This window comes from Isoptericola sp. S6320L, from assembly GCF_023015685.1.
Taxonomy (GTDB): domain Bacteria; phylum Actinomycetota; class Actinomycetes; order Actinomycetales; family Cellulomonadaceae; genus Isoptericola; species Isoptericola halotolerans_A.
In genome coordinates, this window is record NZ_JALKAT010000009.1 from 57672 (window position 1) to 114524 (window position 56853).

The 56853-nt window shown below is 73.0% G+C and carries 54 protein-coding genes (2 of these 54 running past the window's edge); 44 read left to right on the top strand and 10 right to left on the bottom strand.

The window, feature by feature from the left end; all coding sequences use genetic code 11:
- From MWU57_RS07415 to MWU57_RS07480, 14 genes are all read left to right on the top strand, one after another.
- Positions 1-785, top strand: the 3' portion of a protein-coding gene (locus MWU57_RS07415) for an ABC transporter ATP-binding protein (RefSeq protein WP_246908436.1). 94 nt of this gene lie to the left of the window's left edge; the window shows 785 of its 879 coding nt (coding positions 95-879); its start codon lies beyond the left edge, outside the window; it ends in the stop codon at positions 783-785.
- A complete protein-coding gene (locus MWU57_RS07420) occupies positions 782-1471 on the top strand; it encodes an ABC transporter ATP-binding protein (protein WP_246908438.1) in 690 nt (229 codons plus the stop codon). The genes MWU57_RS07415 and MWU57_RS07420 overlap by 4 nt, the downstream gene beginning before the upstream one ends.
- Before the next feature lie 250 nt (positions 1472-1721).
- Positions 1722-3341: an ABC transporter substrate-binding protein gene (locus tag MWU57_RS07425; protein WP_246908440.1), complete on the top strand. Its 1620-nt coding sequence runs from the start codon at positions 1722-1724 to the stop codon at positions 3339-3341.
- A gap of 231 nt (positions 3342-3572) precedes the next feature.
- Positions 3573-4499 carry an ABC transporter permease gene (locus tag MWU57_RS07430; protein WP_246908441.1) on the top strand — a complete coding sequence of 309 codons (927 nt, stop codon included), beginning with the start codon at positions 3573-3575 and terminating at the stop codon, positions 4497-4499.
- A complete protein-coding gene (locus MWU57_RS07435; protein WP_106266819.1) occupies positions 4492-5472 on the top strand; it encodes an ABC transporter permease in 981 nt (326 codons plus the stop codon). The genes MWU57_RS07430 and MWU57_RS07435 overlap by 8 nt, the downstream gene beginning before the upstream one ends.
- Positions 5469-7226 carry an ABC transporter ATP-binding protein gene (locus tag MWU57_RS07440; protein WP_106286518.1) on the top strand — a complete coding sequence of 586 codons (1758 nt, stop codon included), beginning with the start codon at positions 5469-5471 and terminating at the stop codon, positions 7224-7226. The genes MWU57_RS07435 and MWU57_RS07440 overlap by 4 nt, the downstream gene beginning before the upstream one ends.
- A gap of 89 nt (positions 7227-7315) precedes the next feature.
- Positions 7316-9001, top strand: a complete 1686-nt coding sequence (locus MWU57_RS07445) for a BCCT family transporter (protein ID WP_246908444.1) — start codon at positions 7316-7318, stop codon at positions 8999-9001.
- 54 nt (positions 9002-9055) lie between these two features.
- The gene (gene typA / locus MWU57_RS07450; RefSeq protein ID WP_106266815.1) at positions 9056-10966 is read left to right on the top strand and encodes a translational GTPase TypA; all 1911 of its coding nucleotides are present in this window, start codon (positions 9056-9058) and stop codon (positions 10964-10966) included.
- Positions 10967-10969: 3 nt separating this feature from the next.
- On the top strand, positions 10970-11953 hold the full coding sequence (locus MWU57_RS07455; RefSeq protein WP_246908446.1) for a PIG-L family deacetylase: 984 nt from the start codon (positions 10970-10972) through the stop codon (positions 11951-11953).
- Positions 11950-12366 carry a DUF6113 family protein gene (locus tag MWU57_RS07460; protein WP_246908449.1) on the top strand — a complete coding sequence of 139 codons (417 nt, stop codon included), beginning with the start codon at positions 11950-11952 and terminating at the stop codon, positions 12364-12366. The genes MWU57_RS07455 and MWU57_RS07460 overlap by 4 nt, the downstream gene beginning before the upstream one ends.
- A gap of 105 nt (positions 12367-12471) precedes the next feature.
- On the top strand, positions 12472-14856 hold the full coding sequence (locus MWU57_RS07465) for a VanW family protein (protein ID WP_246908452.1): 2385 nt from the start codon (positions 12472-12474) through the stop codon (positions 14854-14856).
- Positions 14856-15746 carry a hypothetical protein gene (locus MWU57_RS07470; protein ID WP_246908455.1) on the top strand — a complete coding sequence of 297 codons (891 nt, stop codon included), beginning with the start codon at positions 14856-14858 and terminating at the stop codon, positions 15744-15746. Before MWU57_RS07465 ends, MWU57_RS07470 begins: the two co-directional genes overlap by 1 nt.
- Positions 15743-16693 (top strand): prephenate dehydratase domain-containing protein, encoded by a 951-nt coding sequence (locus MWU57_RS07475; RefSeq protein WP_246908457.1) that lies wholly within the window; start codon positions 15743-15745, stop codon positions 16691-16693. Before MWU57_RS07470 ends, MWU57_RS07475 begins: the two co-directional genes overlap by 4 nt.
- On the top strand, positions 16690-17703 hold the full coding sequence (locus tag MWU57_RS07480; protein WP_246908460.1) for a prephenate dehydrogenase: 1014 nt from the start codon (positions 16690-16692) through the stop codon (positions 17701-17703). The genes MWU57_RS07475 and MWU57_RS07480 overlap by 4 nt, the downstream gene beginning before the upstream one ends.
- A 25-nt stretch (positions 17704-17728) precedes the next feature.
- On the opposite strand, the gene MWU57_RS07485 is transcribed toward MWU57_RS07480, so the two are convergent.
- Complete coding sequence (locus MWU57_RS07485) at positions 17729-18028, bottom strand: hypothetical protein (protein WP_246908462.1); 300 nt, start codon at positions 18026-18028, stop codon at positions 17729-17731.
- Positions 18029-18099: 71 nt separating this feature from the next.
- On the opposite strand from MWU57_RS07485, the gene fdxA reads away from it, so the two are divergent.
- The 3 genes from fdxA (at position 18100) to MWU57_RS07500 (ending at position 21059) form a co-directional block, all read left to right on the top strand.
- Entirely contained in the window at positions 18100-18417 is a 318-nt protein-coding gene (fdxA, locus tag MWU57_RS07490) for a ferredoxin (RefSeq protein WP_106266803.1), read from the top strand.
- 21 nt (positions 18418-18438) lie between these two features.
- Positions 18439-19587 carry a succinyldiaminopimelate transaminase gene (gene dapC / locus MWU57_RS07495; protein WP_246908464.1) on the top strand — a complete coding sequence of 383 codons (1149 nt, stop codon included), beginning with the start codon at positions 18439-18441 and terminating at the stop codon, positions 19585-19587.
- Positions 19588-19757: 170 nt separating this feature from the next.
- Complete coding sequence (locus MWU57_RS07500) at positions 19758-21059, top strand: citrate synthase (protein ID WP_106266800.1); 1302 nt, start codon at positions 19758-19760, stop codon at positions 21057-21059.
- A gap of 331 nt (positions 21060-21390) precedes the next feature.
- Here MWU57_RS07500 and MWU57_RS07505 read toward each other — a convergent pair whose 3' ends face one another.
- Positions 21391-22290, bottom strand: a complete 900-nt coding sequence (locus MWU57_RS07505) for a hypothetical protein (RefSeq protein WP_246908465.1) — start codon at positions 22288-22290, stop codon at positions 21391-21393.
- Entirely contained in the window at positions 22290-23255 is a 966-nt protein-coding gene (dapD, locus tag MWU57_RS07510) for a 2,3,4,5-tetrahydropyridine-2,6-dicarboxylate N-succinyltransferase (RefSeq protein WP_106266797.1), read from the bottom strand. The genes MWU57_RS07505 and dapD overlap by 1 nt, the downstream gene beginning before the upstream one ends.
- Positions 23256-23326: 71 nt before the next feature.
- Between dapD and dapE the strand changes: the two genes are divergently transcribed.
- The 4 genes from dapE to MWU57_RS07530 all read left to right on the top strand — a co-directional run bounded on the left by dapE (position 23327) and on the right by MWU57_RS07530 (position 26488).
- On the top strand, positions 23327-24439 hold the full coding sequence (dapE, locus tag MWU57_RS07515) for a succinyl-diaminopimelate desuccinylase (protein WP_246908544.1): 1113 nt from the start codon (positions 23327-23329) through the stop codon (positions 24437-24439).
- A gap of 10 nt (positions 24440-24449) precedes the next feature.
- The gene (locus MWU57_RS07520; RefSeq protein WP_246908468.1) at positions 24450-25229 is read left to right on the top strand and encodes a TIGR00730 family Rossman fold protein; all 780 of its coding nucleotides are present in this window, start codon (positions 24450-24452) and stop codon (positions 25227-25229) included.
- Positions 25226-26179 carry a dihydropteroate synthase gene (gene folP, locus MWU57_RS07525; RefSeq protein WP_246908470.1) on the top strand — a complete coding sequence of 318 codons (954 nt, stop codon included), beginning with the start codon at positions 25226-25228 and terminating at the stop codon, positions 26177-26179. The genes MWU57_RS07520 and folP overlap by 4 nt, the downstream gene beginning before the upstream one ends.
- Before the next feature lie 141 nt (positions 26180-26320).
- A complete protein-coding gene (locus tag MWU57_RS07530; RefSeq protein WP_106266794.1) occupies positions 26321-26488 on the top strand; it encodes a DUF3117 domain-containing protein in 168 nt (55 codons plus the stop codon).
- Positions 26489-26572: 84 nt separating this feature from the next.
- Here MWU57_RS07530 and MWU57_RS07535 read toward each other — a convergent pair whose 3' ends face one another.
- The gene (locus tag MWU57_RS07535) at positions 26573-27292 is read right to left on the bottom strand and encodes an O-methyltransferase (RefSeq protein WP_246908472.1); all 720 of its coding nucleotides are present in this window, start codon (positions 27290-27292) and stop codon (positions 26573-26575) included.
- A gap of 15 nt (positions 27293-27307) precedes the next feature.
- On the opposite strand from MWU57_RS07535, the gene sigE reads away from it, so the two are divergent.
- From sigE to MWU57_RS07570, 7 genes are all read left to right on the top strand, one after another.
- Entirely contained in the window at positions 27308-27883 is a 576-nt protein-coding gene (gene sigE, locus MWU57_RS07540; protein ID WP_207767687.1) for an RNA polymerase sigma factor SigE, read from the top strand.
- Positions 27880-28770 carry a zf-HC2 domain-containing protein gene (locus MWU57_RS07545; RefSeq protein WP_246908474.1) on the top strand — a complete coding sequence of 297 codons (891 nt, stop codon included), beginning with the start codon at positions 27880-27882 and terminating at the stop codon, positions 28768-28770. The genes sigE and MWU57_RS07545 overlap by 4 nt, the downstream gene beginning before the upstream one ends.
- The gene (locus MWU57_RS07550; RefSeq protein ID WP_246908477.1) at positions 28767-30149 is read left to right on the top strand and encodes a S1C family serine protease; all 1383 of its coding nucleotides are present in this window, start codon (positions 28767-28769) and stop codon (positions 30147-30149) included. The genes MWU57_RS07545 and MWU57_RS07550 overlap by 4 nt, the downstream gene beginning before the upstream one ends.
- A 42-nt stretch (positions 30150-30191) precedes the next feature.
- A complete protein-coding gene (locus MWU57_RS07555; RefSeq protein ID WP_106266784.1) occupies positions 30192-30590 on the top strand; it encodes a twin-arginine translocase TatA/TatE family subunit in 399 nt (132 codons plus the stop codon).
- A gap of 73 nt (positions 30591-30663) precedes the next feature.
- A complete protein-coding gene (trpS, locus tag MWU57_RS07560) occupies positions 30664-31716 on the top strand; it encodes a tryptophan--tRNA ligase (RefSeq protein ID WP_246908479.1) in 1053 nt (350 codons plus the stop codon).
- Positions 31713-32273 carry a 2'-5' RNA ligase family protein gene (locus MWU57_RS07565; RefSeq protein WP_246908482.1) on the top strand — a complete coding sequence of 187 codons (561 nt, stop codon included), beginning with the start codon at positions 31713-31715 and terminating at the stop codon, positions 32271-32273. The genes trpS and MWU57_RS07565 overlap by 4 nt, the downstream gene beginning before the upstream one ends.
- Positions 32274-32326: 53 nt before the next feature.
- Positions 32327-33367 carry a YihY/virulence factor BrkB family protein gene (locus MWU57_RS07570; RefSeq protein ID WP_246908485.1) on the top strand — a complete coding sequence of 347 codons (1041 nt, stop codon included), beginning with the start codon at positions 32327-32329 and terminating at the stop codon, positions 33365-33367.
- A gap of 165 nt (positions 33368-33532) precedes the next feature.
- Here MWU57_RS07570 and MWU57_RS07575 read toward each other — a convergent pair whose 3' ends face one another.
- The 4 genes from MWU57_RS07575 to sdhC are packed head-to-tail and all read right to left on the bottom strand — an operon-like array spanning position 33533 to position 37029.
- Positions 33533-34303, bottom strand: a complete 771-nt coding sequence (locus MWU57_RS07575) for a succinate dehydrogenase iron-sulfur subunit (RefSeq protein WP_246908488.1) — start codon at positions 34301-34303, stop codon at positions 33533-33535.
- On the bottom strand, positions 34303-36138 hold the full coding sequence (gene sdhA / locus MWU57_RS07580) for a succinate dehydrogenase flavoprotein subunit (RefSeq protein ID WP_106266774.1): 1836 nt from the start codon (positions 36136-36138) through the stop codon (positions 34303-34305). The genes MWU57_RS07575 and sdhA overlap by 1 nt, the downstream gene beginning before the upstream one ends.
- Before the next feature lie 58 nt (positions 36139-36196).
- The gene (locus MWU57_RS07585) at positions 36197-36649 is read right to left on the bottom strand and encodes a succinate dehydrogenase hydrophobic membrane anchor subunit (protein ID WP_106266772.1); all 453 of its coding nucleotides are present in this window, start codon (positions 36647-36649) and stop codon (positions 36197-36199) included.
- Entirely contained in the window at positions 36649-37029 is a 381-nt protein-coding gene (gene sdhC / locus MWU57_RS07590; RefSeq protein ID WP_106266770.1) for a succinate dehydrogenase, cytochrome b556 subunit, read from the bottom strand. The genes MWU57_RS07585 and sdhC overlap by 1 nt, the downstream gene beginning before the upstream one ends.
- Positions 37030-37198: 169 nt before the next feature.
- On the opposite strand from sdhC, the gene MWU57_RS07595 reads away from it, so the two are divergent.
- The 15 genes from MWU57_RS07595 (at position 37199) to MWU57_RS07665 (ending at position 52955) form a co-directional block, all read left to right on the top strand.
- Positions 37199-38317: a mannose-1-phosphate guanylyltransferase gene (locus MWU57_RS07595; protein ID WP_106266769.1), complete on the top strand. Its 1119-nt coding sequence runs from the start codon at positions 37199-37201 to the stop codon at positions 38315-38317.
- Entirely contained in the window at positions 38314-39531 is a 1218-nt protein-coding gene (locus tag MWU57_RS07600) for an amidohydrolase (protein ID WP_106266767.1), read from the top strand. The genes MWU57_RS07595 and MWU57_RS07600 overlap by 4 nt, the downstream gene beginning before the upstream one ends.
- Positions 39532-39653: 122 nt before the next feature.
- A complete protein-coding gene (locus tag MWU57_RS07605) occupies positions 39654-40748 on the top strand; it encodes a BMP family protein (protein WP_246908490.1) in 1095 nt (364 codons plus the stop codon).
- 114 nt (positions 40749-40862) lie between these two features.
- The gene (locus MWU57_RS07610; RefSeq protein ID WP_246908492.1) at positions 40863-42386 is read left to right on the top strand and encodes an ABC transporter ATP-binding protein; all 1524 of its coding nucleotides are present in this window, start codon (positions 40863-40865) and stop codon (positions 42384-42386) included.
- Entirely contained in the window at positions 42383-43744 is a 1362-nt protein-coding gene (locus MWU57_RS07615; RefSeq protein ID WP_374108534.1) for an ABC transporter permease, read from the top strand. Before MWU57_RS07610 ends, MWU57_RS07615 begins: the two co-directional genes overlap by 4 nt.
- Positions 43741-45036 (top strand): ABC transporter permease, encoded by a 1296-nt coding sequence (locus tag MWU57_RS07620; protein WP_106266760.1) that lies wholly within the window; start codon positions 43741-43743, stop codon positions 45034-45036. The genes MWU57_RS07615 and MWU57_RS07620 overlap by 4 nt, the downstream gene beginning before the upstream one ends.
- A 3-nt stretch (positions 45037-45039) precedes the next feature.
- Positions 45040-45444: a cytidine deaminase gene (locus tag MWU57_RS07625; RefSeq protein ID WP_106266759.1), complete on the top strand. Its 405-nt coding sequence runs from the start codon at positions 45040-45042 to the stop codon at positions 45442-45444.
- On the top strand, positions 45441-46736 hold the full coding sequence (locus MWU57_RS07630; protein WP_246908494.1) for a thymidine phosphorylase: 1296 nt from the start codon (positions 45441-45443) through the stop codon (positions 46734-46736). Before MWU57_RS07625 ends, MWU57_RS07630 begins: the two co-directional genes overlap by 4 nt.
- 19 nt (positions 46737-46755) lie before the next feature.
- The gene (locus tag MWU57_RS07635) at positions 46756-47646 is read left to right on the top strand and encodes a hypothetical protein (RefSeq protein ID WP_246908496.1); all 891 of its coding nucleotides are present in this window, start codon (positions 46756-46758) and stop codon (positions 47644-47646) included.
- A complete protein-coding gene (locus MWU57_RS07640; protein ID WP_246908498.1) occupies positions 47643-47879 on the top strand; it encodes a hypothetical protein in 237 nt (78 codons plus the stop codon). Before MWU57_RS07635 ends, MWU57_RS07640 begins: the two co-directional genes overlap by 4 nt.
- A gap of 17 nt (positions 47880-47896) precedes the next feature.
- Positions 47897-48991 (top strand): adenosine deaminase, encoded by a 1095-nt coding sequence (locus MWU57_RS07645; protein WP_106266754.1) that lies wholly within the window; start codon positions 47897-47899, stop codon positions 48989-48991.
- Positions 48988-49707 (top strand): deoxyribose-phosphate aldolase, encoded by a 720-nt coding sequence (deoC, locus tag MWU57_RS07650; protein ID WP_246908500.1) that lies wholly within the window; start codon positions 48988-48990, stop codon positions 49705-49707. The genes MWU57_RS07645 and deoC overlap by 4 nt, the downstream gene beginning before the upstream one ends.
- A 59-nt stretch (positions 49708-49766) precedes the next feature.
- Entirely contained in the window at positions 49767-50429 is a 663-nt protein-coding gene (locus tag MWU57_RS07655; protein WP_246908502.1) for an ATP-binding cassette domain-containing protein, read from the top strand.
- Positions 50426-52147 carry a hypothetical protein gene (locus MWU57_RS07660; RefSeq protein WP_246908506.1) on the top strand — a complete coding sequence of 574 codons (1722 nt, stop codon included), beginning with the start codon at positions 50426-50428 and terminating at the stop codon, positions 52145-52147. Before MWU57_RS07655 ends, MWU57_RS07660 begins: the two co-directional genes overlap by 4 nt.
- Before the next feature lie 25 nt (positions 52148-52172).
- Positions 52173-52955 (top strand): siderophore-interacting protein, encoded by a 783-nt coding sequence (locus tag MWU57_RS07665; RefSeq protein WP_246908508.1) that lies wholly within the window; start codon positions 52173-52175, stop codon positions 52953-52955.
- A gap of 52 nt (positions 52956-53007) precedes the next feature.
- Here MWU57_RS07665 and MWU57_RS07670 read toward each other — a convergent pair whose 3' ends face one another.
- Both MWU57_RS07670 and MWU57_RS07675 read right to left on the bottom strand, forming a co-directional pair.
- Positions 53008-54774, bottom strand: a complete 1767-nt coding sequence (locus MWU57_RS07670) for a phospho-sugar mutase (RefSeq protein ID WP_246908510.1) — start codon at positions 54772-54774, stop codon at positions 53008-53010.
- Between the two features lie 13 nt (positions 54775-54787).
- Positions 54788-55639, bottom strand: coding sequence for a purine-nucleoside phosphorylase (locus MWU57_RS07675; RefSeq protein WP_106266743.1), 852 nt, complete (start codon positions 55637-55639; stop codon positions 54788-54790).
- Between MWU57_RS07675 and MWU57_RS07680 the strand changes: the two genes are divergently transcribed.
- Positions 55638-56853, top strand: partial view of an NAD(P)H-quinone dehydrogenase gene (locus tag MWU57_RS07680; protein WP_106266741.1) — the 5' portion only. Its footprint extends 293 nt past the window's final position; 1216 of the gene's 1509 nt are visible here — the first part of the coding sequence; it begins with the start codon at positions 55638-55640; its stop codon lies beyond the right edge, outside the window. The genes MWU57_RS07675 and MWU57_RS07680 overlap by 2 nt on opposite strands.

Here is a 56853-nt window from a genome sequence, read left to right on the forward strand (position 1 = left end):
CGGGCGAGCTGGTCGCCGTGGTGGGGGCCTCGGGCTCGGGGAAGTCCACGCTGCTGGGCATCCTGTCCGGGCACGACACGCCGACCGGGGGATCGGCGGTGGTGGCGGGCACGGACCTGCTGGCCATGTCCCGGCGCGAGCGGGTGCGGTACCAGCGTCACGCCGTCGGGTTCGTGTGGCAGCAGACGTCGCGCAACCTGCTGCCCTACCTCACGGCCGCGCAGAACGTCCGGCTCGTGCTGGAGCTGGCCCGGTCGCCCCGCGGCGGGCGGGAGGCCCGCGTGACCGAGCTGCTCGACCTGCTGGGCGTGGCAGACCTCGCGGACCGGCTCCCGGCGGCGATGTCCGGCGGGCAGCAGCAGCGGGTCGCGATCGCCGTGGCGGTCGCCAACCGGCCCCGCGTGCTGCTCGCCGACGAGCCGACCGGCGAGCTCGACGAGGCCACGAGCGCAGAGGTGCTGGAGGCCTTGCGCTCGGTCAACGCGGCCACCGGGGTGACCACCCTGATCGTCACCCACGACCCGACGGTCTCGGAGCACGTGGCCCGCACCGTGCAGATCCGCGACGGCCGCACCGCGACCGAGGTGCTGCGTCGCACCGAGACCGACGCCGCGGGCGTGGAGCGGCACGTCGCGGAGGAGTTCGCGGTGCTCGACCGGGTGGGTCGCCTCCAGCTGCCGACGGACTTCGTCGCGGCGCTGGACCTGCGCGACCGGGTGCGGCTCGCCCTCGAGCCCGACCACGTCCAGGTCCGCCCGGACACGACCGAGGAGGGGGACCGATGACGGCAGCACCGAGCACGACGGCGGCGCTCGCGGCCCAGGAGGTGACCCGAACCTTCGGCACCGGGCCGGGTGCGGTGCACGCGCTGCGCGGAGTGAGCCTCACGGTGGACCCGGGGGAGCTGCTGGTCGTCCGGGGACCGTCCGGGTCGGGCAAGACGACCCTGCTGAACGTCCTCGGCGGGCTGGACGCGCCGTCGTCGGGCCGGGTGTGGCTGGGGACGCGGGAGCTGACAACGATGCGCCCGGACGAGGTGATCGCGGTGCGGCGCGAGGAGGTCGGCTACGTCTTCCAGGCGTTCGGCCTGCTCCCGGTGCTGTCCGCGGCGGAGAACGTGGAGGTGCCGCTGCGGCTGCGGCGCACCGCGCCGCGCGAGCGGGCGCGCCGGGTGGCCGAGGCGCTGGACCGGGTCGGGCTGGCGGACCACGCCGCCCAACGGCCGTACGAGCTCTCGGGCGGGCAGCAGCAGCGGGTCGGGATCGCGCGGGCGCTGGTGGCCGCGCCGCGCGTGCTGCTCGCCGACGAGCCCACCGGGCAGCTCGACTCCGCCACGGCGCGGCGGGTGATGGACCTGTTGCGCGAGCTCGTGCACACCGAGCGCGTGGCGGCGGTGGTGACGACCCACGACCCGGAGCTCGTGGCGCGCGCGGACCGCGTCGTCGACCTCCACGACGGCGAGCTGGTGTGACGTGCGCCGCACCCGGAGACCGGACAAATGCCGCGCGCGGGACGAAGGAACGCGCTCGCGCAGGTCCTCGGGTTTCGTCCGCGTTCCAATCGGGTCACGATCGAGGCAAACTGTCGTCGATGAGTGATCCGGGACACGGTCCAGGGGTTAGGCTCCTTTGCGCATCGTGCCGTGTGCGCCCATCCGCGCCAGGGCACCACCGCCCCCGGACATCCACGCCGGGAGCGTGCACACCTACTCAGGAGGACACGTGACACCTCGACGTCTAGCAGGCATCGGCGCCTTCACCCTGGCTTCGGCACTGCTGCTCTCTGCGTGCGGAGACTCGGGCTCCGACGAAGGCGACTCGACCGCTGAGGGTGACGGCGCCAGCACCGGCGTCGTCTCCGTCAACAGCGGTGAGCCCCAGAACCCGCTGACCCCCGGCATGACCAACGAGGTCTACGGCGGTCTCGTGGTGAAGAACATCTACTCCGGTCTCGTCTACTACGACGCCGACGGCGCCGCTCAGAACGAGATGGCCGAGTCGATCGAGTCCGAGGACAACATCACCTGGACGATCACGATCCAGGACGGCTGGACCTTCTCCGACGGCACGCCGGTCACCGCCGACAGCTTCGTCGACGCGTGGAAGTACGTCGCGAACCTGGACAACGCCCAGAACCAGCAGTACTTCTTCAACGGCTTCGCCGGCTTCTCCGCCGACGAGGCGTCCGACATCATGGTCGAGGCGGTCGACGAGACCACGTTCACCGCGGAGCTCAGCGAGCCGTCGGCGGACTTCCCGCTCTGGCTCGGCTACACGGCGTTCTTCCCGATGCCCGAGGCGTTCTTCGAGAACCCGGACGGCTTCGGCGAGGAGCCGATCGGTGCCGGCCCGTACGAGCTGGAGAGCTGGGAGCACGACAGCCTCATCACGCTCATCCCGCGCGAGGGCTACGAGGGCCCGCGCGAGCCCGCCAACGGCGGCGTCGAGATGGTCGCGTACACCGAGGAGGACACGGCGTACAACGACATGCTCGACGGCAACCTCGACGTGCTGCCGAACGTGCCGTCGTCGGCCTTCGCCACCTTCGAGGACCAGCTCGGCGAGCGCGCGGTCAACCAGCCCGCCGCCCTCACCCAGGTCGTCAACGTGCCCGAGTGGCTCCCGGAGTTCCAGGGTGAGGCGGGCGTCATGCGTCGCGCGGCCATCTCCATGGCGATCGACCGCGAGACCATCACCGAGACCCTCTACAACGGGTCCCGCACCCCGGCGCACGACTTCACCTCGCCGGTCATCGACGGCTACTCGGAGGACATCCCCGGCTCGGAGGTGCTCGAGTACGACCCCGAGGGCGCCAAGGAGATGTGGGACGAGGCCGAGTCCATGGAGCCGGTCGGTGACGACTACACGCTGAGGATCGCCTCCAACGCCGACTCCGACCACCAGGACTGGGTCGACGCGGTGTGCAACACCATCCGCCAGGACCTGGGGATCGGCTGCGAGTTCGCGCCGTACACCACCTTCGACGAGTTCCTCAACGCCCGCGACTCGGGCGAGGTCGAGGGCCTGTTCCGCGGTGGCTGGCAGGCCGACTGGCCGTCGATGAGCAACTTCCTCGGGCCGATCTACGGCACGGGTGCCGGCTCGAACGACGCCCAGTACTCCAGCGAGGAGTTCGACGCCAAGCTGGCCGAGGCCGGCTCGGCCCCGGACACGGAGACGGCGACGGAGCTCTACAAGGAGGCGCAGGAGATCCTGTTCCAGGACCTCCCGGGCATCCCGCTGTGGTACCAGAACGCGACCGGTGGCTACGCCGACACGGTCGAGAACGTGCAGTTCGGCTGGGACAGCGACCCGATCCTGTACCAGATCACCAAGGAGTGATACCCCGCTGACCGGACGCCGTCCCCGCTCCGCGGGGGCGGCGTCCTGTCGCGACAGTTCCGCGTGGTCGACGTCGTCCGGTACGGTCTGACGTCGACCACTCGATGCGAGAGGCCGCGGAGCGTCCACCGACGCTCCGCGTCCCCGCCGCCGCTCGCGGCTCCGACGCCGCGACGAGACAGAACCCGTAGCCTGGGGTGAACCGCCAGGTACACGAGGAGAGAACTTTCCATGCTCTGGTATCTCGGACGCAGGCTCCTGCAGGTGATCCCTGTGTTCCTGGGGGCCACCCTCCTGCTCTACGCCATGGTCTTCCTGCGACCTGGTGACCCGGTGGCCGCGCTCGGTGGTGAGCGTGGTCTGCCCGAGGCGGTGCAGGAGCAGATCCGCGCCGAGTACAACCTCGACAAGCCCTTCATCGTCCAGTACCTGCTGTTCCTGCGGGGCGTGGTGACGCTGGACTTCGGCGTCGACTTCCGTGGCCGCGAGATCACCGAGGTGATCGCCAACGCGTTCCCGGTGACCATCCAGCTCGCGCTCATGGCACTGGCGATCGAGGCGATCTTCGGCGTCGGCTTCGGGCTCTTCGCCGGCATGCGCAAGGGCGGGATCTTCGACGGCAGCGCGCTGGTCGTCAGCCTGTTCTTCATCGCCGTGCCGACGTTCGTGGTCGGCTTCGTCATGCAGATCGTCGTGGGCGTCCGCCTCGGCTGGCTGCCCGTCAGCGCCGGACGAGATCCCGACTTCATCAGTCTGCTGATGCCGGCGATGGTGCTCGCCGCCGTCTCCTTCGCCTACGTGCTGCGGCTCACGCGCACGTCCGTGGCGGAGAACCTGTCGGCCGACTACGTGCGCACCGCTCGCGCGCGCGGGCTGCGGCGGTCCCAGGTGACCGGCCGCCACGTGCTGCGCAACTCGCTCATCCCCGTGGTGACGTTCCTCGGTGCCGACATCGGCGCCCTGATGTCCGGCGCGATCATCACCGAGGGCATCTTCAACATCAACGGCGTGGGCGGCACGCTCTACGACGCGATCATCCGTGGCGAGAGCGTGACCGTCGTGTCGCTGACCACCGTGCTGGTGCTGGTCTACATCGGGGCGAACCTCCTCGTGGACCTGCTGTACGCAGCCCTCGACCCGAGGATCCGTTATGCCTGAGAACCGCTACGAGAACCCGGGCGGTCCGGTGACGCCGAGCCCGCGCCCCGGGCAGGAACGCTACGTCGCACCCGTCGACGAGGGCGGGCTCGGCGCCGTCGACGCGGTCAAGGCCGACGACGCCCCGACCAGCCTCTGGCGGGACGCCTGGCTCCAGATGCGCAGCCGCTGGCTGTTCTGGGTCTCGGCCGTGATCATCGTGCTGGTGGTCCTCGTCGCCGCCTTCCCCGGCCTGTTCACCTCGCTGGACCCGCGGGTCTGCAACCTGGCCCAGGCGCTCGAGCCGCCGCAGGCCGGCCACCCGTTCGGGTTCGACCGCCAGGGGTGCGACATCTACACGCGCACCATCTACGGCGCACGGGCCTCCGTCGTCGTCGGCGTGCTCGCCACCACGATGGTCGTCGTCCTCGGCACCGCGATCGGCGCGATCGCCGGTTACTACGGCAAGTGGTTCGACACGATCCTGAGCCGCATCACCGACATCTTCTTCGCCATCCCGCTGGTGCTCGCGGCCATCGTCATTATGTCGGTGACGACCAACCGCACGTCCTTCACCGTGGCGTTCGTGCTCGCGCTGTTCGGGTGGACGCAGATCGCCCGCATCACCCGCGGCACCGTGCTGTCCGTGAAGAACAACGAGTTCGTCACCGCGGCCCGGTCGCTCGGCATGGGGCGCGGACAGATCCTGTGGCGGCACGTGCTGCCGAACTCTGCGGCGCCGATCATCGTCTACGCGACGGTCGCGCTCGGTCAGTTCATCGTCGCCGAGGCGACGCTGAGCTTCCTCGGTATCGGTCTGCCGCCGTCCACGGTCTCCTGGGGAGGTGACATCTCCGCCGCGCAGGGTGCCATCCGTACCGCGCCGGAGATCCTCCTCTACCCGGCCGGCGGCCTGGCCCTGACGGTGCTCGGCTTCATGATGATGGGCGACGTCGTGCGCGACGCCCTCGACCCGAAGGCTCGCAAGCGATGACCACCCAGTTCCCCGTGACGAACGAGGGCGCCGACGGCACCGCCGGTCCCGCGCCCTTCGACCCCAGCAAGCCGCTGCTCGAGATCCGCGACCTGGAGATCTCCTTCACCACCGGCGTCGGCGAGGTGCAGGCCGTCCGTGGGGCGGACCTGACCGTCTACCCCGGCCAGAGCGTGGCGATCGTCGGCGAGTCCGGCTCCGGCAAGTCGACGACGGCCGCGGCCATCATCGACCTGCTCCCGGGGACCGGCAAGGTCACCGGCGGCTCCATCCGGTTCGAGGGGCGTGACCTGGTCACCGCCTCGCGGGCCGAGAAGGAGGCGCTGCGCGGGCGGGCGATCGGCCTCGTCCCGCAGGACCCGATGTCCAACCTCAACCCGGTTTGGCGCATCGGCACCCAGGTCGAGGAGGCCCTCAAGGCGAACGGCTTCAAGGGGTCGAAGGCGGCGCTGCGCGAGCGCGTCGCCGAGGTCCTCGCGGAGGCCGGCCTGCCCGACGCCACGCGCCGGGCCCGCCAGTACCCGCACGAGTTCTCCGGCGGCATGCGCCAGCGCGCGCTGATCGGTATCGGGCTCGCCTCGCGGCCGCAGCTGCTCATCGCCGACGAGCCGACGTCGGCCCTGGACGTGACGGTCCAGCGGCAGATCCTCGACCACCTCGAGGACATGACCCGCGACCTCGGGACGGCGTTGCTGTTCATCACCCACGACCTGGGGCTGGCCGCCGAGCGCGCCGAGCACCTGCTGGTGATGTTCAAGGGCAAGGTGGTCGAGTCCGGCCCCGCCCGGGAGATCCTCGCCGACCCGCAGCACCCCTACACGCAACGGCTCGTCGCCTCTGCGCCGTCGCTCGCCTCGCGCCGCATCCAGACGGCGCACGTGCACGGCGAGGCGTCGGCGGAGCTGCACGCCCACCACGTGGGCGAGGCTCCCGTCGCGGCGGGACCTGCCACCGTGGTCGAGGCCAAGAACCTCACGAAGGTCTTCCAGATCCGGGGGCCGCGCCCGGGCTCGTCGGCCGACTTCACGGCCGTCGACGACGTCTCCTTCACCCTGGGGCGCGGACGGACGCTCGCGATCGTGGGCGAGTCCGGCTCCGGCAAGTCCACGGCGGCCAACATGGTCCTCGGCCTGCTCGACCCGACCTCCGGGAGCGTCGAGTTCGACGGCGTGGACGTGGCCGCGCTGAACCCGAAGGAGGCGTTCGCCTTCCGTCGCCGGGTGCAGCCGGTGTTCCAGAACCCGTACGGCTCGCTCGACCCGATGTTCTCGATCTTCCGGTCCATCGAGGAGCCGCTCAAGCTGCACGGCGTCGGCTCGCCGAAGGAGCGCGAGGCACGGGTGCGCGAGCTGCTCGACATGGTGTCGTTGCCGCAGTCCGCCATGCGGCGGTTCCCGAACGAGCTCTCGGGCGGTCAGCGCCAGCGGATCGCCATCGCCCGGGCGCTGGCACTCAAGCCGGAGGTGGTCGTGCTCGACGAGGCCGTGTCGGCGCTCGACGTGCTCGTCCAGGCCCAGATCCTCGAGCTGCTCGACGACCTGCAGACCGAGCTGGGCCTGAGCTACCTGTTCATCACCCACGACCTCGCGGTGGTGCGCCAGATCGCGGACGACGTGGTCGTCATGCAGTCCGGCAAGGTCGTCGAGCAGGCCTCGACGGACGAGGTCTTCGACACGCCGCGCGAGCAGTACACGCGCGACCTGCTCGCGGCCATCCCGGGTGCGCGCCTCGAGGGCGACGCCCTCGCGGGCTGACTGCCCGGTCCACGGACGCCGGCGGGTCCCTCGGGACCCGCCGGCGTCTGCATTTGCCGTGCTGGGACAAGGGCGTCAAGGTGATCACCATGACGCGCCGACGATCCACGATCGCCCCCGCCGTGTTCTACCCGGCGGGGGGACTGATCCTCCTGTTCGTGCTGCTCGCCTTCTTCGCGACGGACACGGTCAAGGAGGTCATGAACACCCTCCAGGCCAAGACGATCAACGGGTTCGGCTGGTACTACGTCGTCATCGTGGCCGCCTTCATGATCTTCGCGATCTGGATGGGCGTGAGCCGGTTCGGCGAGATCACGCTCGGCCCGGACGACGAGCCGGCGGACTTCCGGCTGCCCGTGTGGTTCGCGATGCTCTTCGCCACGGGGATGGGTATCGGGCTCGTCTACTACGGCGTGGCGGAGCCGCTGTCGCACTTCGAGTCGCCCAAGCCGGGGGTCACGGGAGACGCCCCCGCGCTGGCACAGGCGGCGATGGGCCAGACCTACGTGCACTGGGGGTTCCACGCCTGGGGCATCTACGTGGTCATCGGCCTCGCCCTCGCCTACGCGATCCACCGCAAGGGCCGGCCCGCCTCGATCCGGTGGGCGCTCGAGCCGCTCCTCGGGCAGGAGCGGGTGAAGGGCCGGCTCGGGGACGTCATCGACGTCCTGGCCATCTTCGGCACGGTGTTCGGCGTGGCGACCTCCCTCGGGCTCGGGGTGCAGCAGGTCGCGGCCGGTCTCGACTACCTGGAGGTGGCGGACGCGACGCTCGCGCTCCAGATGGGGCTCATCGCCGCGATCACGGCCGTGGCGGCGATCTCGGTCGCGTCGGGGCTGGAGCGCGGCATCAAGTGGCTCTCCAACGGCAACATGGTGCTGGCGGGGTTGCTCGTCCTCGCGGTGCTGATCATGGGCTCCACCCTCTTCGTCGCCCGGGAGTGGGTGCAGTCGATCGGCTACTACCTCCAGAACGTCATGTTCATGACGTTCGACACCCTGGCGTTCCAGGGCGACGACGGCCTCGCCTGGGAGTCCGGCTGGACCATCTTCTACTGGGGCTGGTGGATGTCCTGGGCCCCGTTCGTCGGCCTGTTCATCGCGCGCATCTCCCGTGGCCGGACGGTGCGTGAGTTCGTCCTCGGCACGCTGCTCGTGCCGATGCTGGTCACGACGGTCTGGTTCAGCGTGTTCGGCGGATCCGCGATCCACCAGGAGCGCAACGACCCGGGGTCGATGCTGGCGCCCGACCCCGAGACCGGGGAGATGGTGGTCAACACCGACACGGCGATGTTCCAGCTCTTCGAGAGCCTGCCGGGCGGCGGGGCCTGGATGGCCGTCGTCGCGATCGTCCTGGTCGTGGTGTTCTTCGTGACGTCCTCGGACTCCGGCTCCTTCGTCGTGGACATGCTCGCCAACGGCGGGGACCCGAACCCGCCGCTGTGGTCCCGTCTGTTCTGGGCGATCCTCGAAGGCGGTGTCGCCGCGGCGCTGCTCTATGCGGGCGGGCTGAGCGCGCTGCAGACGGCGGCGATCCTCACCGCGTTGCCCTTCTCGGTGGTGATGATCGGGTCCGCCATCTCGGTGTGGAAGGCGCTCGACGCCGAGTACCGGCAGATCACCCGGGCCGAGCGACGCCTGCGCCGCCGGGAGCTCACGGAGCACGTGACGGAGCACGTGACGGACCACGTGACGGAGAACTTCGCGGAGATCAGCCAGCAGAGCAGGACCAACGGGACGCGCCGCTCGCGATGGAGGCGTAGCACCTCCGGGTAGGATGGAGCGGCCCCGGGATCCCGGGTGCCACCTCCCACGGAAAGAGAACCGTAGATGTCTGTGCGCTCCGACCTGCGCAACGTGGCGATCGTCGCCCACGTCGACCACGGCAAGACGACCCTGGTCGACGCCATGCTGCGGCAGGCCGGCGCCTTCGCCGCGCACCAGCAGGTGGACGACCGCGTGATGGACTCCGGCGACCTGGAACGTGAGAAGGGCATCACGATCCTCGCCAAGAACACCGCGGTCCGGTACGCCGGTCCTGCCGCCGCCGACGCGGGGGAGGCGGGCGGGGTCACGATCAACGTGATCGACACCCCGGGCCACGCCGACTTCGGTGGCGAGGTCGAGCGCGGCCTGTCGATGGTGGACGGCGTGGTGCTGCTCGTCGACGCCTCCGAGGGGCCGCTGCCCCAGACCCGGTTCGTGCTGCGCAAGGCGCTGGCGGCCAAGCTGCCCGTCATCGTCGTGGTCAACAAGGTCGACCGGCCCGACTCGCGCATCACCGAGGTCGTGGCCGAGACGACGGACCTCCTGCTCGGCCTGGCGAGCGACCTGTCGGACGAGGTCCCCGACCTCGACGTGGACGCGGTCCTGGACGTGCCGGTCGTCTACGCCTCCGCGAAGGCCGGCCGGGCCTCCACCGAGCAGCCCGCCGACGGTGCGCTGCCCGCGAACGAGGACCTCGAGCCGCTGTTCTCGACCATCCTGCAGACCATCCCGGCGCCGACGTACGACGACGAGATGCCGCTGCAGGCGCACGTCACCAACCTCGACGCCTCGCCGTTCCTCGGCCGGCTCGCCCTGCTGCGCATCTTCAACGGGACGCTCCGCAAGGGCCAGACGGTCGCCTGGGCCCGCCACGACGGCACCCTCGGCCAGGTCCGCATCACCGAGCTGCTCCGGACGGAGGCGCTCACCCGGGTGCCCGCCGAGTCCGCCGGCCCCGGCGACATCGTCGCGGTGGCCGGCATCGCCGACATCATGATCGGCGAGACGCTCACGGACCCGGACGACCCGCGCCCGCTGCCCGTCATCACGGTCGACGACCCGGCGATCTCCATGACGATCGGGATCAACACCTCGCCGCTGGCGGGCAAGGGCGGCAAGGGCCACAAGGTCACGGCCCGCCAGGTCAAGGACCGGCTCGACGCCGAGCTCGTCGGCAACGTCTCCCTGCGGGTGCTGCCCACCGAGCGCCCCGACGCCTGGGAGGTGCAGGGTCGTGGCGAGCTGGCCCTGGCCATCCTCGTGGAGCAGATGCGCCGGGAGGGCTTCGAGCTCACCGTCGGCAAGCCCCAGGTCGTCACCAAGGAGATCGACGGCAAGCGGCACGAGCCCATGGAGCGCATGACGATCGACGTGCCCGAGGAGTACCTCGGCGCCGTCACTCAGCTCATGGCCGCCCGCAAGGGCCGCATGGAGACCATGGCGAACCATGGCACCGGCTGGGTCCGCATGGAGTTCGTGGTGCCGGCGCGCGGCCTCATCGGGTTCCGCACGCGGTTCCTCACCGAGACCCGCGGCACCGGCATCGCGTCGTCGTACGCCGAGGGCTACGAGCCGTGGCAGGGCACCATCGAGTCGCGCGCCACGGGCTCGCTGGTCGCCGACCGCGCGGGCGTCGTGACGCCGTTCGCCATGATCAACCTGCAGGAGCGCGGCACGTTCTTCGTCGAGCCCACGCAGGAGGTCTACGAGGGCATGATCGTCGGTGAGAACTCGCGCAACGAGGACATGGACGTCAACATCACCAAGGAGAAGAAGCTGACCAACATGCGGTCGTCGACCGCGGACAGCTTCGAGAACCTGATCCCGCCGCAGAAGCTCACCCTCGAGGAGTCCCTCGAGTTCACGGCCGAGGACGAGTGCGTGGAGATCACGCCCGAGATCGTCCGCATCCGCAAGGTCAACCTCGACGCCACGGAGCGTGCGCGGGCGACGGCGCGCGCCAAGCGCGGCTGAGCCGTGCAGGGCGGCCTGCTCGCGGTGCACGCGCACCCGGACGACGAGACCCTCGCGACCGGTGCGCTGCTGGCCGCCCGCGCGGCGGCGGGGGTGCACGTCACCGTGGTGACGTGCACCCGTGGCGAGCGCGGCGAGGTCATCGACACCTCGTCGCACCCCACGGGGCTCGCGCACCTCGAGGGTGACGGGCGCGCCCTGGCCGCGCACCGGGAGACGGAGCTGTCCGCCGCGCTGGCCGCGCTCGGCGTGGCCGACCACGTCCTCCTCGACACGGTCCAGCTCCCCGACGACGCGCGCGTCGGGGAGCCGGCGCGGTTCGAGGACTCGGGGATGGCCTGGGTCGCACCGGGCATCGCCGGGCCGGCACCGGACTCGGGCCCGACGGCGTTCGCCCGCGTCCCGCTCGACGTGGCGGCCCGGCGGCTCGCCTCCGTCGTCCGCGACCGTCGACCGTCCCTGGTGGTGACCTACGAGGCCGGCGGCGGCTACGGGCACCCGGACCACGTCCGCGCCCACGACGTGACCGTGCGGGCGCTGGAGCTCGCGACCGACCCGACGGCCGCCGTCGGCGGTGAGCCGTGGCGCGTGCCGGAGCGCTGGGAGGTCGTGGAACCTGCCGAGGACCTGCGGTCCGCGCGCCGGGCGCTCGCGTCCGACCCGTCGGTGCGGCGGCTCGCGGACGACCACGGCCTCACGCTCCCGGACCCCGACGGCGACCTGCCGCCAGTGGCCGTGCCCGCCGCCGACCTGCTGGCGACCGCGACCCGCACGGTGGACGTGGCGCCCGTGCTCGACCGGGTCCTGGCGGCGCTCGCCGCGCACGCGACGCAGGTCCAGCACGCCGGCCGCACGACCGTTGCGGCCGGCCCGGGCGTCGTCGCGCGCTACGCGCTGAGCAACGGCGTGCTCGCCCCCGTGCTCGCCGCGGCGCACCTGCGGCGGGCGGCCCCGCGCCCCGCCACGCCGGTAGGCTCGGCCCGGTGAGCTCGACCACGCCCCACCATGCCCAGTCCGCGCCGCCCCGCGTCCCGGGCCGCACGCTCGCCCTCCGTGGCGTGCTCGCACTGCTGCTCGGAGCGGCCGTCGGGGTGATCGGGACCGTCTCCCACCGGAGCGAGTGGGCGGGCCTGCCCACGGGGCTGGCGCTGGCGCTGCTGCTGACGCTCTCCACCGCCGTGCTCTGCCGGGCCTGGTCCGGGACGGTCACGCTGCTGACGGCCGGAGCGGGCTGGCTCGTCGCCGTCCAGGTGCTCTCCTCGACCGGGCCCGGCGGTGACGTCCTGGTGCCCGCGCAGGTTGTCGGATATGTCTGGACCTACGGCGGGCTGCTGCTCTTCGCCGTGGCGGCGTTCCTGCCGCGCCGGTGGTTCAGCGACGACGGTGGCGAGCAGCAGTGACGACCGGTCGCGCCGAGTAGGATTCGTGGGCGCGCGGGGATCCGCGCCCAGGACGTGAGCGTGGGGCAGCGCCGGCCCCCGACGAGACCAGCACGGAGCGTGTCGATGGGCAAGCCGACCGAGAGCGACGAGAACCTGCCCGGGCAGGGTGGCACCGCGTCACCGGCCAGCCCTGCGTCATCGGGCAGCACCGCGTCGCCGGGCAGCACCGCCTCGCCGGAGGTTCCCGAGCGAGCGCCCGCACCTGACGCCGGCGACGCCCGTCCACCGATCGTGACCGAGGTGCCGGGAGCGGCGCCGAGCGCGCCGGAGCCCAGCTCGTCGGCGCCGAGCACGAAGGCGCCGAGCACGCCGGCGCCCAGCACGCCGGCGCCCAGCACCGCGCAGCCGGACACGTCGTCGGCGGCGAGCACGCCCCAGCCGCCGAGCGCCCCCGCGGCGCCCAGCGCCCCGGCGGCGCCGAGCGCGCCCGCACCTCGGTCGGCGGCGCCGAGCGCGCCCGCACCGGAGCCCGCTCCGGTCGAGCCGGTCGAGCCGGCAGGGTCGAGCAGGACGCCGCCCGCCGTCCAGACCCCGGACGAGGCCGACGACGTGCCGTACCAGCCGACGGTGCGTGCCTACGAGCAGCGCCGGGTCATCGGCACCGCGGCGGTCGGCGGCGCCGGCACGGCCGCTGCCGGCGCCTCGACGGCCCCTGCGACCGAGGCGATCCAGACCGTGAGCGCGCCCACGGGGGGCGCCGTCCCGCCGTCGGGCACCGCCGGGACGCCGCTGGACGGCCTCCAGGGCGACGGCGCGCCCAGCCGCTGGCCCAAGGTGCTGCTCGGCGTCGCCGGTGGGGTCGTCGTCCTCGGCGGCCTGTACGTCGGTGCCCAGTGGTTCGTCGCGGACTCCGTGCCCTCGGGCACCACGGTGGCCGGTGTGGACATCGGCGGGCTCGACGCCGGTCAGGCCGTCAGCGCGCTGGAGAGCGGCCTCGGCCCCCGGGCGGCCGAACCGGTGACGGTGCAGGCCGGAGAGGTCTCGAGCACCGTCGACCCGGCGGAGGCAGGGCTCACGCTCGACGCCCAGGCGACGGTCGACGAGCTGACGGGGTTCTCGCTCGACCCGACCCGCCTCGTCGCGCACGTGGCCGGTGGCTCGGAGAACCCGCCGGTGGTGGACGTCGACCGCGCCGCCCTGACGTCGTCCGTCGAGTCGGTCGCGACCTCGCTCGCGACGGAACCTGTCGACGGGACCGTGCGCTTCGCCGACGGCGAGCCGGCGGCCACCGAGGCCGTCGACGGGACGCAGGTCGTGGTCGACGCCGCTGACGACGCGCTCGTCGAGTCGTGGCTGGTGACCACCGGACCCATCGAGCTGCCCACCGAGCCCGTGCCCCCGGCGATCGACCAGGCAGCCACGGACGAGGCCTACGCCCAGGCGGAGCAGATCGTCTCCGGCCCGGTCACCGTCGCCGTCGGGGAGCAGAGCCCGGAGCTGCCGGCGCGCGTCCTGGCCCGCTCGACGTCGTTCGTCCCGGCCGAGGGTGCGCTCGTCGCGGAGTTCGACGGCGGCCGGCTCACCAGCGCCCTCATCGACCGCACCGACGACCTGCTGCGCGAGCCCGACGACGCCCGCTTCGAGTTCTCGAGCGGCGAACCCACCATCGTGGGCGGCGAGACAGGCACCACGCTGGACCCGGAGGAGGTCGCGACCGCCGTCGGGGAGGCGGCGCAGAGCACCGAGCGGGACACGTCCGTCGAGCTGGTCGAGGAGGACCCGGAGGACTCCGCGGCCTCCCTCGAGGAGCTGGGGGTCAAGGAGGTCGTCTCCGAGTTCTCCACGCCGCTCACCAGCGAGCCGATCCGTACCAAGAACCTGGTGCGGGGCGCCGAGCTGGTCAACGAGACCCTCGTCAAGCCCGGCGAGACGTTCTCGCTGATCGACACCCTGTCCCCGATCGAGACCTCGAACGGCTTCTTCGCCGCGGGCGTCGTGAGCAACGGGGTCCACGTGGACGCCGTCGGCGGCGGGCTGTCGCAGATGGCCACGACCACCTACAACGCCGGGTTCTTCGCCGGGTTCGACGACGTCGAGCACCGGCAGCACAGCTACTGGTTCAGCCGGTACCCGGCGGGCCGCGAGGCCACGATCTACGTCGGCGCGATCGACATGAAGTTCAAGAACGACACGCCCTACGGCGCGCTCATGCAGAGCTACGTCTCCGGTGGTCGGCTCCACGTGAAGATCTGGTCCACGAAGTACTACGACGTCGAGGAGTCGGACTCCGGCAAGCAGGACGTCGTGCCGATCAAGACCGTCGACAAGTCGGGCAGCCCGGACTGCGAGCCGTACTCCGGGGGCGAGGCCGGGTTCGCGATCACCGTCTACCGCAAGGTCTACCTCGAGGGCGAGCTCGTCAAGGACGAGTCCAACTTCTGGCGGTACAAGCCCGACGACGCGGTGAGCTGCAGCAAGCCGAAGGACGACGACGAGGACGAGGACTGATGCTCGGACGTACCGCCCGCGAGTCCTCGGCCCACGCCGCCCTCGCCGCCCACGACGCCGGCTGGTCCGGCGTCGCCGCCGGGTCGCCGGTGCCGTCCGCGGTGCCCGACGAGACCGAGGAGCTGCTCGACCTCGGGACGACGTCGCAGGCGCTCGAGACGGTCGCGAGCATCGACGACCTCGCCGCCGTCGTGCACCTGGGCCATCCCGAGCAGCCGGCGCCGATGCTCGAGCAGGCGCTGCTGGCCGGGGCCCCGACGCTGCTGGTGACCGCCGCCGTGCCGGTCCGGCCCCAGTGGGTGTGGGTCGCACCACCAGGAGTCGTGGGCGGTCAGGTCGTGGTGGACGAGGCCGGGATGCGGGACTGCGCGGACACGCTCCGGTCCGTCGGCGTCAGCCCACGGCTGGTCCCGACCGCGACGCCGGTGGAGGAGCGCGCCGCGCTGGCGGGCGACCACGGCTCGCTGGTCGTCGAGCGCAGCCGGGTGCCGGCCGGTTGGGTGGAGGTGCCGGGCGGCGAACGCCTCGCCGAGCAGGGACCGGTCTGGTACGGGCTGCTGGAGTCCGCCGACGCGTGGCCGCGCTTCGACGGGTCCGCCCAGGTGTGGCTGGCCTTCGGCCCGTCGGACGACCACCGGGGCTCGCTGCGCGAGACGCTGGGCGTGCTGGCCGACGCCGGGGTCGACCTGCAGCACCTGCGCAGCCACCCCTCGGCGTTCGGTCCGCACGTGTTCCTCACGTCGTTCCGGTGCCCGCGGGTGACCGTGCTGGACGCGCTCGTGGCCGAGCTCGACGCGCGGTCCGTGGCCCACCGGACGTTGGCCGTGCTGCCGGGGGAGCGGTTCGAGCCGGGTCCGGACGCGCTGACGCCGCGCTGGGCGGGCGCGTGAGGATCGCCTACCTGGGACCGGAGGGAACCTTCACCCACCAGGCGGCCCGCACGTGGGCGCAGCGGTCCGCCGGCACCCCCGTGGAGGAGGTGCCGCTCGGCACGGTCGGCGAGGTGCACGACGCCGTGTCGTCCGGGGCGGTCGCCGGTGGTGTCGTCGCCATCGAGAGCTCTGTCGAGGGGCACGTCGTGCCGTCGCTGGACGCGCTGCTGGGCAGCGCCGACGTCGTCGCCGTGGACGAGGTGGTGCTCGACGTCTCCTTCGACGCCTTCGTGCGTCCGGGACACGGCGAGCTGACCGAGGCGACCGCCCACCCGCACGGGCTGGCCCAGTGCCACCGGTTCGTGGCAGGACGCGGGCTCACCCCCGTCCCCGCGGCGTCCAACGCGGCCGCCTGCCGCGACGTGGACCGGCACCAGGTGGCGCTGGGCCCCCGGTTGTGCGGCGAGCTCTACGGGCTCGAGACGCTCGCCGAGGCCGTCGAGGACTTCGCCGGGGCCCGCACGCGGTTCCTGGTGCTCGACCGGCGGGAGCGGGCGGCGGAGCGCTTCGCGGTGGGGCGCAGCGCGGCGCCCGACGGCGAGACCTCCTGGCGCACGATGCTCGCGGTCACGCCGGTGGTGACCGGCCCCGGGGTGCTCGCCCGGGTCACCGACGCGTTCGGCGCTCGGGGAGTGAACATGTCGAGCCTGGTGACCCGGCCGCTCAAGGCGCGCCAGGGCCAGTACGTGTTCGTCGTGACGCTCGACGCCGCGCCCTGGCAGCCGGGCGTGCAGGAGCTGTTCCGCGACCTCCTCGGTGCCGGTGACGCCCTCAAGGTGCTCGGGGCCTACCCCGCGGAGCCGGGGGAGGGTGGTCTCGAGGGACGGCTGGCCGAGCACGTGCCCCTCGGCAGCGTGCGCGCGCACGACCCGGCCGCCGTCGTCGACCGGGGCCTGCTGTGGTGAGCGCCGGCGCCACCGAGCGCGAGGACGCGCCTCGGGTCGCCGTCGTCGGGCTCGGGCTCATCGGCGGGTCGCTGGCCCGCCTGCTGGCCGCCCGGGGCGTCGACGTCGTGGCCACGGACGTGTCGGCCGCCACGCGCGCCGCCGCACGGCGGGCGGGCCTGACCGTCGCCGACGACGTCGCGGGGTGCGTCGCGGACGCCGGCCTGGTGGTCCTCGCCACCCCGTTGCGGGCGATGCCCGCGGTGGCGGCCGACGTCGCCGCGCACGCCCCGGCATCGGCCACCGTGACCGACGTGGGCAGCGTCAAGGGGCCGGTGCGCACGGAGGTGCGCGCGGCGGGCCTGGGCGACCGCTACGTCGGCGCGCATCCGATGGCGGGAACCGAGCACAGCGGGTTCGACGCCTCGGAGGCCGGCCTGCTGGACGGGGTGCGCTGGGCCGTGACGGTGGACCCGGGGGTCGACCCGGCGCGGCTCGCCGCCGTGCTGGAGCTGGTCACCGGACCGTGCGCCGGCACGGTCGCCGTCCTCACCGACGAGGTGCACGACGAGGCCGCCGCGCTGGTCAGCCACGTCCCGCACGTGGTCGCCACCCAGCTGCTGAACGCCGTGGCCGGCGCGCCCGTGCGCGACGTGGCGCTCGGGCTCGCCGCGGGCAGCTTCCGCGACGGCACGCGGGTGGCGTTCACCGACCCGGCGCGCACCGAGGCCATGGTCACCCAGAACGCCGCCTGGGTCGCACCGGCGCTGCGCAAGGTGGTGCGGGACCTGGAGCTCGTGATCGAGGCGCTGGAGACCAACGCCTCGACGCACGCGTTCTTCCGGGCCGCCGACGCCGTGCGGCAGACCGGCCGCCCGCCGGTGCCCGCCGGCGCGGCACCCACCGCGGTGGAGCAGGTGCCGTTGACCGCGGGCTGGCCGGCGGCGCTGGTCGAGCGCTGCACGGCGGGCGCCGTCGTCGTCGGCCTCACCCCCACCCACGCCGAGGTAGTGCGGCTCGCGCCGAGGTAGTGCCGCTCGCGCCGAGGTAGCGCGGTCAGTCGCGCGGGCGCGCCGGCCTCCGGGCGGGGCGCGGGGGCAGGACCTTGGCGGCCTCGACGTCGGCGGCCGGCACCCGCACCTGCTCGCCGGCGCCCGGCGCGTCCGGGCGCGCCGGATCCCGCCGCAGGACGATCTCGTCGGCGTCGGCGGCCACGACGACGCCGACGACGTCGGTCCAGCGCTGCCCGGACGCGCTGGCTTCCGCGGGCATGAGCCGACGGCGTACCACGGCCCGCGTCCCGGCCGGCCAGTCTCGCCAGTCGGACGATCCGGGGGACGCGTGCGGGTTTGTCACGTGAGCGATACTAGAGTGCCCCGAGAACGACCGGAGCGTGCTCCATCCCCGTGACCTGAAAGGGAACTGCAGTGACCTACGTGATCGCTCAGCCGTGCGTCGACGTCAAGGACAAGGCGTGCATCGAGGAGTGTCCCGTGGACTGCATCTACGAGGGCTCCCGCTCGTTGTACATCCACCCGGACGAGTGCGTGGACTGCGGGGCCTGCGAGCCGGTCTGCCCGGTCGAGGCCATCTACTACGAGGACGACGTCCCCGAGGAGTGGAAGGACTACTACCGCGCGAACGTCGAGTTCTTCGACGACCTCGGCTCGCCCGGTGGCGCGGCCAAGATGGGCGTCATCGAGAAGGACGACCCGATGATCGCCGGCCTGCCCCCGCAGGCCTGAGCGCCGCCGTCGGACGCGCGCATGGGTTTCACCGACCTGAGGTCCCTCGCCTACCCGTGGGACACCCTGGGTGACGTGCGCGCGACGGCGGCCGCTCATCCCGGCGGGATGGTCGACCTGTCGGTCGGCACACCCGTCGACCCGACCCCGGCGGTGGTCCGCGACGCCCTGGCCGGCGCTGCGGACGCCCCGGGGTACCCGCTGACGTACGGCACGCCGGCGCTGCGCGAGGCCGTCGCCGGCTGGTTCGCGCGGCGTCGCGGCGTCCCGGACCTCGACCCGGCCGGGGTCATGCCCACGGTCGGGTCCAAGGAGCTGGTGGGCCTCCTGCCGAGCCTGCTGCGGCTCGGCCCGGGCGACGTCGTCGTCCACCCCGAGATCGCCTACCCGACCTACGACGTCGGCGCGCGTCTCGCCGGCGCGACCCCCCTCCCGGCGGACGACGTCGCCGCGTGGGCCGGGCGTGACGACGTGCGCATGGTCTGGGTCAACTCGCCCTCCAACCCCACCGGGGCGGTGGCCGACGTCGAGCACCTGCGCTCCGTGGTGACGGCGGCCCGCGAGGTCGGTGCCGTCGTCGTGGGCGACGAGTGCTACGCCGAGCTGCCCTGGGACCCCAGGTGGGTCGGTCCGGACGGCTCGAGCCGCGTCCCCAGCCTGCTGGACCCGCGGGTGAACGGCGGCTCCCACGACGGCCTCCTGGTCGCCTACTCGCTGTCGAAGCAGTCGAACCTGGCGGGCTACCGGGCGGCGTTCGTGGCAGGCGACCCGGCGCTCGTGGGCGACCTGGTGGCGACGCGCAAGCACCTCGGGATGATCGTCCCCGCGCCCGTGCAGGCCGCGATGGTCGCCGCCCTGGGTGACGCTGACCACGTCGCCGCGCAGCGGGAGCGGTACCGGCGACGTCGGGAGGCGCTCCTGCCCGCGCTGCGCGCCGCGGGGTTCGCCGTCGACGACTCCGAGGCAGGCCTCTACCTGTGGGTCCGCCCGCAGGACGACGCCGCAGGTCCGACGACGTCCCGCGACCTGGCGCGGTGGTTCGCCGAACGTGGTGTGCTGGTCGGGCCGGGGGAGTTCTACGGCGCCGCGGGTGCACGGCACGTCCGGGTGGCGCTGACGGCCGGCGACGACGCCGTCGCACGTGCTGTGGCGCGCATCACAGGTGCTTGACGCGGGGATTGGAACCGCATGGGATTGAGGGGTAGTTTCATCCGCAGGCCGAGGCTGCCCTGCGGAGACGCCCCCAGGTGGTCCCGAGCGGTAGTCCATGACATTGCCACGAGTTCGCGTGTCCCAGGTCCCGACGACGGGGCTCCGGGAGCCCGTCAGGGAAGGAAGACATGACGTCCACCCAGCAGACCCCCACGGTCGAGCTCACCGTCGACGGCAAGGCGCACGCCCTGCCCGTGGTGCCGGCCACCGAGGGGAACGACGGCATCGTCGTCTCGTCCCTGCTCAAGGAGACGGGGATGGTCACGGTCGACCCCGGCTTCACGAACACCGCCTCGTGCGAGTCGACCATCACCTACATCGACGGCGACCAGGGCATCCTGCGCTACCGCGGCTACCCGATCGAGCAGCTCGCCGACAGCTCGTCGTTCCTCGAGGTCTCCTACCTGCTGATCCACGGCGAGCTGCCCTCGGCCGAGCAGCTCGAGGCGTTCACCGACCGCATCAACCGGCACACCCTCGTGCCGGAGGCGTTCCGCACCTTCCTCGGCACCTTCCCGCGCGGCGGCCACCCCATGGCGATCATGGCCTCGGCCGTGAACGCGCTCGCGACGTACTACCCGGAGTCGCTGGACCCGCACGACGACGACGCCGTCGAGCTGGCGACCGTGCTCATCCTCGCTAAGATCCGCACGATCACCTCGTACGTGCACCGCTCGATGCGTGACGAGCCGCTGCTCTACCCCGACGCGGCGCGCGGCTACGTCGACGACTTCCTGCGTATGACCTTTGCCCGCCCCTACGAGGAGTGGGAGGCGAACCCGACGGTCGTCTCGGCGATGGACAAGCTGCTCATCCTGCACGCCGACCACGAGCAGAACTGCTCGACGTCGACCGTCCGCATCGTGGGGTCCTCCAACGCGACGCTGTACGCCTCGGTGTCGGCGGGCATCAACGCCCTGTCCGGCCCGTCGCACGGCGGCGCCAACGAGGCCGTGCTGCTCATGCTCGAGAAGATCCGCTCCGGTGACGACTCCGTCGAGACCTTCATGAAGAAGGTCAAGAACAAGGAGGCCGGCGTCCGGCTCATGGGGTTCGGTCACCGGGTCTACAAGAGCTACGACCCGCGTGCCGCCATCGTCAAGAAGCACGCGGACGCCGTGCTCGACGAGCTGGGTGCGAAGGACGAGCTGCTGGACATCGCCCGCGGCCTCGAGGAGATCGCGCTGAGCGACGACTACTTCGTCGAGCGCAAGCTCTACCCGAACGTCGACTTCTACACCGGCCTGATCTACCAGGCCATGGGCTTCTCCCCGGCGATGTTCACCCCGCTGTTCACGCTCGGTCGGATGCCCGGCTGGATCGCCCAGTGGCGCGAGATGTCGAAGGACCCGCAGACGAAGATCGGCCGCCCGCGGCAGATCTACACCGGCCCGACAGCCCGCGACTACGTCTCGCTCGACAACCGCTGACCACCCCGCCGAGATGGTGCCGCTCGCCCCGAGGTAGCGCCCCGCCCGCCGAGGTAGTAGCGCGCGGCGCGAGGTAGTGCCCGACGGCGTGGGGTAGCGCCGGGCGGGAACGTCAAAGCCGGGTGTCGGGTCCCGTGCACGGTCGTCAGTCCCGAAGTGGAGGGCGCCCTGCGCCCGTGAACGCGACCGTGCACGGGACCCGCCACCCGGCGGAACCCGACCCACCCCGCACTACCTCGACCCGCGAGGTACTACCTCGGCGCGAGCGCTACTACCTCGCGCAACCTGTCACTACCTCGGCGCGAGCGTTACTACCTCGCGCAACGGATTACTACCTCGGGGCGTCCGTGGGCGTGCCCAGCGTCACGGTGACCGTGCCCCGAGCGAGCGGCTCCGACCCGGCGTCGAGGGGCGACCAATCGCCCGACGCCCGTGTCCAGACCAGCCCCTCCGCCCGGACCTCGGCGGTACCGGTCGCCTTCGCCGTCGCCACCGCCCAGTGGGCCACGGTCCACGTGGACCGCTCGGCGCTCTCGAAGGGCAGCACGCCGGCGTCGATCGTGGTCAGCGCCCCGTCGGCGCTCACCGCCTCACCGGGGACACCGAGGTCCCGCGCCAGCAGCTTCGGGACCTCGACGAGCTCGTCCTCGGCGGCGACGGCGAACAGCTCGCACGTGACCGACCCGGGAGAGTGCCCGGTCAGCGAGGAGGCCCATGCCCGCGCGAGCGTCTCGTGCTGGGCGTACGCGTCCGGGAAGGCGGACCGCTGCACCGCCTGGGCTGCCACCGTGACCTCGAGGTCCTGCCAGCCGTCGACCTGCTCGAGCCCCGCGTAGAACCCGTTCGTCGAGTACACGGGGTCCATGATCTCCGTGGTCGTTCCCCAGCCCTGGGACGGCCGTTGCTGGAACAGGCCCAACGAGTCCCGGTCGCCGTAGTCGATGTTGACGAGGCTCGACTCCTGCAGCGCCGTCGCGAGCCCGATCGTGCCCGCTCGCGCCGGCAGGCCGCGCTGGATCGAGGTGCCCACCACGAGCGCCGCGTTCTCCGCCTGGACAGGGGCCAGCTCCCAGCCCGTCCCGTCGAGGGTGGCGGTGCACCGCTCCCGGTTCAGTGCGGGCTCGCGGGCGGACAGGAACCAGATGACTCCGGCCACCGCCCCCACACCGACGGCCAGGATGGCGACGACGGCGACCGCCGAACCAGCGGCGGAGCGCCGTCGTCGGCTCATCAGTTGGCGTGCAGGGCGGCGTTGAGCTCCACGCCCGAGGCGCGGGCGAGCACCTCGACGGCCCCCGTGCGCGAGTTGCGGCGGAACAGGAGGTTGTCGCGTCCGGCCAGCTCGAGCGCCTTGACGACGCGCGGCTCGCCCTCGTCGCCCATCTCTCCGAGCACCGTGCACTTGGTCCCGGCCGTGACGTACAGGCCGGCCTCGACGACGCAGTCGTCGCCGAGGGGGATGCCGAGGCCGGCGTTGGCCCCGAGCAGGCAGCGCTCGCCGATCGAGATGATCTGCTTCCCACCGCCGGACAGGGTCCCCATGATCGAGGCGCCGCCACCGACGTCGGAGCCGTCGCCGACGACGACGCCGGCCGAGATCCGGCCCTCGATCATCGAGGCGCCCAGGGTGCCCGCGTTGAAGTTCACGAAGCCTTCGTGCATGACCGTGGTGCCCTCGGCCAGGTGCGCGCCGAGCCGCACCCGGTCGGCGTCGGCGATCCGCACGCCGGACGGCACGACGTAGTCGACCATGCGCGGGAACTTGTCGATGCCGTACACCGTGACGGGCTTGTCCGTCGACGCGCGCAGGCGCAGGCGGGTGATCTCGAAGCCCTCGACGCTGCACGGTCCGTGGGAGGTCCACACCACGTTGGTGAGCCTGCCGAACAACCCGTCGAGGTTCAGCCCGTGGGGCGCCACCAGCCGGTGGGAGATCAGGTGCAGCCGCAGGTAGGCGTCCGCGGCGTCGGTCGGCGGCGCGTCCAGGTCGATCTCGGTGCGCACGACGGCGACGTCCACCCGCCGCGCGTCGTCCCGCTGCGAGAGGGCCGCCAGATCGGCCGGCACGTCGACGTCGTCGGGCGCCACCCCCAGCTGGGGGGCGGGGTACCAGACGTCGAGCGTGCTGCCGTCGTCGGCCACGGTCGCGAGGCCGAGTCCCCAGGCGGTGCGGTCAGAGGTGGTGGGCGTCGTCATGGGAGCAGCCTATCGGCGCGGGGTGGCACGATGAACGCGTGACCAGCCAGCAGAACCGCTTCGATCCCGTCCTGTTCGACCCGGTGGAGATCCCCACGTCCGACCTCGTGGACGTGCTCGCCGCCGTGTGCGACATCGAGTCCGTCTCGGGGGACGAGGAGGCGCTGGCCGACGCCGTCGAGGCCCTCCTGCGCGGGCAGCCCCACCTGGAGGTGACCCGCGACGGGGACGCCGTCGTCGCGCGCACGCTGCTCGGCCGGGACCGTCGGGTCGTGCTGGCGGGCCACCTCGACACCGTGCCGCTCACCGACCCGCCGAACCTGCCGACGCGTCTGGAGGGCACCGGCGACGACCGCGTCCTGTGGGGGCGCGGCACCGTCGACATGAAGGCGGGGATCGCGGTGATGCTGGCGCTCGCCGTCGAGCTGGGACGTCCCGGCAGCGAGCCGGTCGTGGACCTGACCTACGTGTTCTACGACCACGAGGAGGTCGAGGCGTCCAAGAGCGGGCTGGGGCGGCTGGCGCGGAACCACCCTGAGCTGCTCGCCGGTGACTTCGCCGTCCTCGGCGAGCCGACCGCGGCCGACATCGAGGGCGGCTGCCAGGGCACGATCCGTGTCGACGTGCGCACCCGCGGCGTCGCGGCCCACTCGGCGCGGTCCTGGCGGGGGGAGAACGCGATCCACGCCGCCGCGCCGATCCTCGCCCGGCTCGCGGCCTACGAGGCGGCCGAGGTCGGGGTCGACGGCCTCGTCTACCGCGAGGGCATGAACGCCGTCGGGATCCGCGGCGGCATCGCGGGCAACGTGGTGCCGGACGCCTGCACCGTCACCGTGAACTACCGGTTCGCCCCCTCGCGCACGCTGGCCGAGGCCGAGGCGCACCTGCGCGAGCTCTTCGACGGCTACGAGGTGACGGTCACCGACTCCTCGCCCGCCGCGCGCCCGGGTCTCGACGACCCGCTCGCCGCCGAGTTCGCCGCGGCGGTGCTCGCGCTCACCGGCGGAGTGCCGAAGCCCAAGTTCGGGTGGACCGACGTCGCGCGCTTCGCGGAGCTCGGTATCCCCGCGGTCAACTTCGCCCCGGGCGACCCCTCGCTGGCCCACGCCGACGACGAGCGGGTGCCGGTACGTGAGCTCGCCATGTGCCGCGACGCGCTGCGCACCTGGCTGCGCGGTCAGTAGTGTCGGTCCCATGAGCGACCGTACCGACGAGGGTGTCCAGCAGACCGGCCAGGGGTACCGCAAGGGGCCCGTCCTGCTGCGCGGCACCGAGATCCCTGACACCACCACGGACCAGCGGTTGCTGGCCCCGGGGGACGGGACCGACTGGGTGCACTCGGACCCGTGGCGGGTGATGCGCATCCAGGCCGAGTTCGTCGAGGGGTTCGGCGCGCTCGCCGAGGTCGGCCCGGCCGTCTCGGTGTTCGGCTCCGCCCGCACACGACCCGACCACGAGGACTACCAGCTCGCCGTGGAGGTCGGCCGCCGCCTGGTCGACGCGGGCTACGCGGTGATCACCGGTGGTGGCCCCGGCATCATGGAGGCCGCGAACAAGGGTGCGTCGGACGCCGGCGGGACGTCGATCGGGCTGGGCATCGAGCTGCCCTTCGAGCAGGGCATGAACGAGTTCGTCAACCGTGGCGTCAGCTTCCGGTACTTCTTCGCGCGCAAGACGATGTTCGTCAAGTACGCCCAGGGGTTCGTCGTGCTGCCGGGCGGGTTCGGCACCTTCGACGAGCTCTTCGAGGCGATCACCCTCGTGCAGACCCACAAGGTCACCGGGTTCCCCCTGGTGCTCGTCGGGACCGACTACTGGGGCGGCCTGCTCGAGTGGGTGCGCACCGCCGTCGTGGACCGCGGCATGATCAACCCCACCGACCTCGACCTGCTCCACCTGACCGACTCCGCCGAGGACGCGGTCGAGCACGTCGTCGAGCGAGGCCGGGCGCTGGCCGCCGAGTTCCGCTCGTGATCCCGCCCGCGGGCGCACCCCTCGTGCTGCGCGGCCGCGAGGTCGGCCGCGGGCCCGGCGGGGTGTCCCGCCCGGTGGTCATGGCCATCGTCAACCGCACCAGCGACTCGTTCTACGCGCCGGCCCGGTTCGCCGACGACGGCCCGGCGCTCGCGGCCGCCCACGCCGCGTGGGCCGAGGGCGCCGCGATCCTCGACGTCGGCGGGGTGCGGGCGGGCACCGGCCCCGAGGTGGGCGTCGCCGAGGAGATCGATCGCGTCGTGCCGTTCGTCGAGCGGGTGCGCGCCGAGCTGCCCGACCTGCTCCTGAGCGTCGACACCTGGCGCTCCGAGGTCGCCCGCGCGGCCGTTCGTGCCGGTGCGGACCTCATCAACGACACGTGGGCCGGTCACGACCCGGCGCTGGTCGAGGTCGCGGGCGCGGCCGGGGTGGGCGTCGTCTGCTCGCACACGGGCGGGGCGCGGCCCCGCACCGACCCCTGGCGGGTGGAGTACCCGCCGGGCGCCGGCGGCGCTGACGGCACCCAGCACGGCACCCCCGAGGATCCGCGCGACGGCGTCACCCAGGACGTGCTGACGACGTTGCGCGACGCGGCCGAGCGGGCCGTCGCGTGCGGCGTGCCGCCGTCGTCGGTGCTCGTGGACCCCACGCACGACTTCGGCAAGAACACGTGGCACTCGCTGCACCTCCTGCGTCGCACGGAGGCGCTCGCCGGGCTCGGGTTCCCCGTCCTCATGGCGCTGAGCCGCAAGGACTTCGTCGGGGAGACGCTCGACCTCCCGCCGGCGGACCGGTTGGCGGGCACGCTCGCCGCGACGGCGCTCGCGGCGTGGCACGGCGCCCGGGTCTTCCGGGCGCACGACGTCGCGGCGACGCGGCAGGCGCTCGAGATGGTGGCGGCCGTCCGCGACGAGGCGCCGCCTCGTGCGGCTCTGCGCGGGATGGCGTGACCAGGGACGACCCGGCCCGCAGTAGAATGGTGAGGCACGCCTCGAGCTGCGTGGCCGTGCCGGCAGCGTTGACCCGTCGCCGGGGCGACGGGCGGGGCTGAGGCAGTTGGGGAACCGGACAACGGAAATGGAGAGCCACACATGGCTGCGATGAAGCCGCGGACGGGCGACGGACCGCTCGAGGTCACCAAGGAGGGACGCGGCATCGTCATGCGTGTCCCGCTGGAGGGCGGCGGTCGCCTGGTCGTCGAGCTGAACGCGACCGAGGCCGGCGAGCTGGGCGAGGCCCTCCAGGCCGTCACCGGCTGAGTCGGCTCGGGCTGACGACGTACGAACTCACGGGCGCGGAGCAGACACCTGCTCCGCGCCCGTCGTCGTGCCGCGGCCCGGCTGCTACCGGCGCACGGCCAGCAGGGTGCCCTCGCCGACCGGGACGATCGCCGGGGCGAGGCGCTCGTCGTCGCGCACCGCGTGGGCGAGGCGCCGGACGAGCGTGGTCGTCTCGTCGCGCCGGTCGGGATCTGCGACGCGCCCGCCCAGCAGGGCGTCCACCACGACGAGGACCCCGCCGGGCCGGAGGAGGCGCACCGCAGCCTCCACGTAGTCGGCGTAGGCCGGGGGATCGGTCGCCACCAGCACCAGGTCGTAGGCGCCGTCGGACAACCGGGGCAGGACGTCGAGGGGCGGCCGGACGATGGTCCGGGTGCGGTGCACCGGGACGCCCTCCTCGGCGAACGCCACCTTGGCGGCACGCTGGTGCTCGGACTCCGGGTCGATCGTGGTCAGCACGCCGTCCGGCGCCATGCCGCGCAGCAGCCAGAGCGCGGCCACCCCGGCGCCGGTGCCGATCTCGACGACGGCGCGGGCCCGGAGGGCCGCGGCCACCACCCGCAGGAGCGCTCCCGTGCCGGGGGAGACGGTGGCGCAGCCCAGCTCCGCGGCCCGTTCGCGGGCGCGCAGGAGCGTCACGTCCTCGGCGAGGTACGTCTCGCTGAAGGCCCAGGCGGCCGTCGGGTCGTCCTGGGCACCGACCCCGGTGGTGATGGCGGCCCCCTCGGATTGCTGCGCTGCGATCGTACGTGGGAACCTCCCAGGGCGCTCACACGTTCGCATGGGACCATGGCCGTGATGACCGAGACCGCTGACCGTACCGACCCTGCAGCGCCCGACCCTGCCGCGGGCTGGGTACCTCCGTCGTGGGACCAGATCGTCCGCGAGCACTCCGCACGCGTGTACCGGCTGGCGTACCGCCTCACCGGCGACAAGCAGGACGCCGAGGACCTGACGCAGGAGACGTTCCTGCGCGTCTTCCGCTCCCTGTCCAGCTACACGCCGGGCACGTTCGAGGGCTGGTTGCACCGCATCACCACGAACCTGTTCCTCGACCAGGTCCGGCGCAAGAAGCGCATCCGGTTCGAGGCCATGGGCGAGGACGCCTCGCGCGTCGAGGCCACCGACGACCGCGCGCGGCCGGAGCGCGGGTTCGAGCACACCCACCTCGACAACGACGTGCAGGCGGCGCTGGACGCCCTGCGGCCGGAGTACCGTGCCGCGGTCGTCCTGTGCGACATCGAGGGCCTCAGCTACGAGGAGATCGCGGTGACGCTCGGCATCAAGATCGGCACGGTCCGGTCCCGCATCCACCGTGCGCGGGCCCAGCTCCGCGACGCGCTCGAGCACCGACGCGCCGAGGTGGTGCGATGAGCGGTCACCTCGGGGACCGGGTGAGCGCCCTCGCCGACGGCCAGCTCGGCCCGGCCGAGACGGACCGGGCGCTCTGCCACGTCGCGGCCTGCCGTCTGTGCGCGGCCGAGCTGGAGGCGGCGCGGGCGGCCCGCCGCCGGCTGTCGCAGGCCTGCGACGTGGCACCGACGCCGGAGCTCACCGCACGGCTGCTCGCCCTGTCCGCGTCCATCCCGTCGACGGACCACGACCCGCTGCGCGCCCCCGACCGGGACACCACGTGGCAGACGCCGGAGGCGTGGCGGACCACCCTCACCGGCGACATCGCCGGCTCGGCACGGCGGCGCCGTCGTCGTCGGCTGGTCCTCGTGGGGGCCGGCGGTGCGGGCGTGCTGGGCTGCGCCCTGTTCGTGCTGGGGCAGGCTCCCGTCGTCTCGCCCGAGACGTCCCGCGCGGCGGCGCTGAGCATGCTCGCCGGGACGGACGAGGTGTCGACGAGCGTGACCGACGCCGTCGCGCCGGACGAGTCGTACGTCGCGCCCGGCGCCCTGCCGGCCGGCTACGAACTCACCGACGTCCGGACCGACGGCGAGGTCGTCGAGATCCACCTGGCGGGACCCGAGGGCCCCGTGGTGGTCCGCGAGCGACCCGGTCGACTCGCCGACGTGGTCCGGTCCGACGTGCGCCTGGACGTCCCCGGACGGGACGACGTGCACGTGCTGATGCGGGACCCGTGGCACGTCGCGTGGCAGGCGGGCGACATGGTCGTCGAGGCGACGACCGACGCCCCCCACGACGTCCTGGTCGACGTGGTCGCCGCGTTCCCCGACGATGCCTACGATGCGGGGGTCGTACCCCGGATCACCCGCGGCTGGACCACCGTGACAGGAGCACTCACCCGCCCATGACGCACCAGGACCCCTCGGACCTCTTCGCGGCGCCCGAGCCGCCGGCGCGGCGGCCGGACCCGGCGCCGGTGCAGGTGCCTCCGACCCCGGCCCCGTCGCCGACCCCGGGCCCGACGTCGCCCTCGGCGCCGCGTGGCGCACGCACCGAGCCGTCCCCTCCGGGGCCGGCCGGGCCGCCGTCGGAGGGACCGCCATCGGAGGAATCGCCGTCGGAGGGATCGCCGTCCGGGGAGCCCGCGCCGACGGGCGCGGGGACGCCGGACCCGCCGCGCGCTCGCCTCGGCGGAGCGCGTGTCGCCGGGATCCTCGTCCTCGCCCTGCTGGTCGGGCTCCTGGGCGGGTTCGCGGGCGACCGGATCTCCGGGGCCGGCTCCGACGGCGACCCGTCCGCACGGCTGCCGGCCGCGACGGGCAGCGCCGAGGCCGCGGCAGGGTTCGACCGGCCGGAGGGTTCCCTCGCCTCGACCGCCGCGGACGTCCTGCCGTCGGTCGTGTCGTTCGAGGTCACCGGTGCCGACGACAGCGTCTCCAGCGGCTCGGGGTTCGTGCTGCGGGCGGACGGCTACGTCCTGACCAACGACCACGTCGTGGCGGCGGGGACCGGCGGCGGTGAGGTCGTCGTCGTCCTGGCCGACGGCAGCGAGCACGAGGGCGAGGTGGTCGGCCGGACCTCGGACTACGACCTGGCCGTGGTGAAGATCGACGCCGACGGGCTCACGCCGCTCGCGCTGGGTGACTCGGACGACGTCGTGGTCGGCGACGAGGTGCTGGCCGTCGGGGCGCCGCTCGGTCTCGACTCGACCGTCACCGCCGGCATCGTCAGCGCGCTGCACCGGCCCGTGCAGGCCGGGGACCAGGCGACGACGGCGTTCATCGACGCGATCCAGACCGACGCCGCGATCAACCCCGGCAACTCGGGCGGTCCGCTCGTCAACGCGGCCGGCGAGGTCATCGGGATCAACTCGGCGATCGCGCAGCCGCCGGGCGCCATGCAGGCGACCGGCAGCATCGGGCTCGGCTTCGCCATCCCGGCGAACCAGGTGCGCACCACCGCCGAGCAGCTCATCGAGTCCGGCCAGGCCACCTATCCCGTCATCGGGGTGCTGCTGGACTCGAGCTACACGGGTGAGGGCGTCAAGGTCGCCGAGGAGGCGCAGCAGGGGAACGCACCGGTGACCGACGGGGGCCCGGCGGACGTGGCCGGGATCCGGGCCGGCGACATCATCCTGGAGATCGACGGCCGCCCCGTGGCGCAGAGCGACGAGCTCATCGTGGCGATCCGGGCCAGCCAGCCCGGCGACGCCGTGACGTTGCGGGTCCGCAGCGGCGACGACGAGCGGGACGTCCGCGTCGTGCTGCAGGAGCGCCCGAGCGAGTGAGCGGGTACCGGACGCGTTCGAGCGCGGGCTAGGCTGTCGGGCGTGGGATTCTTCGGGATCAACGGCGGCGAGCTCGTCGTCATCATCGTGCTCGCTCTGGTGCTCATCGGCCCCGAGCGCCTGCCGCACTACGCCGGCCAGCTCGGCACGCTCGTGCGCCAGGGCAAGGCCGCCCTGCAGGGTGCCAAGGAGCGCATCGACGACGAGTTCGGCGACGAGCTCAAGGACGTCGACTGGCAGAAGCTCGACCCGCGGCAGTACGACCCGCGCCGCATCGTGAAGGAGGCCCTCCTCGACGACGAGCCGGCGCCCCGCACCACGCGCCGCACGGCCGGCTACGCCGGCACGGGCAGCGCGGCGGCCACGGCGGCAGGGGTCGGCGCCGCGCCGTCGAGGACGGCTGCGGCGGAGCCCGCGCCGTTCGACGACGAGGCCACATGAGAAGGACCGACCACCGCCCACCGACGTCCCGCGCGTTTCCGACCGCCCCGTCCGACCTGTCAGAATGAGCCCCATGTCCGACTCCACCGTCCCGGGCGCGCCTGTGGCGCCCCGGCCCCGCATCCTGTCCGGCATGCAGCCCACCGACTCCTCGCTGCACCTGGGAAACTACCTCGGCGCGCTGACGCAGTGGGTCGCGCTCCAGGAGGACCACGACGCGCTGTACTGCGTCGTGGACCTGCACGCGCTGACGGTCAACCCGGACCCGGTCGCCCTGCGTGAGCGCACCCGTGCCACGGCGGCCCAGTACCTCGCCGGAGGGGTCGACCCGGCACGGTCGACACTCTTCGTGCAGTCGCACGTTCCCGAGCACACCGAGCTCGCCTGGCTCCTGAGCTGCCAGACCGGGTTCGGCGAGGCGAGCCGGATGACGCAGTTCAAGGACAAGTCGGCCAAGCAGGGTACCGAGGGCACCACCGTGGGTCTGTTCACCTACCCGGTGCTCATGGCGGCCGACATCCTCGTCTACGACGCGAACCTGGTGCCGGTCGGCGAGGACCAGCGTCAGCACCTCGAGCTGACGCGCGACATCGCCGAGCGGCTCAACGCACGGTTCGGCGCCGGGACCTCCGTGGTGCCGGACCCGTACATCGTCACCGCCACGGCGAAGATCCAGGACCTGCAGAACCCGGCCGCCAAGATGTCGAAGTCCAACGCCGGCGGCAAGGGCGTCATCTGGCTGCTCGAGAACCCGCGGAAGGCCGCCAAGGCGATCAAGTCCGCGGTGACCGATGCCGACGAGTCCTACGCTGTCTACTTCGACCGGGAGAAGAAGCCGGGCATCTCCAACCTGCTGACCATCTTCTCCGCCGTCACCGGACGCGCGATCGACGACATCGCGGCCGAGTACGACGGGCGCGGCTACGGCTACCTCAAGGTCGACCTGGCGGACGCCGTCGTGGCCTTCCTCGAGCCGTTCCAGGAGCGCGCGAACACCTACCTGGCCGACCCGGCGCAGCTCGACAAGGTGCTCGACGACGGCGCGGCACGGGCCCGCGAGATCGCCGGCGGTGTCCGGGACCGGTACTTCGACCGGTTCGGGCTCCTGCCGCGAGGCAACCGGTGAACCTGCCCCCCCGAGGCCCCGACCAGGTGCGGATCGGGATCGCCATCGCGATCCCCGAGCCGTACGCCACGCAGCTGCAGGAGGCGCGCGCCGACGTCGGCGACCCGCTCGCCGCGGCGATCCCGCCGCACATCACGGTGATCGGCCCGACCGTCGTCGACTCGTCGGTCCTGCCGGCCGTCTGCGAGCACCTGGAGAAGATCGCCGGCGAGACGCCGCCGTTCCGAATCCACCTGCGTGGCACGGCCACGTTCCGCCCCATCTCGCCGGTCGTGTTCGTCGCTCTCGCGGAGGGCATCGCGGAGTGCGAGCTGCTCGAGGAACAGGCCCGGTCGGGGGTGCTCGCGCAGGATCTCCGGTTCAACTACCACCCGCACGTGACCGTCGCGCACGAGGTGCCCGACGAGGCGCTCGACCGGGCGTTCCGCGACATGAGCGCGTTCGAGGCGGTCTTCGCCGTCTCCGCCGTCTGGATGTACGAGCACGGGGACGACGGCGTGTGGCGACCGCAGCGGTCCTTCGCCCTCCGGGGGAGCCCGGCCGCCGGCCACGCATGACCGCCCTGCCTGACCGACCTGCCGACCGCGGGACGGCTCGATAGGGTCGGGGCGTGCCCGACAGACTCGCCCGCCTCCGTGACCTGGTGGTCGGCCTCGTCCAGTGGGCGTTCGACCTGCGTTCCGTCCGTGCCGTCAAGTGGTACCTGGCGCGCCGCGGGAATCTGCTCTGCGGCGGGATCGCCTACTCGGCGCTGTTCTCTCTGGGTGCGGCCCTCACCATCGGGGTCAGTGCCTTCTCGGCCACCCTCGGGAGCCGTCCGGAGCTGAAGGACCAGGTCTTCAAGGAGATCGACGCGTGGGTGCCGGGGCTGCTCAAGGAGGACCCGAGCGACCCGGACGATCCCGGCCTCGTCGATCCCGCGTCGCTCGTGCTGGACTCGGCGTGGAGCTGGACCACTGCCGTCGCCGCGGTGGTCTTCCTGTGGACGGCGATCAGCGTGATGGGTGCGCTCCGGCACTCGGTGCGTTCGATGTTCGACGCCCCGGTGGTCGGAGTGAACTTCGTCCTGTCCAAGGTGTGGCAGCTCGTCGGGTTCCTGCTCCTCGGCGTGATGCTGGTGACCACCGCCGCGGCGAGCATCGTCTCCCAGACGGTCAGGGGGCAGATCACCCGCTGGTTCGGTGACTCGATCGTGCTGGGCTGGACGCTCAGCCTTGGCTCCTATGCCGTGAGTCTTGTGCTGGACGCGGTGCTGGTCTACCTGATCGTCCGCATCGTCGCGCAGGTGCGCCCGCGCCGCACGAGGGACCTCGTCCTGGGATGTCTGATCGCGGGCCTGGCCACGAGCGCTCTGCGCCTGGTCGGGACGTCGTTGGTGTCGGCCACCGCGTCGCGGAACGCCATCCTGGCGTCGTTCGTGACGCTCGCCGCGGTGCTGGTGCTCGTCAACTTCGTCGCCCGGGTCCTGTTGCTGGTGTGCGCGTGGGTGTACGACCCTCCGCGGCTGGACGAGATCGAGCGGGCAGAGCAGGCGGTCGCCGCGATGCAGCGGGAGGCCGAGATCGAACGGCAGGTGCACCGGGGCCGCGGGAGCGGGCGGCCGTACAGTCCCGTCGTTCGAGGCGTGCGACGAGGACTCTACGACTACTGAGGGCCGCTACCTGGCGCGGTCGTGCGCTACCTCGCGCCTTCGCCGGGACGGACGACGAAGCGGGGCCGAAGGTGTCCTGCACGGTCGTCATCCCCGAAGTGGAGGGCGCGCAGCGCCCGTGAACGCGACCGTGCAGGGCACCTTCGGCCCCGCTGGACGAACAGCTCAGAAGGCGCGGGTGATCATCGCCCGCTTGACCTCCTGGATCGCCTTGGTGACCTCGATGCCGCGCGGGCAGGCCTCGGTGCAGTTGAAGGTCGTGCGGCAGCGCCACACGCCCTCCTTGTCGTTGAGGATCTCCAGGCGCTGGGTGGCACCCTCGTCGCGCGAGTCGAAGATGAACCGGTGCGCGTTGACGATCGCGGCCGGGCCGAAGTACTGGCCGTCCGTCCAGAACACCGGGCACGACGACGTGCACGCGGCGCACAGGATGCACTTGGTGGTGTCGTCGAACCGGTCACGGTCGGCCTGCGACTGGATGTTCTCGCGGCTGGGCTCGTTCCCGGAGGTGATGAGGAACGGCATGATCTCGCGGTAGGAGGCGAAGAACGGCTCCATGTCGACCACGAGGTCCTTCACCACGGGCAGGCCCTTGATGGGCTCGACCGTGATCGGCTTGTCCGGGTTGACGTCCTTGAGGAGCGTCTTGCAGGCCAGCCGGTTGCGACCGTTGATGCGCATGGCGTCCGAGCCGCACACACCGTGGGCGCACGAGCGGCGGAACGTCAGGGAACCGTCCAGCTCCCACTTGATCTTGTGCAGGGCGTCCAGCACGCGGTCGGTCCCGTGCGCCGTGACGGTGTGCTCCTCCCAGACGGCCTCCTCGGAGACCTCCGGGTTGAACCGGCGGATCTTCAGCGTGACCTCGAAGGACGCGACGGCTCCGGCCTGCCCGTCCTGGGCGGATTCCGTGGTGTTTTCCAGAACAGCAGTCATCAGTACTTCCGCTCCATCGGCTCGTAGCGCGTCTGGGTGACGGTCTTGGACCCCAGGACCACCTTGTAGTCCCCGAAGTCCTCGACGTGGTCGAAGTAGCCCTCGACGTGCCCGTCGGCGGCGTCGGGAGCCGACGTCGGACGGCGGTACGCCATCGTGTGCAGCATGTAGTTGGTGTCGTCGCGGTCCGGGTAGTCCTCGCGGTAGTGGCCGCCGCGCGACTCGCGGCGGTTGAGCGCCGCGACCACCGTCACCTCGGCGATGTCGAGCAGGAAGCCCAGCTCGATCGCCTCGAGGAGGTCGGTGTTGAACAGGGTGCCCTTGTCCTGGACGGACACGTTCTTGTAGCGCTTCTGCAGGTCGCGGATGTCGGCCGCGGCCTGCTCGAGCGACTCGCGCGTGCGGAACACCTGGGCGTTGGCGTCCATGGTCTCCTGCAGCGCCTTGCGGACCTCGGCCACGCGCTCGCCCTCGGGGCGGTCACGCATCTCGCTGAGCTGCGCCTCGACGCGGGCGGCGGGGTTCTCCGGGATCGGCAGGTGCTGCTCCACCGTCTGGGCGTAGGCGGCGGCCGAGCGGCCGGAACGCTTGCCGAAGACGTTGATGTCGAGCAGCGAGTTGGTGCCGAGGCGGTTCGACCCGTGCACGGAGACGCAGGCGACCTCACCGGCGGCGTACAGGCCCTTGACGACGTTGTGGCCGTCGCGGAGCACCTCGCCCTTGATGTTGGTCGGCACGCCACCCATCGCGTAGTGCGCGGTGGGGTACACCGGCACCGGTTCGGTGTACGGCTCGATACCGAGGTAGGTGCGGGCGAACTCGGTGATGTCCGGCAGCTTGGCGTCGATGTGCGCCGGCTCCAGGTGCGTCAGGTCGAGCAGCACGTAGTCCTTGTTGGGACCGGCACCGCGGCCCTCGCGCACCTCGTTGGCCATGGACCGGGCGACGATGTCGCGCGGCGCCAGGTCCTTGATGGTGGGGGCGTAGCGCTCCATGAAGCGCTCGCCCTCGGAGTTGCGCAGGATGCCGCCCTCGCCGCGTGCGGCCTCCGAGAGCAGGATGCCCAGGCCCGCGAGGCCGGTGGGGTGGAACTGGAAGAACTCCATGTCCTCCAGCGGCAGACCGCGGCGGTAGGCCAGGGCCATCCCGTCGCCGGTGAGGGTGTGGGCGTTGGACGTCGTCTTGAAGATCTTGCCCGCGCCGCCCGTGGCGAAGATGATCGCCTTCGCCTGGAACACGTGGGTCTCGCCCGAGGCCAGGTCGTAGGCGACGACGCCGGTCGCGTTGACCTCCGCGCCGTCCTCGATGTCCTCGGTGGTGAGGTCGTGGTCGGTGAGCAGGTCCAGCACGTAGAACTCGTTGAAGAACTCCACGTCCTGCTTGACGCAGTTCTGGTACAGCGTCTGCAGGATCATGTGGCCGGTGCGGTCCGCGGCGTAGCAGGCGCGGCGCACCGCGGCCTCACCGTGGTTGCGGGTGTGGCCGCCGAAGCGGCGCTGGTCGATCCGGCCCTCCGGCGTGCGGTTGAACGGCAGGCCCATCCGCTCCAGGTCCAGCACGGCGTCGATGGCCTCCTTGGCCATGACCTCCGCGGCGTCCTGGTCGACGAGGTAGTCGCCGCCCTTGATGGTGTCGAAGGTGTGCCACTCCCAGTTGTCCTCCTCGACGTTCGCCAGGGCGGCGCACATGCCGCCCTGGGCGGCGCCGGTGTGGGAACGCGTGGGGTACAGCTTGGAGATGACCGCGGTGCGGGCCCCCTTCGAGGCCTCGAGCGCCGCGCGCATGCCGGCGCCGCCTGCGCCGACGATGACGACGTCGTACTGGTGGGTCTGCATCGGTTCCGATGCCTCCTGCGGCGAGTGGTGGATCAGCGGGCTGGGGGGATGCGCGGGCTCAGGCCGTGCAGAACGAGGCGAGCAGCTCGGCCGGGGCGTCCGTCGGGCACGGGTCGAACGTGAAGATGACCAGGGTGCCGAGCACGACGGTGAACGTGAAGGCCACCAGGAGCAGGCTCTTGAGGATCCCGCGCGTGACGTCCCGCTCGGCGTAGTCGTTGATGATGGTGCGCACGCCGTTGGTGCCGTGGATCATGGCGAGCCACAGCATGGCCAGGTCCCACATCTGCCAGAACGGGCTGGCCCACTTGCCGCCCACGAAGGCGAAGTCGATCGCCTTGACGCCGTCGCCGACCATGAGGTTGACGAACAGGTGGCCGAAGACGAGGACGACCAGCAGCACGCCCGAGGCCCGCATGAAGACCCACGAGTACAGCTCGTAGTTGCCGCGGGTGGTCTTGCGCCGCGCGTACGGGGATCGCGGGGTGGGGATCGCGGTCTGGGTGCTCATCAGTGGCCTCCGAAGACGTTCATCAGGTGGCGGGGCAGGAACCCGGCCATGGTCACGACGAACAGGCCGAGGACGACCCACAGCATGACCCGCTGGTACCGGGGGCCCTTGGCCCAGAAGTCGACCAGCGCCACGCGGATGCCGTTGAAGGCGTGGAAGACGATGGCGGCCACCAGGCCGGCCTCGCCGAGCCCCATGATCGGCGTCTGGTACGTGCCGATGACGGCGTTGTACGCCTCGGGGGAGACCCGCACGAGCGCCGTGTCGAGGACGTGGACGAGCAGGAAGAAGAAGATGAGCACGCCGGTCACGCGGTGCGCGACCCACGACCACATGCCTTCGCGGCCGCGGTAGAGCGTGCCAGCGGGAGCAGTCGGCACGGGGGAGCCTCCATTGGCGGATTCGGGCGGGGTTACGTGAAGTCACTGTAGTGACACCGGGTCGCGATCGGGTCACGGAGTTTCCGAAAACGGCGTCTCTGTGCGGTTTCTGTGACACATTCCACAGCCTTCGTGTCGGCCGGCGGGAACCCGTCACTATGCTGCGAGCATGCCTTCGTCTGCCATTCCCGGTTTCCGCGCCGTCGTCCCGGCGGGAGGGTCCGGCACCCGGCTGTGGCCGGTCTCCCGTGCCGACCGCCCGAAGTTCCTGCACGACCTCACGGGATCCGGGCGGACGCTGCTGCAGGCGACCGCCGACCGGCTGGCCCCGCTCGCCGGTGACGACGGGATCCTCGTCGTCACCGGCGAGCGGCACGTCGCGGCGGTGCGCGAGCAGCTGCCGGGCGTGGGGGCGGACCAGGTGCTGCCGGAGCCGAGCCCGCGGGACTCGATGGCGGCGATCGGCCTGGCCGCGGCCGTGCTGGAACGTCGGGTGGGCGACGTGGTGCTCGGCTCCTTCGCGGCGGACCAGGTCGTGACCGGGCGGGCGGACTTCGAGCGGTCGGTCCACGAGGCGGTCGAGGCGGCCCGGGCGGGGTATGTCACGACCGTCGGCATCGCCGCGTCCCGCCCGTCGACCGCGTTCGGCTACGTGCACGGCGGGAGCCCGCTCGACGTGGCGGGCGCCCCGAGCGCGGTGCACGTGCGCGGCTTCACCGAGAAGCCGGACGCCGCGACGGCACGCGAGTACCTGGCCTCGGGGGAGTACCGGTGGAACGCCGGGATCTTCGTGGCGTCCACGAGCGTGCTGCTCGGCCACCTCGCCGACCAGCGCCCGGCCCTGCACGACGGGCTGCGTCGCGTCGCCGACGCCTGGGACACCCCCGAGCGCGCCCGGGTCCTCGCCGAGGTGTGGCCCGGCCTGGAGAAGATCGCCATCGACCACGCCGTGGCCGAGCCGGTGGCCGCGGCGGGCGGTGTCGCGATGGTGCCCGGCACGTTCGGCTGGGACGACGTCGGCGACTTCAACTCGCTCGCCGCGCTGCTGCCGGCCGACGACGACTCCGGGTCGAAGGTCCTCGGCGACGGCGCGGACGTGGTCCGGGTCCAGAGCGCCGGGTCGGTCGTGGTCCCGGCGAGCGGGCGCACGGTGACGCTGCTCGGCATCGACGACGTGGTCGTGGTCGACACCCCCGACGCGCTCCTGGTGACCACCCGGGCGCGTGCCCAGCAGGTGCGGCGCATGGTCGACGCGGTGCGGGACCACGGTCGCGAGGACCTGCTGTGAGCGGCGACGTCGGCACGGCGGCCGGGCGTCTCGACGCCGTGGTGGCGGAGCTCGAGCCGGAGCTCGTCGCCGTGCGTCGCGACCTGCACGCGCACCCGGAGGTCTCCTGGGAGGAGGTCCGGACGACGGCGGTGCTCGCCGAGCGCCTGCGTGCGGCCGGCCTGCGGCCGCGGATGCTCGAGACCACGGGTCTGGTGTGCGACGTCGGTCCCGACGTCCCGGGGCGCGGCCGGGTGGCGCTGCGCGCCGATATCGACGCGCTGCCCCTGGACGACCTGTGCGGCTGCGACTTCGCCTCGACGGTCCCCGGCGTCGCCCACGCCTGCGGCCACGACGTGCACGCCGCCGTGGTCCTCGGGGCCGGGCTCGCGCTGGCCCGGCTGGACGCGGAGGGCCTCCTCGAGGTCGGTGCCCGCCTCATCTTCCAGCCGGCCGAGGAGACCATGCCCGGCGGGGCGCACGACGTCATCGCCCAGGGCGTGCTCGACGGCGTCGACCGGATCGCGGCGGTGCACGCCGAGCCGAAGCTCGACGTCGGACGGGTCGGGACGCGGATCGGCCCGATCACCTCGGCGTCCGACCTGGTGACGGTGACCCTGTCCTCGGGCGGCGGGCACACGTCCCGCCCGCACCTCACCGGTGACGTCGTCTACGCCCTCGGGCAGGTCGTCACGCAGGTGCCCGCCGTGCTGGGCCGCCGGCTCGACCCGCGCTCCGGGGTGAACCTCACGTGGGGCGCCGTGGAGGCGGGGCACGCGCACAACACGATCCCGATGTCGGGGGTCGCCAAGGGCACGCTGCGCTGCCTCGACGTGCGCGCCTGGGAGAAGGCCGGCCAGGTGCTGCTCGACGCCGTCGAGCAGGTCGTGGCCGCCTACGACGTCGACGTCAGCGTGCACCACGTCCGGGGAGTGCCACCGGTCGACAACGACGCCGACGTGACGGCTCGGCTCGAGGCGGCCGGCGCGGCGGTCCTGGGCGACGACGGCGTGGTCCTGACCGAGCAGTCGCTCGGCGGCGAGGACTTCGCGTGGTACCTGACGAAGGTGCCGGGCGCGATGGCCCGCCTCGGCACCGCGACGCCCGGCGAGCGCCGCTACGACATCCACCAGGGCGACCTGGTGGTCGACGAGCGCGCCATCGGGATCGGCGCCAGGTTGCTGGCACGTTTCGTCCTCGGTCCCCGGGTGTCCGCGGACGTACCGCTTCGATAACGACTCGGCCACGGGAGGCCCTCGCGGCGTCGGGGACCCCGAGCGGTGGTTAGGCTTGCCGTCTCTGATCGTGAGACGGGCGAGCGCCCGCGCTCACCCACCCTCATCGACAGGAGTGACAGGTGAAGAGAGCCATCCAGCTCACCGCCCTCGCAGGTGCCGCCGCGCTGACCCTCGCGGCGTGCGGCTCGGCCCCCGAGGAGACCACCGGGGAATCGACCGAGACCGCTGCGGCGGAGTCCGACTTCACGGCCTGCATCGTCTCGGACGAGGGCGGGTTCGACGACAAGAGCTTCAACCAGCTCAGCTACGAGGGCGCCAAGAAGGCCGCCGACGAGCTGGGCGCGGCGTTCCGCGAGGTCCAGTCGCAGTCGGAGACCGACTACGAGCCCAACGTGCAGTCGCTCGTGGACCAGGGCTGCAACGCCATCGTCGCCGTCGGGTTCGCGCTGTCGCCGGCCACGGTCGAGTCCGCGAACTCCAACCCGGAGACCGACTACATCCTGGTCGACGACGCCGCGGACAACGACTTCGACGGCGAGAAGGACGCGGAGAACGTCAAGCCGCTGCTCTACAACACGGCCGAGGCGGCGTTCCTGGCCGGCTACCTCTCGGCGGGCTACTCGGAGGCGGGCAAGGTCGGCACGTTCGGCGGCCAGCCGTTCCCGACCGTCACGATCTTCATGGACGGCTTCAAGCAGGGCGTGGAGCACTACAACGAGGTCAACGGCGCCGAGGTCGAGGTCATCGGCTACGAGGGCGGCGAGGACGGTGCCTTCACGGGTGGGTTCGCGGCCAACGAGACCGCGAAGACCACGGCCAAGAACATCCTGGACCAGGGTGTCGACGTGATCCTGCCCGTCGGTGGCCCGATCTACCAGTCCGCCATCGCCGCGATCGAGGACTCCGGCCGCGACGTCGCGCTCGTCGGCGTGGACGCCGACTTCTACGAGACGGACCCGACCACGCAGCCGTACGTGCTCACGTCGATCCTCAAGAAGATGGACGTCTCCACCTACGAGGCCGTGCTCTCCTCCGGCGAGGGCGCCTTCGACCCGGAGGCCTACGTCGGCACCCTCGAGAACGAGGGCGTGGGCCTGGCCCCGCTGCACGACTTCGAGGACAAGGTCGACCCGGCGCTCGTGACCGAGGTCGACGAGCTGCGTCAGCAGATCATCGACGGCGAGCTCGAGGTCACGTCCTACCTGGACCAGTGACCGCGTACTGAGTTCGACCGCCGTGGCGGCGGGGCACGGGGCCTTCCCCGTGTCCCGCCGCCACGTGCGGCCTAGGCTGACCAGGGGATCGTGAGGAAGGGTGGACGCACCGCGATGAGGCTCGAGCTGCGAGGCATCACCAAGCGCTTCGGTGCGCTGGTGGCCAACGACCACATCGACCTGGTGGTCGAGCCCGGGGAGATCCATTGCCTCCTCGGTGAGAACGGGGCGGGCAAGTCCACCCTGATGAACGTGCTCTACGGGCTCTACTCGGCCGACGAGGGCGAGATCGTCCTCGACGGCGAGGTCCAGCACTTCGCCGGTCCCGGGGACGCGATGGCGGCCGGCATCGGCATGGTCCACCAGCACTTCATGCTGGTGCCGGTGTTCACGGTCGCCGAGAACGTCATGCTCGGGCACGAGGAGACGCGGGGCGCGGGAGTGCTCGACCTGGAGTCGGCGCGTGCCACCGTGCGCGACACCGCCGCCCGCTTCGGCTTCCGCGTCGACCCCGACCAGCTCGTCGAGGACCTGCCCGTCGGCGTCCAGCAGCGCGTGGAGATCATCAAGGCGCTGAGCAGGGACGCGCGCGTCCTCGTCTTCGACGAGCCGACGGCGGTGCTCACCCCGCAGGAGACCGACGAGCTCATGATGATCATGCGCCAGCTCCGCGACGAGGGCACCGCGATCGTCTTCATCACCCACAAGCTCCGCGAGGTCCGCGAGGTCGCCGACCGCATCACCGTCGTCCGGCACGGCAAGGTCGTCGGCGAGGCGGAGCCCACGGCGTCCGACAACGAGCTCGCCGCCCTCATGGTCGGGCGCGCCGTCGAGCTGACGGTGCACAAGGAGCCCGCCCGCCCCCGCGACAACGCGCTGGAGGTGTCGGACCTCGTCGTCGCCCAGCCCGACGGCCAGGTCGTCGTCGACGGCGTCAGCTTCACCGTGCGCGGTGGTGAGGTGCTGGTCGTCGCCGGCGTCCAGGGCAACGGCCAGACCGAGCTCACCGAGGCGCTCCTGGGCCTCCAGGAGGACGTGACCGGTTCCGTGCAGCTGGACGGCGCGGAGCTGGTCGGACGGTCCGTGCGCCAGGTGCTGGACGCCGGGGTCGGGTTCGTGCCCGAGGACCGCAGCACCGACGGGCTGGTCGGCGAGTTCACCATCGCCGAGAACCTGGTGCTGGACCGGACCGACGGGCCGCCGTTCGTGCGTGCCGGGTCGCTGCAGCTGGCCGCCCGTGACGACTTCGCCCGCGAGAAGGTGCAGCAGTACGACGTGCGCACCACGGGCATCGATCTCCCGGTGGGGCGCCTCTCCGGCGGCAACCAGCAGAAGGTCGTCCTGGCTCGTGAGCTCTCGCGGGACCTGCGCCTGTTCGTCGCTGCGCAGCCCACGCGTGGCGTCGACGTCGGCTCCATCGAGTTCATCCACCAGCAGGTCGTGGCGACCCGGGACGCGGGCATCCCCGTCGTCGTGGTGTCCACCGAGCTGGACGAGGCCGTGGCGCTCGCCGACCGGATCATGGTCATGTATCGCGGCAAGGTGGTCGGCATCGTGCCTGCGGACACCCCCCGTGACGTGCTCGGCCTGATGATGGCCGGCATCGCGCCCGAGACCAGCGAAGGAGACGCCGCGTGAGCGACACGCCGAAGCGCTCGCCAGAGTCGTCCGAGGACCCCCTCGACGAGCAGCTCGAGCAGGTCGACCCGGCCACCGAGCCGGGGCTGGCCGAGGAGCTCCAGCAGGAGCGCGCCCGGGAGGTCGGGACGGTCGACCAGGAGCCGGACGACCGGTGGCAGGACGCCCTGCGCCGGATCGCCTCGGGCGGCTGGGCGGTCTCGCTCGGCGCCGTGCTCCTCGCGGTCCTCGCCGGGTCGCTGATGATCGTGGTGACCGACGAGGCCGTCCAGGACGCGGCCGGCTACTTCTTCTCGCGGCCGGCCGACACCTTCGCCGCGGTCGGGCAGGCCGTCGGAGGTGCGTACTCAGCCCTGTTCCAGGGCGCCGTCTACAACTTCCGGGCCGACACGTTCGCCGCCGGGATCAGGCCCCTGACCCAGACGCTCACCAACGCCACGCCGCTCATCGCGGCGGGGCTGGGCGTGGCCATCGCGTTCAAGGCGGGGCTGCTCAACATCGGTGGTCAGGGCCAGATGCTCATGGCGGCCAGCGCGGCCGGCTGGATCGGGTTCGGCGTGACCGGCCTGCCCTTCCCCCTGCACCTGATCGTGGCCGTCGTGGCGGGCATGCTCGCCGGTGCGCTGTGGGCGGGCATCGCAGGTCTGCTGAAGGCGCGGACCGGTGCCCACGAGGTCATCGTGACGATCATGCTCAACTACGTCGCCTACTACCTGTTGTCGTACTTCCTCGCGACGCCCGGGCTCATGCAGGCACCGGGCTCCGGGAACCCGCGGACGCCCCCGATGCAGGAGTCGGCCATCCTGCCGCCGCTCCTGGGTGAGCGCTACCCGTTGCACTGGGGCTTCGTCCTCGCGCTGGTGGCCGTCGCGGTCGTGTGGTGGATCCTCAACCGGTCGGCCGTGGGCTTCTCCTACCGCGCCGTCGGGGAGAACGCGCGAGCCGCCCGGGTGGCGGGCATCGACGTCTCCCGCGCGACCGTGTCGGTGATGCTGGTGGCGGGTGCGCTCGTCGGCCTGGCCGGCGTCTCGCAGGTGCTCGGCACCTCGACCACCGGGTTCGGTGCCGACATCGACGCCGGGATCGGCTTCGACGCCATCACCGTCGCCCTCCTCGGGAACTCCAACCCGATCGGCGTGCTGGGTGCCGGCATCCTCTTCGGTGCCTTCAAGGCCGGCGGTTCGGCCATGCAGGCCGCCGAGGGCATCCCGATCGAGATCGTGCTCGTGGTCCAGTCGCTGATCGTGCTGTTCATCGCCGCGCCGCCGCTGGTGCGGGCCATCTTCCGCCTGCCGCAGCCGGGCAAGGCCCCGAAGAAGAAGCGGCCGACGTCGGCCGCGAAGGAGGTGTCGGCATGACCGCCCCCGCCGTCGGTTCGGCTCCCGCCCAGCCGCAGGACGCTCCGCGCCGGGTCAGCACGGTCTCCCGGAAGACGACCGTCGCCCTGGGTGTGGTCCTGGCCCTCTACGCCGTGCTCCTGCTCCTCGTGCCGCACGAGGGCAGCGCGCGCTTCGCGCTGTCGACGCCGAGCGACTTCTTCCAGATCCCGGTCTACGTCGTCCCGGGGATGCTGACGGCCTGGCTGTGCGGCGCGGTCGCCGCCGTCCTGGTCGTGGTGTCCGCGGTGGCCACCCGCGCCCGGCGTCGGACGCCGACCTGGGTGGTCGGCCTGTACGCCGCGGCGCTGCTGATCGGGTTCCTCGCCTGGGCCGCGGCGGGCAGCCCGCGGGACCTGTCGGTGGTCGGGCTGCTGGGTGGTGCGCTGGTGCTGTCGGTGCCCCTGGTCTACGGCGCCATGACCGGTGTCATCGGCGAGCGCTCCGGCGTGATCAACATCGCCATCGAGTCCAACCTCCTGGCGGGGGCGTTCACCGCCGCGGTCGCCGGTTCGCTGACGAACAGCCCGTGGGTCGGGCTGATCGCGGCGATGGCAGCCTCGGCCCTCGTGTCCTTGGTCCTGGCGCTGTTCTCGATCACCTACCGCGTCAACCAGATCATCGTCGGTGTGGTGCTCAACGTGCTGGTCATCGGCCTGACGAGCTTCTTCTACTCGCTCGTGCTCGTGCCGAACACCGAGACCCTCAACGCCACGACGCGGTTCGAGCGCATCCCCATCCCGCTGCTGGACCGCATCCCCGTCATCGGGCCGGTCCTGTTCGACCAGACGATCGTCGTCTACCTCATGTACCTCATGGTCCCGGGCGTCTGGTTCGCGCTCTTCCGCACGCGGTGGGGTCTGCGCCTGCGGGCCGTCGGGGAGCACCCCCGTGCGGCGGACACCGTCGGCATCGGGGTGCTCCGCACCCGCTACCGGGCCCTGCTGGTCGCCGGCGCGATCGGTGGCATGGGCGGGGCCTTCTACACCGTGGTGTCCATCAACCAGTTCAACCGCGAGATGACAGCGGGAGCGGGCTTCATCGCGCTGGCCGCGATGATCTTCGGCAAGTGGAACCCGATCCGTGCGGCGCTGGCCGGCCTGCTGTTCGGGTTCGCGACCAACCTGCAGAACGTGCTCTCCGTGGTCGGCTCCCCGGTGCCGAGCCAGTTCATGCTGATGCTGCCCTACATCGTCACCCTGTTCGCCGTGGCGGGCCTGGTGGGCCGTTCGCGGCCGCCTGCAGCGCTCGCCAACGCGTACACCAAGGAGTAGCCGGTGGCCCCGCACGAGCTCGCCGTGGACTGGGACGCGCTGCGTGCCGCCGCCCTCGACGTCGCCCAGCGCGCCTACGTCCCGTACTCCGGGTACCCCGTCGGGGCGGCCGCGACGGCCGACGACGGCCGGCTGCTGGTGGGCTGCAACGTGGAGAACGCCGCGTACGGCGTGACGCTGTGCGCCGAGTGCTCGCTGGTCTCGGCGCTCGTCACGGGCGGTGGGGGACGGCTGACCGCCTTCACCTGCGTGACCGGCTCCGGTGAGCTGATCACCCCCTGCGGGCGGTGCCGGCAGCTCCTCTGGGAGCACGGCGGCCCCGACCTGCTCGTCGAGACGCCCCGCGGCGTCGTCACCATGTCCGACATGCTGCCGCAGGCGTTCGGACCGGAGGACCTGAACCGATGAACGAACCGTTCGACGCCGTCGACGTCATCCGTACCAAGCGCGACCGCACGCACCTGTCGTCCGCGCAGATCGACTGGGTGGTGGACGCGTACACCCGTGGCGTGGTCGCCGAGGAGCAGATGTCGGCGCTCGCCATGGCGATCCTGCTCAACGGCATGAGCCGGGGAGAGGTCGCCCGGTGGACGCAGGCGATGATCGCCTCGGGCGAGCGGATGGACTTCTCCGGTCTGTCGCGCCCGACGGCGGACAAGCACTCCACCGGCGGCGTGGGCGACAAGATCACCCTGCCGCTGGCGCCGCTCGTCGCGGTGTTCGGTGTGGCGGTGCCGCAGCTGTCCGGCCGCGGGCTGGGGCACACCGGGGGCACCCTCGACAAGCTCGAGTCCATCCCGGGCTGGCGTGCGGGGCTGGACAACGCCGAGATCCTCGCGCAGCTCGACGACGTCGGCGCCGTGATCTGTGCCGCCGGCGCGGGGCTCGCACCGGCCGACAAGAAGCTCTACGCCCTGCGTGACGTCACGGGGACGGTGGAGGCGATCCCCCTCATCGCGAGCTCCATCATGTCGAAGAAGATCGCCGAGGGCACGGGTGCGCTGGTGCTCGACGTCAAGGTCGGTTCCGGCGCCTTCATGAAGGACGCCGCCCAGGCGCGCGAGCTCGCCCGCACGATGGTCGAGCTCGGGACCGACGCCGGGGTGCGCACGGTCGCCCTGCTCACCGACATGTCCGTGCCGCTCGGACGGACCGCGGGCAACGCCCTGGAGGTGCGCGAGTCCGTCGAGGTCCTCGCCGGCGGCGGCCCGGCGGACGTGGTCGACCTGACCGTCGCCCTGGCCGTGGAGATGCTCGACGCCGCAGGGCGCCCCACGGCGGAGGAGGAGGTCCGCGCCGCGTTGCACGACGGTCGTGCGATGGACGTGTGGCGCCGCATGATCAGCGCCCAGGGCGGCGACCCGGACGCCGAGCTGCCGGTGGCCGCGCACACCGAGCAGGTCCGCGCGGACCGCACGGGCGTGCTGGCCGAGCTCGACGCCTACGCCGTGGGTGTCGCCGCGTGGCGCCTCGGCGCGGGTCGCTCGCGCAAGGAGGACCCCGTGCAGGCGGGTGCCGGCGTGGAGATCCACGTCCGTCCCGGCGAGCAGGTCGTCGCCGGCCAGGCCGTGATGACGCTGCACACCGACACCCCGGAGCGGTTCGGACGTGCCCGGGCGGCCCTCGACGGCGGCTGGCGGGTCGCGCCGTCGGGCACGTCGGTACCGCGTCGGCCGATCGTCCTCGACCGGATCCACTGACGCGGCGCACGCCATGCGGGTGCGGCACGACGCCCAGCGGCTGACCGACCTGCTCGAGGCCGTGGGGCTGTTCTGCGGCCCCGTGCCGCAGCTGTCCGTGGGCGCACCCCCCGCGCCGCGCGTCCCGTACCCCGTGGAGTCCGCGCTGCGCGACGCCGACCCGGCGGTGCGGGCGCGGGTGCTCGACCCGCTGGGACGGGACCGGGAGCCCCCGCGCCCCGGCCGGCCGGATCCGCTGCTCCTGCCCGAGCTGACCGGTGCCGCGCGACCGGGCGCGGGGCCCACGCCGCTCGCCCCCGAGGCGCGCCAGGTGGACGAGACCACGTGCGGTGCGGCGGTGCTCGTCATGCTCCGCCTCGCGGGCGACCCGGCGGCGGCGCTCGCCCTGGCCCGGGACCCGCGTGGTGCGGGGCCCGCGTTCGCCGCGCTGCAGCGCGCCACCCAGCTCCGCACCCGGCGGGTCTGGCCCCGGAGGCTGGGCACCCCGCCCTGGGGCGCGGCCCGCGCCGCTCAGTACGGCCCGTGGCGCTACACCCACCGGGTGGTCGGCAGCCGGGAACCGTCCGCGGGGCCGCGCGCCGTGCTGCGCGCGGCCGTCGACGCGGCGTCGGCCGGGATCCCCGTGCCGCTGTACAGCGGTGGGGACCTGGGTCACGGCGCGACGGCGGCGGTGCCGCGGCACGTGGTCCTGCTCACAGCCGTGCGGCAGACCGTCGTCGGCCCCACGGCCACGCTCTACGAGCCGTCCTCGGGCGCGCTGCACGCCGTGCCCGTCGACGCGCTGCGCGGTGCCGGCGGTGCCCCGCGGGCCCAGGCGAGCCGACGCCGGGCCCTGGGCGGCTGGCCCCACGTCGTCTGGGCGGTCCTGCCGAGCGAGGAGCGGCGGGAGGGGCCAGCATGGAGGGCATGAGCACGACACCCTCGGACGCCTGGCGCGACGCCGGCCTGGAAGCCCCGGACGACACCACCAACCTCGTCGAGGAGTCGGGCACGCCTCCTGCCACGCCCGAGCACGAGGAGGAGACCGACGAGTACCGCCCGGCGACACCGCGGCCCGACCTGGACGGGGAGGCCGCCGAGGCCGACGTCGCCGAGCAGGCGAGCATCGTCCCCGGCCCCGAGGACGACCCGGACTCCGTCTGACCGGTAGGTTGGGGGCCATGACGCAAGCGCTCCTCGACGCGATCCCCGACCTGCCGAAGGTCCTCCTCCACGACCACCTCGACGGTGGTGTGCGCCCGCAGACGGTGCTCGAGCTGGCCGCCGAGGTGGGCCACGAGCTCCCGGCGGGCGACGCGGCGTCGCTCGGCACCTGGTTCCGGGACGCGGCCGACTCGGGCTCGCTGCCCCGCTACCTCGAGACGTTCGACCACACCATCGCGGTCATGCAGACGCCCGAGGCGCTCGCCCGCGTGGCACGCGAGGCGGTGCTGGACCTGGCCGCCGACGGCGTCGTCTACGCCGAGCAGCGGTGGGCACCGGAGCAGCACCTGCAGCGGGGGATGACCCTGCCCGAGACGGTCGAGGCCGTGCAGGCGGGGATCGACGAGGGCGTGCGCGAAGCGGCGGCCGCGGGCCGGACGATCCGCGTGGGCCAGCTCGTCACCGCGATGCGCCACACCGACCGGTGGCTCGAGATCGCCGAGCTGGCGGTGGCCTACCGCGGCGCCGGCTCCGTCGGGTTCGACATCGCCGGACCGGAGGACGGGTTCCCGCCGGACCGCCACGCCGAGGTGTGGCGCTTCCTGGCCGAGCACAACTTCCCGACGACGATCCACGCCGGCGAGGCCGCCGGGCTGGACTCCATCGGTCAGGCCGTGCACCTGGGCCAGGCCGACCGGCTCGGGCACGGCGTGCGCATCGCGGACGACATCACGTTCGACCACGACGCGGGGACCGCGGAGCTCGGCGAGCTCGCGCACTGGGTCCGTGACCACCAGATCGCCCTGGAGGTCTGCCCGGTGTCCAACCTGCAGACCGGCGCGGCGACCTCGATCGCCGACCACCCGATCACGCGGCTCAAGGAGCTCGACTTCGCGGTCACGCTCAACACGGACAACCGCCTGATGTCCCGGACGTCGATGTCGCACGAGATGCGCCGGCTCGTCGAGGACGCGGGCTGGACCATCGACGACCTGGCCGACGTGACCCTCACCGCGGCGTGGAGCGCGTTCATGCACCACGACGAGCGCCGCGAGCTCGTCGACGAGCTCATCCTGCCCGGCTACCAGAAGATCGAGGGGGCCGTCCGATGAGCGCCGCGAACCCGACGCCGACGACGCCGTCCGAGCTGGCCCGGTACGTCGACCACACGCTGCTCAAGCCGGAGGCGACCTCCGCCGACGTCACGGCGCTCGTGGAGGAGGGGGCCGAGCTCGGGGTCTTCTCCGTGTGCGTGTCGCCCACGTTCGTGCCGCACGCCGTCGAGGTCGCGGCGGGGCGGCTGGCGGTGGCGACGGTCTGCGGCTTCCCGTCCGGGAAGCACGCGAGCGACATCAAGGCCGCCGAGGCCGCGCGGTCGGTGCTCGACGGCGCGGACGAGGTGGACATGGTCATCGACGTCGGCGTCGCGAAGGCCGGCGGGTTCGACCTGGTCCAGGCGGACGTCGCCGCCGTGCGCGCCGCCGTGCCCGCCGACAAGGTGCTCAAGGTCATCATCGAGTCCGCCGCGCTGAGCGACGACGAGATCGTCGCGGTGTGCCGGGCCGCGGAGGCCGCGGGCGCCGACTTCGTGAAGACCTCCACCGGGTTCCACCCCACGGGCGGCGCCTCGGTGCACGCCGTGGAGCTGATGGCACGGACGGTGGGCGGGCGGCTCGGGATCAAGGCCTCCGGCGGCGTGCGCACGCTCGCCGACGCCCAGGCGATGATCGCCGCGGGCGCCACCCGGCTGGGCCTGTCCGGCACGGCGGCGGTCCTCGCGGGCTTCGACGACGGTGCGGCCGGCACGGCGGCCGACGGCGGGTACTGACCTGCCCGCTGCCGCGCGCCTCCCGGACGATCTCCGCGAAACGACCTAGCGTCGGCGCCATGACCAGCACGGATGCGGGCGAAGCGGTCGTCGAGCTGCGCGCCGCGACGCGCACGCACGGCAGCGTGCAGGTGCTCGCGCCGACCTCCCTGACCCTCCACGCCGGTCAGGCCGCCGCGGTGGTGGGCCCGAACGGCAGCGGCAAGTCCACGTTGCTGCGCCTCGTGGCAGGTGCGGACGAGCCGACGTCGGGCAGCGTGCGCACGCTCGGCCTGCCCGCAGCGCGTGCCCGGCTGCGCCGGCGCGAGGACGTCACGCTCCTGCTGGACGGCCTGCCGACGTACCGTGACCTGACGGTCGCGGAGCACCTGCGGCTCGTCAGCTCCGCCTGGGCGGGGCGCCACGACCTGGCCGGTGTGGCCGAGACTCTGGCCGCGGCCGAGCTGGACCGCGTGCGCGACCAGTTCCCCGCCGAGCTCTCCTCGGGGGAGCGGCAGCTGTTCGCGCTGGCGACCACGCTGTACCGGCCCGCGCGGCTGGTGCTCCTCGACGAGCCGGAGCAACGCCTGGACTCCCGGTGGCGAACTGTCGCGCGCCGGCTCGTGGGCCGCGCCCTCGACGCAGGACGCACGGTCCTGGTCGCCACCCATGACAGCGGCCTGCGCGACGACGTCGCGGCCCGTGGCCAGGTGGTCGAGCTGGCCGAGCCGGGGCGGCGATGAGCGCCCCTCCGGGCACCGGGAGCGACGACCCCGACCGTCCTGACGCCGGCCCGCTGCGAGTGCCGTACACGCCGTGGCGGCGGTGGCTGCGACGGCTCCGGCGCCGGTCGGCGCTGGCCCGCGCGGCCGCCGCCGGGGCCGACCCGGGCGACCGGGTGTACCTCACGTACGGCGTCGTCCTCCTCGTGCTGGTCTACGGACCGATGCTGTGGGTGGCGCTGGCCCAGACGGGGCTCCCGCTGGGCAGGCCCGGCGAGGACGCCGTCCTGGCCGGCCGGTGGAGCTCGAGCGCGTTCGACGGCCTGGTCGTGGTCGGCCTCTGCGTGGGAGGGCTGCTCAGCCTCCTGGCCGTCAGCGTCGCCCGCGCCGGGGGGCCGCTGTGGACCAGCCCGCCGGAGGTCACGTTCGCGCTGTCCGGTCAGTTCGCGCCGGTCACGGTGCTCTGGCGGCGGCTGGTGCTGCTCGCCGCCGGCACCGGCGTCGTCGCCGCGTTCGGTGCGTCCGCCCTCGCGGCCGGCGCGCTGGGCCTCGTCGGGGGCGCGGACGCGGTGCCCGCGGACGGCGCCGGCCCCGCGGACGTCGTCGGGTGGGCGCTGGCGGCGGCGTGCGCCGTCCAGGTGCCGTTGACGCTGGGGGTGGCGGCCCAGGGTCCGCGCCGGCGCACAGCAGCGCGGCAGGCAGCGGGCGTGCTGCTCGGCCTCGGTGTGCTCGCACCCGCGCTGGAGATCCTCGCCCCACAGGTCCGTGCCGCCGTCGTGCCGGCCTGCCTGGACACTGCCGGCAGCGCGGTCGCGTGCCCGCTGGCGACGGGGCCCGGGGTGGGGGTGCTGACCGTCGCCGGCACGGCGGCGCTCGTCAGCGTATGGCTGGCGGTGCGCGTGCTGCCTGCCGAGATCGACCTCGACGCGACGGCGGCGGCCCAGCGCACCACGGTGGCCACCTCCCAGGCGCTGGTCGCCGGGGAGGCCGGCGGGCTGGCGGACCTGCTGGGCCCCCGTCGGCTCGGGGGCCGCGGCCGGACGCTCTGGCCCCCGTTGCTGCGCCGGGCACCGGTCGTGGCGCGGGACCTGCTGGGGGTGCGGCGGCGGGTGTGGACGGTCCTCGGCGCGGTGGTGGCGGGCGCCGGTGGCACGTTCCTCGTCCTGGTGGCCACCCCGTCGCCGGGCGTCCGCGGGTCCGCGTTCGGCGTCGTGCTGGGCGCCGCGATCCTGTACGCGGCGTCGGCGTCCTGGGCCGCCGGTCTGCGCGACATGGCTTCCCAGCCGAGACCCGGCGGGCTGCTGCCCGGCGGCGTCGGCCGCGTGGTGGCGGCGCACCTCGTGGTCCCCGCGGCGCTCGCCGCCCTGGCGGTGGGGGTGGGCCTCGCGCTCGCGGCCCTGGCCCACCAGGCCGGTCTGCCGGACGGCGGTACCGCGGCCGCGCTCGTCGCGGTGTGCACGGGCGTGGTCGTGCTGGCCGTGCGGTGCTGGGTCTGCGGGGCGACGACGGTCCCGGCCGAGCTTTTCACGCCGGTGAGCGTGCCCGGTGGCGGCGACGCCTCGACGCTGATCGTCCTGGCGTGGTTCGTGCGTGGCTGGTTGATGGTCGTCGGTCTGGCGTGGACGCTGCACCGCACGGCCGAGGCCGGCTCGGGCGTGCTGGGAGGTGTCGCGGTGGTGGTCCTCCTGACCGCCGCCTGGTTCGTCCGGTCCGCGGTGCGGCGCCTCGCCCGGACCTGATCGAGGCAGGTTAGGCTTGCCTACGATGACACGACGTACCCCGCACCACGCGACCGTCTCCGCCGTGCGGTGGCTCACGCCGCACATGGTCCGCCTCACGCTCGCCGGCGACGCCCTGGACGCGATCGACCGGCCCGCCGCGACGGACCTCTACATCAAGCTCGTGGTGGGGGAGCCGCCGACGCCGGAGTCCCGACCCGTGGTGCGCAGCTACACGGTCCGTTCCGTCCGCGACGGCGAGTGGGACGTGGACTTCGTGGTGCACGGCGACGACGGGCTCGCCGGTCCCTGGGCCGCCCGGGTCCGGCCGGGCGAGCAGGTGGCGTTCCTCGGCCCCGGCGGCACCTACGCCCCGGACCTCGAGGCGCCGTGGCACCTCCTCGTCGGGGACGACGCCGCGCTGCCCGCGATCGCCGCGGCCGTCGAGTCCCTGCCGGCGGGAACGGTCGCGCACGCCGTCGTTGAGGTTCCCGGCCCCGCGGACGAGCAGGAGATCGTCACGGACGCCGACCTGCACCTCACCTGGGTCCACCGCGGGACCGCCGGGCTGGCCGACACCGTGCGCTCGGCGCACGCGGCGGGGCAGCTCCCCGCGGGCGCGCCGCACGCGTTCCTGCACGGCGAGGCCTCCTGCGTCCGAGAGCTGCGACGCTGGGTCCGCGCCGAGCTCGGCGTCGGCACGGAGCGCCTCTCCGCCTCCGGGTACTGGCGCCGCGGTGACGACGACGAGGCGTGGCGCGCCGCGAAGCCGCGGTGGAAGGCCCAGGTCGAGCAGGACGACGCCGAGCTCGCGGCGCCCCGCGGGTGAAGCCTCGCTCGCGGCGCCCCGCGGGTGAAGCCTCGCGGGGCGCCGTCCGGCGTCAGAGCCCCAGGGCGCTCGCCATCTCGCGCTTGAGGGCGTCGAGCCGCTCGTGCGCCGCGACACGCGCCTTGCCGACGTCCAGCGCGGACGCGTCGGGCGCGACGTCGGAGACCACCTCGAGGTAGCACTTGACCTTCGGCTCGGTGCCCGAGGGCCTGACGATCACCCGCGTCCCGTCCTCGGCCAGCAGCAGGATGCCGTCCGTGGGGGGCAGGCCCTCGTACCCGTCGGACAGGTCCGCGACCGTGCGCACCGGCGACCCGCCGAGCGTCGACGGCGGTGCCGAGCGCAGGCGGGCCATCGTCCCGGGGATCTGCTCCAGGTCCTCGAACCGTGCGGAGAGCTGGTCGGTCACGTAGAGGCCGTGCGCGCGGGCGATGTCGTCGAGCGCGTCGACCAGCGTGCCCCCCGACGCCTTGAGCCGGGCCGCGAGCGTGGCGACGACGACGGCGGCGCTGATGCCGTCCTTGTCCCGCACGTGCGCAGGGTCCACGCAGTAGCCGAGCGCCTCCTCGTAGCCGAACACCAGCCCGGGCGTGCGGGAGATCCACTTGAACCCGGTCAGGGTGGTCGCGTGCGCCACGCCCGCGTCCTCGGCGAGCCGGCCCAGCAGCCGGGAGGAGACGACGGAGCACGCCACCGTGGCGTCGGTCCGGCCGGAGGCGCGCCGGACGGCCTCCGCGCCGAGCAGCGCGCCCACCTCGTCGCCGTGCAGCATGCGCCAGCCGCTCGAGCGGGCCGTCTCCACCCCGAGGTGGGTGCCCTGGGTGACGTCGAGCACGGCGACGGCGCAGCGGTCGGCGTCGGGGTCGTTGGCGATCACCAGGTCGGCACCGGTGTCGACGGCCAGGCCGAGCGCCATGTCCATGGCCCCGGCCTCCTCCGGGTTGGGGAAGGACACCGAGGGGAAGTCCGGGTCCGGGAAGGACTGCTCCTCGACGGGCACCACCTGGCTGAACCCCGCGTCGGCGAGCGCCCGGGCCAGGGTGCGGCCGCCCACGCCGTGCAGCGACGTCGTGACGATCCGCAGCCGGTCGGCCGCCTCGGGGTCGCTCGTCGTGACGCCGCGCACCGAGGCGAGGTAGGCGTCGACGACGTCGCGGCCGAGCACGGTCCAGCCGTCCTCGGCCCGGGGGACGGCGTCCGGGTGCCCGACGGCGGCGATCCGCTCGGCGATCGACGCGTCGTGGGGCGGCACGATCTGCGCACCCTGACCCGCGTCGGTCACGACCCGGCCGCCGAGGTAGACCTTGTAGCCGTTGTCCGCGGCCGGGTTGTGGCTCGCGGTGACCATCACGCCGGCGTCGGCGTCAAGGTGCCGCACGGCGAAGGCCAGCACCGGGGTGGGCAGCGGCTTCGGCAGGAGGAGCACCTCGGCGCCGGCCGCGGACAGCACGGCGGCGGTGTCGTGGGCGAAGTCCTGCGAGCGGTGCCGCGCGTCGTGGCCCACGACGACGCGGGGCCCGGAACCCGGACCCAGCACGTCGGTGAGGTAGGCGCCCAGCCCGGCCGCCGCCGCGATCACGACCGACCGGTTCATCCGGTTGGGGCCTGCCGCCATCGCGCCGCGCAGCCCGGCGGTCCCGAACTGCAGCGTCCCGGCGAAGCGGTCGCGCAGCTCCGCGAGCGCCGTCGGGTGCCGCCGGCCGTCGTCGGCCGTGGCGTACCCGACCAGCCGCGTGAGCTCGTCGACGTCGGTGTCGTCGACGTCGTGACGCATCCACTCCTCGACGCGGTCCAGCAGCATGTCCGTCGACTCGGTCATCACGCCTCCCCCCTCAGAGAGCCTTGACGATGTTCGCGAGGAGCTCGCTGATCCGCGGGCCCGCCGCCTGCCCTGCCTCGAGGACCTCCTCGTGGGAGAGCGGCTGCGGCGAGATGCCGGCGGCGAGGTTCGTCACGAGCGAGATGCCGAGGACGTCCATGCCCGCGTGCCGTGCCGCGATGGCCTCGAGGGTGGTCGACATGCCGACCAGGTCGGCGCCCAGGACGCCGGCCATCCGCACCTCGGCGGGCGTCTCGTAGTGGGGTCCGGGGAACTGGGCGTACACGCCCTCCGGCAGCTCCGGGTCGACGGACCGGGCCAGCTCGCGCAGCCGGGGGGAGTACAGGTCGGTCAGGTCGACGAACGTCGCGCCCTCGAGCGGGGAGGTCGCGGTGAGGTTGAGGTGGTCACGGAGCAGCACCGGCTGCCCCGGCCGCCACGCCATGTGCAGGCCGCCGCAGCCGTTCGTCAGCACCACCGACTCGCAGCCGGTCGCCGCGGCCGTCCGCACGCCGTGCACCACCCTCCGCACGCCCCGGCCCTCGTACAGGTGGGTGCGGCCGCCGATGACGAGCGCGTGCCGGGTGGAGCCGTCCGGCCGTTCGACGCGGATCGACCGCGTCGTCGAGGCGTGGCCCACCACCGCGGCGCGGGCGAAGCCCGGGATCTCGTGCGTGGGCAGCTCGGCGACCACGTCGCCGACCAGCTCCGCCGCGCCGCCCCACCCGGAGCCGAGGACGAGGGCGACGTCGTGCCCGGGGACCCCGGTCGCCTCGGCGATGTGGTCCGCGGCAGCTCGCGCGACGTCGAACGGGTCGGTCCTCGGGTCGTCGAGGTCCGGCATCGTGGCAGGTGTGGTGCTCATGGACCAGAGACTATCTCTGCCCGCGAGGACCTGCCGGTGCTGCCACAATGGCACCGTGCCTGCCGAGAACAGCATCCTTGCCGGACCCAACCGCTCCGTCGTCGTCATCGGCGGCGGGCCCGGCGGCTACGAGGCCGCCCTGGTCGCCCGCCGCACCGGTGCCGACGTGACCGTCGTCGAACGCTCGGGCCTGGGCGGCGCGACGGTCCTGACCGACGTCGTCCCCTCCAAGACGCTCATCGCCACGGCCGAGTGGCTGACCATCGCCGAGTCCGCGCCCGAGCTGGGCATCCGGACGGGCGGCACCGTGACGCCGGGCGACGACCCCGACGCGCGCCGTTCCCTGGTGGACCTCCAGGCCGTCAACAAGCGTGTGCTGGCGCTCGCCGCGGCGCAGTCGGCCGACATCCGCTCCCGCATGGACCGCGAGGGCGTCACCATCGTGGACGGCACCGGCCGCCTCGACGGACCCAGCCGCGTCCTCGTCACGCCGTCCGACGGCGGTGACGAGATCACGCTCGACGCGGACATCGTGCTGCTCGCCACCGGTGCGACACCCCGCACGCTGCCGACGGCCGAGCCGGACGGCGAGCGCATCCTGACCTGGACCCAGCTGTACAACCTCGCGGAGCTGCCCGAGAAGCTCGTCGTCGTCGGCTCCGGCGTCACCGGCGCGGAGTTCGCCGGCGCCTACCTCGCCCTCGGCGCCGAGGTCGTCCTCGTCTCCTCGCGCGACCGCGTGCTCCCCGGGGAGGACGAGGACGCCGCCGAGCTCATCGAGGGCGTGTTCCGCAGCCGCGGGATGACGGTCATGTCGCGCTCGCGGGCCGCTGCGGCCGAGCGCACCGAGGACGGCGTCGCCGTCACGCTCGCCGACGGCCGGGTGGTCGAGGGCTCCCACGTGCTCATCGCCGTCGGCGGGGTGCCGAACACCGCCGGGCTGGGCCTGGAGGAGGCCGGGGTCCAGCTCAAGGAGTCCGGGCACATCGAGGTCGACCGCGTCTCGCGGACGTCCGTGCGGGGCGTGTACGCCGCCGGAGACTGCACGGGCGTGCTGCCGCTCGCCTCGGTCGCCGCCATGCAGGGACGCGTCGCGATGGCGCACGCGCTGGGCGACGCCGTCGCCCCGCTGCACCTGGGCAACGTCGCCGCGAACATCTTCACCGCACCCGAGATCGCGACGGTCGGGTACTCGGAGGAGGCGCTGCGCTCGC

Coding starts and splice junctions, on each gene's coding strand:
- MWU57_RS07470 (WP_246908455.1), top strand. CDS start 14,856: ATGCTCGGACGTACCGCCCGCGAGTCCTCGGCCCACGCCGCCCTCGCC.
- MWU57_RS07445 (WP_246908444.1), top strand. CDS start 7,316: ATGACGCGCCGACGATCCACGATCGCCCCCGCCGTGTTCTACCCGGCG.
- MWU57_RS07435 (WP_106266819.1), top strand. CDS start 4,492: ATGCCTGAGAACCGCTACGAGAACCCGGGCGGTCCGGTGACGCCGAGC.
- MWU57_RS07675 (WP_106266743.1), bottom strand. CDS start 55,639: ATGAGCACCACACCTGCCACGATGCCGGACCTCGACGACCCGAGGACC.
- MWU57_RS07520 (WP_246908468.1), top strand. CDS start 24,450: ATGAGCGACCGTACCGACGAGGGTGTCCAGCAGACCGGCCAGGGGTAC.
- MWU57_RS07500 (WP_106266800.1), top strand. CDS start 19,758: ATGACGTCCACCCAGCAGACCCCCACGGTCGAGCTCACCGTCGACGGC.
- MWU57_RS07610 (WP_246908492.1), top strand. CDS start 40,863: ATGAGGCTCGAGCTGCGAGGCATCACCAAGCGCTTCGGTGCGCTGGTG.
- MWU57_RS07660 (WP_246908506.1), top strand. CDS start 50,426: ATGAGCGCCCCTCCGGGCACCGGGAGCGACGACCCCGACCGTCCTGAC.
- MWU57_RS07655 (WP_246908502.1), top strand. CDS start 49,767: ATGACCAGCACGGATGCGGGCGAAGCGGTCGTCGAGCTGCGCGCCGCG.
- sigE (WP_207767687.1), top strand. CDS start 27,308: ATGACCGAGACCGCTGACCGTACCGACCCTGCAGCGCCCGACCCTGCC.
- MWU57_RS07620 (WP_106266760.1), top strand. CDS start 43,741: ATGACCGCCCCCGCCGTCGGTTCGGCTCCCGCCCAGCCGCAGGACGCT.
- MWU57_RS07575 (WP_246908488.1), bottom strand. CDS start 34,303: ATGACTGCTGTTCTGGAAAACACCACGGAATCCGCCCAGGACGGGCAG.
- MWU57_RS07505 (WP_246908465.1), bottom strand. CDS start 22,290: ATGAGCCGACGACGGCGCTCCGCCGCTGGTTCGGCGGTCGCCGTCGTC.
- MWU57_RS07465 (WP_246908452.1), top strand. CDS start 12,472: ATGGGCAAGCCGACCGAGAGCGACGAGAACCTGCCCGGGCAGGGTGGC.
- MWU57_RS07670 (WP_246908510.1), bottom strand. CDS start 54,774: ATGACCGAGTCGACGGACATGCTGCTGGACCGCGTCGAGGAGTGGATG.
- MWU57_RS07585 (WP_106266772.1), bottom strand. CDS start 36,649: ATGAGCACCCAGACCGCGATCCCCACCCCGCGATCCCCGTACGCGCGG.
- MWU57_RS07550 (WP_246908477.1), top strand. CDS start 28,767: ATGACGCACCAGGACCCCTCGGACCTCTTCGCGGCGCCCGAGCCGCCG.
- MWU57_RS07640 (WP_246908498.1), top strand. CDS start 47,643: ATGAGCACGACACCCTCGGACGCCTGGCGCGACGCCGGCCTGGAAGCC.
- MWU57_RS07645 (WP_106266754.1), top strand. CDS start 47,897: ATGACGCAAGCGCTCCTCGACGCGATCCCCGACCTGCCGAAGGTCCTC.
- MWU57_RS07430 (WP_246908441.1), top strand. CDS start 3,573: ATGCTCTGGTATCTCGGACGCAGGCTCCTGCAGGTGATCCCTGTGTTC.
- MWU57_RS07535 (WP_246908472.1), bottom strand. CDS start 27,292: ATGCGAACGTGTGAGCGCCCTGGGAGGTTCCCACGTACGATCGCAGCG.
- MWU57_RS07545 (WP_246908474.1), top strand. CDS start 27,880: ATGAGCGGTCACCTCGGGGACCGGGTGAGCGCCCTCGCCGACGGCCAG.
- trpS (WP_246908479.1), top strand. CDS start 30,664: ATGTCCGACTCCACCGTCCCGGGCGCGCCTGTGGCGCCCCGGCCCCGC.
- MWU57_RS07530 (WP_106266794.1), top strand. CDS start 26,321: ATGGCTGCGATGAAGCCGCGGACGGGCGACGGACCGCTCGAGGTCACC.
- deoC (WP_246908500.1), top strand. CDS start 48,988: ATGAGCGCCGCGAACCCGACGCCGACGACGCCGTCCGAGCTGGCCCGG.
- dapC (WP_246908464.1), top strand. CDS start 18,439: ATGGGTTTCACCGACCTGAGGTCCCTCGCCTACCCGTGGGACACCCTG.
- MWU57_RS07595 (WP_106266769.1), top strand. CDS start 37,199: ATGCCTTCGTCTGCCATTCCCGGTTTCCGCGCCGTCGTCCCGGCGGGA.
- MWU57_RS07440 (WP_106286518.1), top strand. CDS start 5,469: ATGACCACCCAGTTCCCCGTGACGAACGAGGGCGCCGACGGCACCGCC.
- dapD (WP_106266797.1), bottom strand. CDS start 23,255: ATGACGACGCCCACCACCTCTGACCGCACCGCCTGGGGACTCGGCCTC.
- MWU57_RS07665 (WP_246908508.1), top strand. CDS start 52,173: ATGACACGACGTACCCCGCACCACGCGACCGTCTCCGCCGTGCGGTGG.
- sdhA (WP_106266774.1), bottom strand. CDS start 36,138: ATGCAGACCCACCAGTACGACGTCGTCATCGTCGGCGCAGGCGGCGCC.
- MWU57_RS07630 (WP_246908494.1), top strand. CDS start 45,441: ATGAACGAACCGTTCGACGCCGTCGACGTCATCCGTACCAAGCGCGAC.
- MWU57_RS07420 (WP_246908438.1), top strand. CDS start 782: ATGACGGCAGCACCGAGCACGACGGCGGCGCTCGCGGCCCAGGAGGTG.
- typA (WP_106266815.1), top strand. CDS start 9,056: ATGTCTGTGCGCTCCGACCTGCGCAACGTGGCGATCGTCGCCCACGTC.